Annotated in this window: 51 protein-coding genes, 2 tRNA genes and 1 pseudogene (1 of these 54 only partly in view); 26 read left to right on the top strand and 28 right to left on the bottom strand. The window is 62.5% G+C overall.

The features are described from left to right. A pseudogene (locus BN32_RS02175) lies at nt 1-220 on the bottom strand (Dps family protein) (it extends 304 nt beyond the left edge of the window). Between the two features lie 168 nt (nt 221-388). Here BN32_RS02175 and BN32_RS02170 point away from each other — a divergent pair. The 6 genes from BN32_RS02170 to BN32_RS02145 all read left to right on the top strand — a co-directional run bounded on the left by BN32_RS02170 (nt 389) and on the right by BN32_RS02145 (nt 6606). Then, a complete protein-coding gene (locus BN32_RS02170; protein WP_019195605.1) occupies nt 389-1084 on the top strand; it encodes a class I SAM-dependent methyltransferase in 696 nt (231 codons plus the stop codon). A 76-nt stretch (nt 1085-1160) separates the two neighbouring features. Next, a tRNA-Cys gene (locus tag BN32_RS02165) sits at nt 1161-1235 on the top strand. Nucleotides 1236-1435: 200 nt separating this feature from the next. Further along, complete coding sequence (carB, locus tag BN32_RS02160) at nt 1436-4900, top strand: carbamoyl-phosphate synthase large subunit (protein ID WP_019195604.1); 3465 nt, start codon at nt 1436-1438, stop codon at nt 4898-4900. Between the two features lie 172 nt (nt 4901-5072). Continuing rightward, a complete protein-coding gene (gene greA / locus BN32_RS02155; protein WP_040425858.1) occupies nt 5073-5549 on the top strand; it encodes a transcription elongation factor GreA in 477 nt (158 codons plus the stop codon). A gap of 207 nt (nt 5550-5756) precedes the next feature. Next, on the top strand, nt 5757-6038 hold the full coding sequence (locus tag BN32_RS02150) for a hypothetical protein (protein WP_040425857.1): 282 nt from the start codon (nt 5757-5759) through the stop codon (nt 6036-6038). Between the two features lie 163 nt (nt 6039-6201). After that, nucleotides 6202-6606 (top strand): DoxX family protein, encoded by a 405-nt coding sequence (locus tag BN32_RS02145; protein WP_019195601.1) that lies wholly within the window; start codon nt 6202-6204, stop codon nt 6604-6606. A gap of 55 nt (nt 6607-6661) precedes the next feature. On the opposite strand, the gene BN32_RS02140 is transcribed toward BN32_RS02145, so the two are convergent. After that, nucleotides 6662-7420 (bottom strand): sulfite exporter TauE/SafE family protein, encoded by a 759-nt coding sequence (locus tag BN32_RS02140; protein ID WP_019195600.1) that lies wholly within the window; start codon nt 7418-7420, stop codon nt 6662-6664. Between the two features lie 130 nt (nt 7421-7550). Next, nucleotides 7551-8033, bottom strand: coding sequence for an Lrp/AsnC family transcriptional regulator (locus BN32_RS02135; protein WP_019195599.1), 483 nt, complete (start codon nt 8031-8033; stop codon nt 7551-7553). Between the two features lie 429 nt (nt 8034-8462). Here BN32_RS02135 and trxB point away from each other — a divergent pair, with 429 nt between their 5' ends. Then, nucleotides 8463-9428: a thioredoxin-disulfide reductase gene (gene trxB, locus BN32_RS02130; RefSeq protein ID WP_019195598.1), complete on the top strand. Its 966-nt coding sequence runs from the start codon at nt 8463-8465 to the stop codon at nt 9426-9428. A gap of 2 nt (nt 9429-9430) precedes the next feature. Continuing rightward, a complete protein-coding gene (locus BN32_RS02125; RefSeq protein ID WP_040425356.1) occupies nt 9431-10354 on the top strand; it encodes a LysR family transcriptional regulator in 924 nt (307 codons plus the stop codon). A 417-nt stretch (nt 10355-10771) separates the two neighbouring features. Here BN32_RS02125 and BN32_RS02120 read toward each other — a convergent pair whose 3' ends face one another. After that, nucleotides 10772-13177 (bottom strand): heavy metal translocating P-type ATPase, encoded by a 2406-nt coding sequence (locus BN32_RS02120; protein ID WP_244438077.1) that lies wholly within the window; start codon nt 13175-13177, stop codon nt 10772-10774. 47 nt (nt 13178-13224) lie between these two features. Between BN32_RS02120 and BN32_RS02115 the strand changes: the two genes are divergently transcribed. Both BN32_RS02115 and BN32_RS02110 read left to right on the top strand, forming a co-directional pair. Continuing rightward, the gene (locus BN32_RS02115) at nt 13225-13500 is read left to right on the top strand and encodes a metal-sensitive transcriptional regulator (protein ID WP_019195595.1); all 276 of its coding nucleotides are present in this window, start codon (nt 13225-13227) and stop codon (nt 13498-13500) included. Nucleotides 13501-13765: 265 nt separating this feature from the next. Continuing rightward, entirely contained in the window at nt 13766-16177 is a 2412-nt protein-coding gene (locus tag BN32_RS02110) for a bifunctional diguanylate cyclase/phosphodiesterase (protein ID WP_019195594.1), read from the top strand. A gap of 20 nt (nt 16178-16197) precedes the next feature. Here BN32_RS02110 and BN32_RS02105 read toward each other — a convergent pair. From BN32_RS02105 to BN32_RS02095, 3 genes are all read right to left on the bottom strand, one after another. Beyond that, nucleotides 16198-16274 (bottom strand) — tRNA-His (locus BN32_RS02105). A gap of 192 nt (nt 16275-16466) precedes the next feature. Further along, complete coding sequence (locus BN32_RS02100) at nt 16467-16892, bottom strand: phasin family protein (protein WP_019195593.1); 426 nt, start codon at nt 16890-16892, stop codon at nt 16467-16469. A 224-nt stretch (nt 16893-17116) separates the two neighbouring features. Beyond that, nucleotides 17117-17491 carry a phasin family protein gene (locus BN32_RS02095; protein WP_019195592.1) on the bottom strand — a complete coding sequence of 125 codons (375 nt, stop codon included), beginning with the start codon at nt 17489-17491 and terminating at the stop codon, nt 17117-17119. Between the two features lie 333 nt (nt 17492-17824). On the opposite strand from BN32_RS02095, the gene BN32_RS02090 reads away from it, so the two are divergent. The 3 genes from BN32_RS02090 to BN32_RS02080 all read left to right on the top strand — a co-directional run bounded on the left by BN32_RS02090 (nt 17825) and on the right by BN32_RS02080 (nt 24304). Further along, nucleotides 17825-21292 (top strand): PAS domain-containing sensor histidine kinase, encoded by a 3468-nt coding sequence (locus BN32_RS02090; protein WP_040425856.1) that lies wholly within the window; start codon nt 17825-17827, stop codon nt 21290-21292. A 132-nt stretch (nt 21293-21424) separates the two neighbouring features. Beyond that, nucleotides 21425-22450 carry a Fe(3+) ABC transporter substrate-binding protein gene (locus BN32_RS02085; protein WP_040425855.1) on the top strand — a complete coding sequence of 342 codons (1026 nt, stop codon included), beginning with the start codon at nt 21425-21427 and terminating at the stop codon, nt 22448-22450. A gap of 210 nt (nt 22451-22660) precedes the next feature. After that, nucleotides 22661-24304 (top strand): ABC transporter permease, encoded by a 1644-nt coding sequence (locus BN32_RS02080; RefSeq protein WP_019195589.1) that lies wholly within the window; start codon nt 22661-22663, stop codon nt 24302-24304. 179 nt (nt 24305-24483) lie between these two features. Here BN32_RS02080 and BN32_RS02075 read toward each other — a convergent pair whose 3' ends face one another. Continuing rightward, nucleotides 24484-25548: an AI-2E family transporter gene (locus BN32_RS02075; protein WP_040425854.1), complete on the bottom strand. Its 1065-nt coding sequence runs from the start codon at nt 25546-25548 to the stop codon at nt 24484-24486. Nucleotides 25549-25713: 165 nt separating this feature from the next. On the opposite strand from BN32_RS02075, the gene BN32_RS02070 reads away from it, so the two are divergent. Next, entirely contained in the window at nt 25714-26301 is a 588-nt protein-coding gene (locus tag BN32_RS02070) for a hypothetical protein (RefSeq protein ID WP_019195587.1), read from the top strand. 11 nt (nt 26302-26312) lie between these two features. Here the strand turns inward: BN32_RS02070 and BN32_RS02065 are convergent, their stop codons facing one another. Together BN32_RS02065 and BN32_RS02060 are read right to left on the bottom strand one after the other, a co-directional pair. Further along, the gene (locus tag BN32_RS02065; protein ID WP_019195586.1) at nt 26313-26963 is read right to left on the bottom strand and encodes a 3-oxoacid CoA-transferase subunit B; all 651 of its coding nucleotides are present in this window, start codon (nt 26961-26963) and stop codon (nt 26313-26315) included. A gap of 22 nt (nt 26964-26985) precedes the next feature. Beyond that, nucleotides 26986-27687 carry a CoA transferase subunit A gene (locus BN32_RS02060; protein WP_019195585.1) on the bottom strand — a complete coding sequence of 234 codons (702 nt, stop codon included), beginning with the start codon at nt 27685-27687 and terminating at the stop codon, nt 26986-26988. 328 nt (nt 27688-28015) lie between these two features. Here BN32_RS02060 and BN32_RS02055 point away from each other — a divergent pair, with 328 nt between their 5' ends. Then, nucleotides 28016-30124, top strand: a complete 2109-nt coding sequence (locus BN32_RS02055; protein WP_040425853.1) for an AsmA family protein — start codon at nt 28016-28018, stop codon at nt 30122-30124. Here BN32_RS02055 and BN32_RS02050 read toward each other — a convergent pair. The 5 genes from BN32_RS02050 to BN32_RS02030 form a co-directional block, all read right to left on the bottom strand. Next, nucleotides 30121-30939 carry an ABC transporter permease gene (locus tag BN32_RS02050; RefSeq protein WP_019195583.1) on the bottom strand — a complete coding sequence of 273 codons (819 nt, stop codon included), beginning with the start codon at nt 30937-30939 and terminating at the stop codon, nt 30121-30123. The two genes, BN32_RS02055 and BN32_RS02050, sit on opposite strands and share 4 nt — an antisense overlap. Then, nucleotides 30939-31850, bottom strand: a complete 912-nt coding sequence (locus tag BN32_RS02045) for an ABC transporter permease (RefSeq protein WP_019195582.1) — start codon at nt 31848-31850, stop codon at nt 30939-30941. Before BN32_RS02045 ends, BN32_RS02050 begins: the two co-directional genes overlap by 1 nt. Further along, entirely contained in the window at nt 31847-32953 is a 1107-nt protein-coding gene (locus tag BN32_RS02040; protein ID WP_040425351.1) for an ABC transporter ATP-binding protein, read from the bottom strand. Before BN32_RS02040 ends, BN32_RS02045 begins: the two co-directional genes overlap by 4 nt. Next, nucleotides 32950-34395: a glycerol-3-phosphate dehydrogenase gene (locus BN32_RS02035; RefSeq protein ID WP_019195580.1), complete on the bottom strand. Its 1446-nt coding sequence runs from the start codon at nt 34393-34395 to the stop codon at nt 32950-32952. The genes BN32_RS02040 and BN32_RS02035 overlap by 4 nt, the downstream gene beginning before the upstream one ends. A gap of 67 nt (nt 34396-34462) precedes the next feature. Continuing rightward, nucleotides 34463-37180: a sensor domain-containing protein gene (locus BN32_RS02030; protein ID WP_019195579.1), complete on the bottom strand. Its 2718-nt coding sequence runs from the start codon at nt 37178-37180 to the stop codon at nt 34463-34465. A gap of 210 nt (nt 37181-37390) precedes the next feature. Between BN32_RS02030 and BN32_RS02025 the strand changes: the two genes are divergently transcribed. Further along, the gene (locus BN32_RS02025; protein ID WP_019195578.1) at nt 37391-38500 is read left to right on the top strand and encodes an NAD(P)/FAD-dependent oxidoreductase; all 1110 of its coding nucleotides are present in this window, start codon (nt 37391-37393) and stop codon (nt 38498-38500) included. 84 nt (nt 38501-38584) lie between these two features. Here the strand turns inward: BN32_RS02025 and BN32_RS25895 are convergent, their stop codons facing one another. Beyond that, complete coding sequence (locus BN32_RS25895) at nt 38585-38761, bottom strand: YdcH family protein (protein ID WP_006022144.1); 177 nt, start codon at nt 38759-38761, stop codon at nt 38585-38587. Nucleotides 38762-39172: 411 nt separating this feature from the next. Here BN32_RS25895 and BN32_RS02020 point away from each other — a divergent pair, with 411 nt between their 5' ends. Beyond that, on the top strand, nt 39173-39379 hold the full coding sequence (locus BN32_RS02020) for a YdcH family protein (RefSeq protein ID WP_019195577.1): 207 nt from the start codon (nt 39173-39175) through the stop codon (nt 39377-39379). A 12-nt stretch (nt 39380-39391) separates the two neighbouring features. Here the strand turns inward: BN32_RS02020 and BN32_RS02015 are convergent, their stop codons facing one another. Further along, entirely contained in the window at nt 39392-40147 is a 756-nt protein-coding gene (locus tag BN32_RS02015; RefSeq protein WP_019195576.1) for a GGDEF domain-containing protein, read from the bottom strand. A gap of 95 nt (nt 40148-40242) precedes the next feature. Here BN32_RS02015 and purE point away from each other — a divergent pair, with 95 nt between their 5' ends. Both purE and BN32_RS02005 read left to right on the top strand, forming a co-directional pair. Further along, the gene (gene purE / locus BN32_RS02010) at nt 40243-40728 is read left to right on the top strand and encodes a 5-(carboxyamino)imidazole ribonucleotide mutase (RefSeq protein ID WP_019195575.1); all 486 of its coding nucleotides are present in this window, start codon (nt 40243-40245) and stop codon (nt 40726-40728) included. A 160-nt stretch (nt 40729-40888) separates the two neighbouring features. After that, nucleotides 40889-41989, top strand: coding sequence for a 5-(carboxyamino)imidazole ribonucleotide synthase (locus BN32_RS02005; RefSeq protein ID WP_040425349.1), 1101 nt, complete (start codon nt 40889-40891; stop codon nt 41987-41989). Nucleotides 41990-42040: 51 nt separating this feature from the next. On the opposite strand, the gene aqpZ is transcribed toward BN32_RS02005, so the two are convergent. Beyond that, nucleotides 42041-42754, bottom strand: a complete 714-nt coding sequence (gene aqpZ / locus BN32_RS02000; RefSeq protein WP_019195573.1) for an aquaporin Z — start codon at nt 42752-42754, stop codon at nt 42041-42043. A 268-nt stretch (nt 42755-43022) separates the two neighbouring features. On the opposite strand from aqpZ, the gene rpsU reads away from it, so the two are divergent. Then, nucleotides 43023-43328: a 30S ribosomal protein S21 gene (rpsU, locus tag BN32_RS01995; RefSeq protein ID WP_006022150.1), complete on the top strand. Its 306-nt coding sequence runs from the start codon at nt 43023-43025 to the stop codon at nt 43326-43328. A 64-nt stretch (nt 43329-43392) separates the two neighbouring features. Here rpsU and BN32_RS01990 read toward each other — a convergent pair whose 3' ends face one another. Then, nucleotides 43393-44196: an alpha/beta hydrolase gene (locus BN32_RS01990; RefSeq protein WP_019195572.1), complete on the bottom strand. Its 804-nt coding sequence runs from the start codon at nt 44194-44196 to the stop codon at nt 43393-43395. A 152-nt stretch (nt 44197-44348) separates the two neighbouring features. Beyond that, nucleotides 44349-45836 carry an aldehyde dehydrogenase family protein gene (locus tag BN32_RS01985; RefSeq protein ID WP_040425851.1) on the bottom strand — a complete coding sequence of 496 codons (1488 nt, stop codon included), beginning with the start codon at nt 45834-45836 and terminating at the stop codon, nt 44349-44351. Between the two features lie 117 nt (nt 45837-45953). Here BN32_RS01985 and BN32_RS01980 point away from each other — a divergent pair, with 117 nt between their 5' ends. Together BN32_RS01980 and BN32_RS01975 are read left to right on the top strand one after the other, a co-directional pair. Further along, nucleotides 45954-47063 carry a substrate-binding domain-containing protein gene (locus BN32_RS01980; RefSeq protein ID WP_019195570.1) on the top strand — a complete coding sequence of 370 codons (1110 nt, stop codon included), beginning with the start codon at nt 45954-45956 and terminating at the stop codon, nt 47061-47063. An 89-nt stretch (nt 47064-47152) separates the two neighbouring features. After that, nucleotides 47153-47596 carry a hypothetical protein gene (locus tag BN32_RS01975; RefSeq protein ID WP_040425850.1) on the top strand — a complete coding sequence of 148 codons (444 nt, stop codon included), beginning with the start codon at nt 47153-47155 and terminating at the stop codon, nt 47594-47596. Nucleotides 47597-47674: 78 nt separating this feature from the next. On the opposite strand, the gene BN32_RS01970 is transcribed toward BN32_RS01975, so the two are convergent. The 6 genes from BN32_RS01970 to BN32_RS01945 all read right to left on the bottom strand — a co-directional run bounded on the left by BN32_RS01970 (nt 47675) and on the right by BN32_RS01945 (nt 52699). Next, entirely contained in the window at nt 47675-48616 is a 942-nt protein-coding gene (locus BN32_RS01970; RefSeq protein ID WP_019195568.1) for a hypothetical protein, read from the bottom strand. A 150-nt stretch (nt 48617-48766) separates the two neighbouring features. Next, entirely contained in the window at nt 48767-49057 is a 291-nt protein-coding gene (locus BN32_RS01965) for a copper-binding protein (protein ID WP_019195567.1), read from the bottom strand. 11 nt (nt 49058-49068) lie between these two features. Beyond that, a complete protein-coding gene (locus BN32_RS01960) occupies nt 49069-49539 on the bottom strand; it encodes a cupredoxin domain-containing protein (protein ID WP_019195566.1) in 471 nt (156 codons plus the stop codon). Between the two features lie 13 nt (nt 49540-49552). Continuing rightward, nucleotides 49553-50941 carry a multicopper oxidase family protein gene (locus BN32_RS01955; RefSeq protein WP_019195565.1) on the bottom strand — a complete coding sequence of 463 codons (1389 nt, stop codon included), beginning with the start codon at nt 50939-50941 and terminating at the stop codon, nt 49553-49555. 14 nt (nt 50942-50955) lie between these two features. Further along, entirely contained in the window at nt 50956-52383 is a 1428-nt protein-coding gene (locus BN32_RS01950; protein ID WP_019195564.1) for a TolC family protein, read from the bottom strand. Nucleotides 52384-52408: 25 nt separating this feature from the next. Further along, nucleotides 52409-52699, bottom strand: a complete 291-nt coding sequence (locus BN32_RS01945) for a hypothetical protein (RefSeq protein WP_019195563.1) — start codon at nt 52697-52699, stop codon at nt 52409-52411. A 310-nt stretch (nt 52700-53009) separates the two neighbouring features. On the opposite strand from BN32_RS01945, the gene BN32_RS26665 reads away from it, so the two are divergent. From BN32_RS26665 to BN32_RS01930, 3 genes are all read left to right on the top strand, one after another. Continuing rightward, nucleotides 53010-53423 carry a hypothetical protein gene (locus tag BN32_RS26665; RefSeq protein ID WP_152343870.1) on the top strand — a complete coding sequence of 138 codons (414 nt, stop codon included), beginning with the start codon at nt 53010-53012 and terminating at the stop codon, nt 53421-53423. An 89-nt stretch (nt 53424-53512) separates the two neighbouring features. Next, nucleotides 53513-54460, top strand: coding sequence for an AAA family ATPase (locus BN32_RS01935; protein ID WP_019195561.1), 948 nt, complete (start codon nt 53513-53515; stop codon nt 54458-54460). A gap of 5 nt (nt 54461-54465) precedes the next feature. Further along, nucleotides 54466-55836, top strand: coding sequence for a vWA domain-containing protein (locus BN32_RS01930; protein WP_019195560.1), 1371 nt, complete (start codon nt 54466-54468; stop codon nt 55834-55836). 67 nt (nt 55837-55903) lie between these two features. Here BN32_RS01930 and BN32_RS01925 read toward each other — a convergent pair whose 3' ends face one another. Further along, a complete protein-coding gene (locus BN32_RS01925) occupies nt 55904-57004 on the bottom strand; it encodes a calcium:cation antiporter (protein ID WP_019195559.1) in 1101 nt (366 codons plus the stop codon). A gap of 115 nt (nt 57005-57119) precedes the next feature. Between BN32_RS01925 and BN32_RS01920 the strand changes: the two genes are divergently transcribed. Next, nucleotides 57120-57503 (top strand): VOC family protein, encoded by a 384-nt coding sequence (locus BN32_RS01920; RefSeq protein WP_040425346.1) that lies wholly within the window; start codon nt 57120-57122, stop codon nt 57501-57503. A gap of 64 nt (nt 57504-57567) precedes the next feature. On the opposite strand, the gene BN32_RS26660 is transcribed toward BN32_RS01920, so the two are convergent. Then, nucleotides 57568-57671, bottom strand: a 104-nt coding sequence (locus BN32_RS26660) for an NAD(P)(+) transhydrogenase (Re/Si-specific) subunit beta (protein WP_156946975.1), incomplete at its 5' end; no start/stop codon positions are given.

Raw genomic sequence — 57671 nt, 5'->3', positions numbered from 1 at the left:
TGGTGGCGAAAATCTGGTCGGACTGCTCGTCGAGCAGAAGGTGATAATCGCGGAAATGGCGTCCGCTGACATGCCAGTGGAAATTTTTCGTCTTCAGGTAAAGCGCGAAGGCATCCGCCAGCAGCGTGTTGAGTGCCGTTGACACTTTGGTCACGGCAGCGCTGTCGAGATCGGTAGGGGTGTCGAGTTCGGCCGAAACGGCATTCTTGGTTTTGCTCACGGCGGGGCCTTCCTGCTAGGAAATAGACATCAGGCGATGGACAGTGATCGCCAGACCAACTAACGCCTTCCTGTGCCCGCCGGTTCCCAGGCGGGAACCCCTCCCTTGGAGGCATGATCCTTCCGAAAACCGCGGTTTCCGGGACCATGCCCAGTCCGGACAAAGCCGATGGACGACTGGATCGATTATTACGATTCAACCCACACGATTTATGTTAGCAAGCTGCATCGCGACGTGCATTTTCGCGTGATCGCCAATGACATTCTTGCATATGTCCCCTCGCCGGAAGCCGTGGTGCTGGACTATTCCTGCGGCGAGGCGCTGCTCGCCGCGCAGGTCGCTGCCGCCTGCCAGAAGCTGATCCTTGCCGAGCCCGCCCCCGGCGTGCGCGGACGCCTGAATGCCCGTTTCGGCCCGAACCCCAAAATCGCAGTCCGTTCACTCGATGACCTGACGCAATTGCCGGACCGGTCGGTCGATCTCGCCGTGATGATTTCGGTGGCGCAGTACATGACCCCGGCTGAACTCGATGCCGCGTTTGCCCTGATGCGCCGCATACTGAAGCCCGGCGGTCGCCTGGTGCTGGGTGATATCCTGCGCCCCGAGGTCGGCGCTGCGACCGACGTGATGGCTCTGCTCAGGCTTGCGGCCAAAAACGGCTTCCTGACCGATGCATTGTGGGGACTGGCCCGCACGGCGCTCTCGGACTACTGGCAATTGCGCAAAAGCATCGGGCTGCAGCGTTACAACGAAGCCGAAATGCTGGCAAAGCTGACATCCGCGGGTTTCGAAGCGGCTCTCGCCAAGAAGAATGTCGGCTACAATCCCGCACGCATGACCTTCCTCGCGACGGCGCGCGCCTGATCGTACAACTGCGCACATTAAGGTTAAACCCCGGCCCTCGTGGACTCCACGTAACGCCACGGTAGTCTCCTGCCATGGCCCGGTGGCGGAATGTTACGCGGAGGCGCCGCAAACGCTTCACATCCTGGTTCAAGTCCAGGCCGAGCCTCCAAATTCTCTGGTCTGCGATCCTGCGGGCCGCAAGCCCCGGAAACTGCCTGAAATTCGCAGTTGATCGCGGCTTTTAAGGCCTTTCACCGTCACGGAATCTGGTCTAAGACACGGCGCGCGCGAGGGCAACCTGGCGCTTGGCTCGAGGGACGCGCGGATGCGCGCCCTTTTTTTGTGCCCAAATTCCTGCCGTGAGACTTAATGCCTAAAAGAACCGACATCTCGACGATCCTCATCATCGGCGCTGGCCCCATCGTGATCGGTCAGGCCTGCGAATTCGATTATTCCGGCACCCAGGCCGTGAAAACCCTTCGCGAAGAGGGCTATCGCATCGTTCTGGTCAACTCCAATCCGGCCACCATCATGACGGACCCGGAACTGGCGGACGCGACCTATATCGAGCCGATCACACCGGAAATCGTCGCCAAGATCATCGAGAAGGAGCGCCATGTGCTCCCCGGCGGTTTCGCGCTGCTGCCGACCATGGGCGGCCAGACCGCGCTGAACTGCGCGCTGTCGCTGCGCCAGCAGGGCACGCTGGACAAATTCGACGTCGAGATGATCGGCGCCACGGCGGACGCCATCGACAAGGCAGAAGACCGACAGCTTTTCCGCGAGGCCATGACCAAGATCGGCCTCGAGACACCCAAGTCGCGGCTGGCGAATGCCTCGGCGCTGAAAAAATCCTTTCGCGACAAGCATCACGCGGAACGGGAGAAGCTATCCGGCGACGCGCTCGCCGAACACGAGCGGCAGTGGATTCTCGGCGAAAGTGACCGCCGCAAGCGCTATCAGGAACACGCGCTCGGCGAAGCGTTAATGGCGCTCTCCGAAATCGGCCTGCCCGCGATCATCCGCCCCTCGTTCACCATGGGCGGCACCGGCGGCGGCATTGCCTATAACCGCGAGGAATTTCTCGACATCATCGAGCGCGGGCTCGACGCCTCGCCGACCAACGAAGTGCTGATCGAGGAATCCGTTCTCGGCTGGAAAGAATACGAGATGGAGGTTGTCCGCGACAAGAAGGACAACTGCATCATCGTCTGCTCGATCGAGAACCTCGATCCGATGGGCGTGCACACCGGCGACTCCATCACCGTCGCCCCTGCCCTGACGCTGACCGATAAAGAATATCAGATCATGCGCGACGCCTCGCTGGCGGTGCTGCGCGAGATCGGCGTCGAGACCGGCGGCTCGAACGTGCAGTTCGGCGTCAATCCGGCCGACGGCCGCATGGTCGTGATCGAAATGAACCCGCGCGTGTCGCGCTCTTCGGCGCTGGCCTCGAAGGCCACCGGCTTCCCGATCGCCAAGGTCGCGGCGAAGCTCGCGGTCGGCTACACCCTCGATGAAATCGCCAACGACATAACCGGCGGCGCGACGCCGGCGTCGTTCGAGCCGACCATCGATTACGTCGTCACCAAGATTCCGCGCTTCGCCTTTGAAAAATTCCCCGGCGCGTCCACCACGCTGACCACGTCGATGAAGTCGGTCGGCGAAGTCATGGCGATCGGCCGCACCTTCCAGGAAAGCCTGCAGAAGGCGCTGCGCGGGCTCGAGACCGGCCTCACCGGCCTCGATGAAATCGAGATCGAAGGCCTCGGCCAGAGCGACGACAAGAACGCGGTGCGCGCGGCCCTCGGTACGCCGACCCCCGACCGGCTGCTGCAGGTCGCGCAGGCGATGCGGCTCGGCTGGACCAACGAGGAGATCTTCACCTCGTGCAAGATCGACCCGTGGTTCCTCGCTGAGATGCGCGGCATCATCGACATGGAAGCCAAGGTCAAGGCGAACGGCCTGCCCGGCAACGCCCACAGCATGCGCATGCTCAAGGCGATGGGTTTCTCCGACGCCCGCCTCGCCGTGCTCGCCAACACCACCGAGGCCGAGGTGAAAGCCGCGCGCCGTGCGCTGAACGTGCGCCCGGTGTTCAAGCGCATCGACACCTGCGCCGCCGAATTCGCCTCGCCCACCGCCTATATGTACTCGACCTATGAGGCCCCGTTCGCGGGCGCGATGGCCGACGAGAGCGCGCCGTCCGACAAGAACAAGGTCATTATTCTTGGCGGCGGGCCAAACCGGATCGGCCAGGGCATCGAGTTCGACTATTGCTGCTGTCACGCCTGCTTCGCGCTGCATGACGCCGGCTACGAGACCATCATGGTCAACTGCAATCCGGAGACGGTCTCGACCGACTACGACACCGCGGACCGGCTCTACTTCGAGCCGCTGACCGCCGAAGATGTGCTGGAGATCATCGACACCGAACGCAGCAACGGCACGCTTCACGGCGTCATCGTGCAGTTCGGCGGCCAGACGCCGCTGAAGCTCGCGCATGCGCTGCAAGCGGCCGACGTGCCGATCCTCGGCACCTCGCCGGACGCCATTGATCTCGCCGAAGACCGCGACCGCTTCAAGCGCGTGCTCGACAAGCTGCGCCTGAAGCAGCCGAAGAACGGCATCGCCTATTCGGTCGAGCAGGCGCGCCTTGTCGCCGCCGACCTCGGTTTGCCGCTCGTCGTGCGCCCATCCTATGTGCTTGGCGGCCGCGCCATGCAGATCATCCGCGAAGAATTCCAGCTCGGCGATTACCTGCTCGGCACCCTGCCGGAGCTGGTGCCCGCCGACGTCAAGGCGCGCTATCCGAACGACAAGACCGGCCAGATCAACACTGTGCTCGGCAAGAACCCGCTGCTGTTCGACCGTTATCTGTCCGACGCCACCGAAGTCGACGTCGACTGCCTGTGCGACGGCAAGGATACATTCGTCGTCGGCATTATGGAGCATATCGAGGAAGCGGGCATTCACTCCGGCGACTCCGCCTGCTCGCTGCCGCCGCACTCGCTCGAACCTGCGGTGATCGCCGAGCTCGAACGCCAGACACGCGAACTCGCGCTCGGCCTCGACGTCGTCGGCCTGATGAACGTGCAGTACGCCATCAAGGACGGCGATATCTACGTGTTAGAGGTCAATCCGCGCGCCTCACGTACGGTGCCGTTCGTCGCCAAGGTGGTCGGGATTCCGGTCGCAAAAATCGCCGCACGCATCATGGCGGGCGAGAAGCTCGCCGACTTCAAGCTGAAGCCGCCCAAGCTCAACCATGTCGGCGTCAAGGAATCGGTCTTCCCGTTCGCGCGCTTCCCCGGCGTCGACACCGTGCTCGGGCCGGAAATGAAGTCGACCGGCGAGATCATGGGCATCGACACCTCGTTCGCGGTGGCGTTCGCCAAGAGCCAGCTCGGCGGCGGTACCCGCGTGCCGCGCAAGGGCACGGTGTTCGTATCGGTGCGCGAAATCGACAAGGCGCGCATTCTCGACGCGGTCAAGCTGCTGTCCTCGCTCGGCTTCAAGGTGATCGCGACGTCGGGCACGCAGCGCTTTCTCGCGGAAAGCGGAGTTCCGGCCGAAAAGATCAACAAGGTACTGGAAGGCCGCCCGCACATCGTCGACGCCATCACCAACGGCGAGGTGCAACTCGTTTTCAATACCACCGAGGGGCCGCAAGCGCTGGCCGACAGCCGCTCGTTGCGACGCGCTGCCCTCTTGCATAAAGTGCCATATTACACCACTCTTTCAGGTGCATTGGCGGCGGCACAGGGCATCCGGGCCTATCTGGGCGGGGATCTCGAGGTCCGCACCCTGCAAGGTTACTTCCCCGATCTCTGAAATTGGTAGCCGGTCATCCCGACCGGCATAGTATAGGTGGAACTTGCGGCGGGAACCGCCCGGCCGCAGTCGTGTTCTCATTCGTTGCCCGGCGGCCGTAAGCCAACGGGATCAAACAAGATGTTTCGTGCACGCGGCAACAGTCCGTCGCGCGAAATGCAAGGACGACGAAATGGTTGACAAGGTACCGATGACCCCAGGCGGATACGCCGCTCTGGAGGTTGAACTGAAGCAGCGCCAGTCGGTGGATCGCCCGCGCATCGTCGAGCAGATTGCCGAAGCACGTTCGCATGGCGACCTGTCGGAAAACGCCGAGTATCACGCAGCAAAGGAAGCACAGTCACATAACGAGGGCCGCATTGCGGAAATCGAGGACAAGCTTGCGCGCGCCGACATCATCGACGTCTCCAAACTGTCCGGCGACACCATCATGTTCGGCGCGACCGTGACGCTGGTCGACGAGGACACCGAGAAGAAGGCCGTCTGGCAGATCGTCGGCGAGCCCGAGGCCGACGCCAAGAAGGGCCGCATCTCGATCACCTCCCCGCTGGCGCGCGCGCTGATCGGCAAGAAGAAGGGCGCGTCCGTCGAAGTCGTCGCGCCCGGCGGCGCCAAGGCTTACGAGATCACCAAGGTGGACTGGAAGTAAGCGGGCCACCGATTCGCGATTGCGTCTAGCAAATGGCCGGGTCAGACCCGGCCATTTTTGCATCCACGGCGTCGTCTCCGCGAAGGGCGGGGACCCATCTCGATCTGCGGGAGTTCGACGTATTCTCGCCAGTGCCCGCAACGGACCGCTGTGCTAGAATGAAGAAGATCGGTCCCCGCTTGCGCGGGGACGACGGTGGTTTGGGATATGCCGCGTTCTCACGTGATGATGGTGCTGCTGATGGTGGTCATCGCCGCCACCGGCGCGCGCGCCGCCGAGATCGACATTCCACCGCCGGGCAAGCCGAGAGAACTTTCGGTCTACGTCAACCAGCCGAACTGCCAGCGCTGGACCGACGACTGCGTGAACTGCGCGCGCGGGGCGAACGGCGAGGCGCCGGCCTGCTCGAACATCGGGTTTGCCTGTCAGCCCAAGGCCATCCGCTGCACCGCCGTAGACATTTCGCAGGGCGAACCGCAGAGGAAGTAGCAGGTTTCCAACCGGAAACCTGGGCACACGCATAACACTGCGCTCCAAGAATTATTCCGGATTGTCCCACGAAATCGTCATTGAGTCGGCTTGCTGCAATCTTCCGCTCAGGCGGCCGGCGGGATAACAACAAAGTGTGTGGAATCAAACAGGGGGATTTTCCATGGACTTCGGGTTTCTCGCGCCATACCGGCCACAGCTTCTCAGCGTGCTGCGCATCATGACCGGCCTGCTGCTGTTTCAGTTCGGCGTCGCCAAGATTCTTAAATTCCCGGCGGTGCCGATGTTCGCCAACCCGCCGACGATCAGTCTGGTCGCCGGCGGAATCGAGCTGGTGCTGGGCGCGCTGCTGATCATCGGCCTGTTCACCCGCCTGTCGGCGTTCATCCTGGCCGGCGAAATGGCCCTCGCCTACTTCATCGGTCATATGTTCAAGACCGGCAGCGCGGTTTTTCACCCGCTTCTGAACGGCGGCACGCTGGCGGCGATGTTCTGCTTCGCGTGTCTTTATCTGGCGAGCGCGGGCCCCGGCCCGTGGAGCGTCGACGCCTCGCGCGGCAAGGCCTGATCGCTATCGCGTCCGGACACGATCCATCCTGAAAGCCGGTTTGCGGCTTTCAGGATCAAGTCCTGAAAAAGAACACAACCGTCAAACCCGCGCCGATGGCCACCACCACGGCGCGGATTACTTTTTCCGGGACGCGGCGCGCGAGACTGACGCCGTAATATCCGCCGATGGCTGAAGCGGCGATCGTCACCAGCGCCTGCGGCCAGTGCACCAGGCCGCCGGCGATCAGCAACGCAGCCGACATGATCTGAATCAGAAATGCGACAACAATCTTGGTCGCGTTGGCCTTGTGAAAATTTCCGCTTTCAAGGATGGCCAGTGCCGCGAGCATCATGATGCCCGTGCCGGCTCCGAAAAATCCGCCATAGATCGCCACCACCATCATCAGCACATAGGCGGCAATCCGCGCACCCGCATGCTGTCCGCGCGACCACGGTTCAACGAAGGCGCGGATCTGGTTGCTGAACGCGAACAGCAAGGTGGCCAGCAACAGCAGCCACGGCACCAACGGACGGAAACCGCTATCGCCGAGCCCGATCAGCAACAGCGCGCCGGCACCGCCGCCGATCAGTCCGATGATCGCGAACGGGATCATCTCGCGATAGTACGTGCGGACCTCGGAACGATAGGCCGCGACACTTGCGAGATTGGCAGGCGTGAGGGCGACCGCGCTGGTGGCGTTGGCATCCAGCGTCGGCAGGCCGCTGACAACGAGCGCGGCGAAGGTAATGAACGTGCCGCCACCGGCGACAGCATTGACGGTGCCGGCAGCGAATCCCGCCACCGCCAGCACAACGATCTGGAATAAGGTCACGTCAGCCCCATCACGCAATTGGGCGAGGGAAGCGCCCGGCTGTCAGTTTTTAGAGGGTCGTGCTGCGGAGGAGAATGCCTCTACGCCGGTGAGGCACTATGCTGAAACGCACGCACTCTGCCGAACTGCTTCAGCCCTGCGGGACTTTCAGTTCAAGCGGAACGTCCGGGGCATCTTTGGAATTGTGCAGCACCAGCGAGGTCCGCACGTTGCGCACATGGGGCGCCGCGGTGAGGTGCGAGACGAAATTCTGGAAGGTCGCCATGTCCGGCGCGACACATTTGAGAATGAAATCGATCTCGCCCGACAGCATCCAGCATTCGCGCACGAGAGGCTCGTGACGGACGAATTCCTCGAACGCACGCAAATCGGCATCGGCCTGGCTGGACAGATGCACCGAGGCGAACACCGTGACGTCAAAGCCGAGCGACGGCGGATTCAGCAACCCGCGATAACCGAGGATATAACCCTCATCCTCCAGCGTCCGGACCCGGCGCAGACACGGCGGCGGCGAGATCCCGACCCGCTTGGCCAGTTCCACATTGGTGATTCGGCCATCGGCCTGAATCTCGCTCAGAATTTTCAGATCGATTTCGTCGAGGCTTTTTGACACGAGCGTCCCGAATCCGGCGTTCGCTTCATTTGCAGCGCCTTCCGTGCGAACGCCGGATTCGAAAGGACGCTAGAAAGTTATGGATTCCAGTGTGGTTTTGGTTCGCAGGTCCGTACTCGAGCACACGGCGGACACAATACGGACCTGCGAACCACCACACGGGTGTCCCATCCCTGGCGGCCGGATCGGTCCGGCCGGTTTTCTGGACTGTTCTAACCATCAGCCGTCCTTCGCGCAATTTTATTTCGCGTGCACGCTATGTCATGGCTAGCTGGGGAAAATCTCATGATAGGGGTTGCATATCTTGCATAGCTCGCAGGATGGCCTACATTCGGAACATGCACTTTTAACAGCCCAGCGATGCCTTTGCGGGCATTTCCCGCCTCTTCGCTGATCAATCCATGCAACAAAACCTCTAAGGGTCGCGTTATGGCCGCTCCCATTCATGCCAAGGTTGTTATCATCGGATCGGGCCCCGCGGGCTACACAGCGGCGATCTACGCCGCCCGCGCCATGCTCGAGCCCGTATTGATCCAGGGCATCCAGCCTGGCGGCCAGCTCACCATCACCACCGACGTCGAAAACTATCCGGGATTTGCCGACGTCATCCAGGGCCCCTGGCTGATGGAGCAGATGGAAAAGCAGGCGGCGCATGTCGGCACCAAGATCGTCACCGATCACGTCAACAAGCTCGAGTTGAGCCAGCGCCCGTTCAGGATCACCACCGACAGCGGCGACGTTTATCTCGCTGACGCCGTGGTCCTCTCCACCGGTGCCCAGGCGCGCTGGCTCGGGATTCCGTCGGAAGAAAAATTCAAGGGCTTCGGCGTATCGGCCTGCGCCACCTGCGACGGCTTCTTCTACCGCAACAAGCAAGTGTTCGTGGTCGGCGGCGGCAACACCGCCGTCGAGGAAGCATTGTTCCTGACCAACTTCGCCTCGAAGGTGACGCTGGTTCATCGCCGCGACAGCCTGCGCGCCGAACGCATCCTGCAGGACCGCCTGTTCAAGCATCCCAAGATCAGCGTGATCTGGGACAGCGAAGTTGACGAAATTCGTGGTTCGGAAAATCCCTCCAAGGTGACCCACGTCCGCCTGAAAAATCTCAAGAGCGGCACGGTCACCGAGCACGCCGCCGACGGCGTGTTCATCGCCATCGGCCATGCACCGGCGACCGAGCTCGTCACCGGCCAGTTGAAACTGAAACCCTCCGGCTATGTCGAGATCGCACCGCATTCGACCGCGACCTCGGTGCCCGGCGTCTTCGCCGCGGGCGACGTCGCGGATGAAACCTATCGCCAGGCCGTCACAGCTGCGGGCCTCGGCTGTATGGCGGCGCTGGAAGCGGAACGCTTCCTGGCACACAGCGCAATCGAACGCGCAGCGGCGGAGTGACCATGCCTCGAACACGCGATGGATTAAGCGATATGGATTGGGACAAGCTGAAGGTCTTCCACGCGGCTGCGGAGGCGGGAAGCTTCACGCATGCGGGCGAGCAACTGGGGCTGTCGCAGTCAGCCGTCTCCCGTCAGGTCAGCGCGCTGGAGCAGGAACTGTCGGTCTCGCTGTTTCATCGCCACGCGCGCGGGCTGATCCTCACCGAACAGGGCGACCTGTTGTTCCGCACCGCGCATGATGTCTTCATGCAGCTGCAGGCGGCGCGCGCAAAACTCACCGACAGCCGCGAGCGGCCGAGCGGCGACCTCAAGGTCACCACCACACCTGGCGTCGGCATCAACTGGCTGATTCCGCGGCTCGGCGAATTCACGGCGCTCTATTCCGACATCCGTATTTCGCTGATCGTGACCGACGAGGAACTCGACCTGTCGATGCGCGAGGCTGACGTCGCGATCCGCACCCGCAAGCCGACCCAGCCGGATCTCATTCAGCGCAAGCTGTTCTCGATGGGCTTCCACGCCTACTGCTCGCCGGAATACGTCAAGCGCCATGGCACCCCGCGCACGCTCGACGAACTGGACGCACACCGGATCATCGTGCTCAGCGACCAGAACGTTCCACAGCATCTGCAGAACCGGAACTGGCTGATCGACGCCAACCGCAACGGCTCCGGCCCGCGCGAGCCCGTGTTCAAGGTCAACAACATCCTGGGTCTGGTGCGCGCATGCCAGCAGGGCCTCGGAATTGCTGCGCTGCCTGATTACCTCGTCGAGGACAATAACCGGCTTGTGCAGCTGTTCAGCGAGGCTGACTCGATTCAGTTGGATACGTATTTTGTTTATCCCGAAGAATTGAAGTCGGTGGCGCGCGTGCAGGTTTTCCGGGACTTTATCGTGAGCAAAGCCCAGCGCTGGCCGTCCTAATCGCCCGTACCCGACGTTTGCTTCATGTTGCAGCGCCGTCCGAGCAAACCTCGGACGCGAAGGACACCAGTAAACAATAACTCCAGTGATCCTTTGGTTCTGACATTCGTAAAATGCCGGCGAAAGATATGTACGAATGTCAGAACCGGATCACCGGCCGTGTTCAAACGGGCGTTTGAGCCCGCATCCTGAGCATGACTGACATACCGGGATCGGAGTTGTCCGCATGGGAAGTCGGGGCCCATACTCTCTTCACACTGAATGAGCGTTTTGCGCACTGTCCCCCTCCTCCAGCGAAACGCGCGCTCAGTTATCCCTCTTGGAAGGTGATTGTGTCGGCCTCACGTGGCCAAAAACTAAACAGGCCGGGCTCCTTAGCCCGGCCTTTTTTCTGCGTGATCGTCCGGACGGACTATCTTACGCGTGCAGCTTCGCGCGCGACAACCGGAGCGCGTTGCCGATCACACTGACCGACGACAGCGCCATCGCCGCAGCGGCCAGCATCGGCGACAGCAGGATCCCGAACGTTGGATAAAGCAGTCCGGCCGCAACCGGAATGCCCGCCGCGTTGTAGAGAAACGCGAACACCAGGTTCTGGCGGATGTTGCGCATCGTCGCGCGCGACAACAGCCGCGCTTCCACGAGCCCGATGAGATCGCCGCGCAGCAGTGTGATGCCGGAGCTCTCGATCGCGACATCCGTGCCGCTGCCCATGGCGATGCCGACATCCGCGGCTGCCAGCGCAGGCGCATCGTTGATGCCGTCGCCGGCCATGGCCACGACGCGGCCTTCGCTGCGCAGCCGCGCCACGACGTCGCCCTTGCGCTCGGGAAGGACGTCGGCCTCGACCTCGGTGATGCCGAGCGTCTTCGCCACCGCCTGCGCCGTGGTGACGTTGTCGCCGGTCAGCATGACAATGCGCAGGCCGTCGTCGCGCAACTGCCTGATCGCGTCCTGCGCACTCGGCTTGATCGGATCGGCGATGGCGATGATGCCGGCGGCGCGGCCATCGACCGCCACATAGATCGCGGTCGCACCGCGCTCGCGCTGTGTCCGCGCCTCCGCTTCCAGCATCCTGATGTCGATGCTCGATTGCTGCATGATCACAGCGTTGCCGATCACAATCCTGCGGCCATCGACAGTGCCAAGCGCGCCCTTGCCGACCGGAGAATCGAAATTCTGCACGTCGCGAAGCTCGATGCTTTCGTCCTTCGCGGCGTTCAGGATCGCGAACGCCAATGGATGCTCGCTGGCCCGCTCAACGCTGGCAGCGAGCCGCAGCAGTTCGTTGCGCTCGAATCCGTCGGCGGGGACAACCGCCACCACTTTCGGCTTTCCTTCGGTCAGCGTGCCGGTCTTGTCGATCACCAGCGTGTCGACCTTCTCCATCCGCTCGAGTGCTTCGGCGTCGCGGATCAGGATGCCCGAACGTGCACCCCGGCCTACGCCGACCATGATCGACATCGGGGTCGCAAGACCGAGCGCACAGGGACAGGCGATGATCAGCACGGTGACTGCCGCGACCAGCGCGTAGGCCAACCGGGGCTCGGGACCGAACATGGCCCACACCGCGAACGCCGCGATCGCCACCACGATCACCACCGGAACGAACCAGCCCGCAACCATGTCGGCCAGACGCTGCACCGGCGCACGCGAACGCTGCGCCCGCGCCACCAGATCGACAATCCGCGCCAGCATCGTGTCGCGGCCAATCTTCTCGGCGCGCATCACCAGACCGCCGCTCTGGTTGACCGTGCCGCCGATCACCTTCGTCCCCACGGCTTTCTTGACCGGCATCGATTCACCGGTGACAAGGGATTCATCCACCAGCGACGATCCTTCGGTGACGACGCCGTCGATTGGAATTTTCTCACCCGGACGCACGCGCAGAAGATCGCCGACCGCGATGGCATCGATGTCGATGTCTTCGTCGCCCGCCTGCGAGATGCGGCGCGCGGTCTTCGGCGCAAGGCCAAGCAGCGCGCGGATCGCGCCGGAGGTTTGCGCACGGGCGCGCAGTTCGAGCACCTGACCCAGCAGCACCAGAACGGTAATCACGGCAGCAGCTTCGAAATACACCGCGACCGCGCCGTGCATGTCGCGGAACGCCTGCGGGAACAGCTGCGGCGCCAGCGTTGCGACCACGCTGTAGATGTAGGCGACGCCGGTGCCCATCGCGATCAGCGTGAACATGTTGAGATTGCGCGTTTTGACCGACTGCCAGCCGCGCTCGAAGAACGGCCACCCGCCCCACAGAACCGCAGGAGTCGCCAGCGCAAACGACACCCAATTGGACGTCTGCGCCGGCAACAGGTGAATGCCGCCAACATGCGCCGCCATGTCGATGACGAACACCGGCAGCGTCAGCGCCAGCGCGATCCAGAAGCGCCGCGTCATGTCGATCAGTTCGGGATCGGGCTTGTCGTCGAGCGAGACCGCCTCCGGCTCCAGCGCCATGCCGCAGATCGGGCAGCTTCCCGGCCCGACCTGCCGGATTTCAGGATGCATCGGGCAGGTGTAGATCGTGCCTTCCGGCAACTTCTTTTCCGCCACTGACGATTTCGGCGCGAGGAATTTCTCCGGCTCGGCCTCAAAGCGCGTGCGGCAACTCCCCGAGCAGAAGAAGTAGCGCTGCCCCTTGTGGTCAAGGTGATGCTCCGTCTTGAGCGGATCGACGCGCATGCCGCAGACCGGATCGATCACGCGCCCATCGGCATCAGCGTGCGCATGGCCGTGACCGGCGTGATCATGTCGCGTGTGGTCGTGTCCGGCGTGACCATGTCCGCCGCAGCAACTTTTCCCGTTGTCTGTATTCGCCGTCACGATTGCTCTCCTTGACCTATATACCCTATGGGGGTATATACATCGCCATGGGCCAGGAAATCAAGACCTCATGCCTGAAAAGGCTGAAACGGATCGAAGGCCAGGTTCGCGGTCTCGCGGGCATGGTCGATGACGATCGCTATTGCATCGACATCGTCACGCAGATCGCGGCGGCGCGCGCGGCGCTGCGGCGGGTTGAGGAAGAAATCCTGCGCGACCATATCGCCCACTGCGTCGAGCAAGCGATCAACGCGGGTGACAAGACCGATCAGCGCCGCAAGATTGTCGAACTGATGGATGTGGTCAGCCGCGCGGACCGATAGGCCGGCACGATCACCGGGTTACCTCTTCACGACATGGTTGATCGCGCGTTAGCTTCCGGCCGCGGCGCTTGATGAGTTCTCTGTGCGAGGAAATACCTGCGCCACAGCGCCTTCTGCGATTTGTTCGCTGAGCGTACGCTTCGCTGCGCGACTGATCGCAAACTCCGCACACGCATAGATCGAACATGCATCGGGGTATTTACGTGTTCTTACGCAATTCCCCGATAGCTGCCGACACTTGTTCTCGCGTTCTGCAGGTCGTTCGATGTTCAAGGTCTACAACTGTATCGCCACCGCCCATGATTTGTGGCTCGTGGGTCTCGCGGCTGTCATTTGTACATTGGCTTCGTTCGCGGCCATCAACTTGCTGAGGCATGCACGCTTCTCGGCAGGGCGCATGCGTCCAGTCTGGCTCGCGGTGTCCGCGATCTCGACCGGCTTCGGCATCTGGTCCACGCACTTCATCGCAATGCTCGCGTTCTCGCCGGGAATTCCGAGCGGCTACAATATCGCTCTCACCGTTCTGTCGCTCGCCGCCGCTGTCCTGCTCACCGCGGCGGGCCTCGCGATGGCGATGCTTCCCGGATGGCGGCTTGGACCGTGGCTCGGCGGCGCTGTCGTTGGAGGCGGCATCGCCACGATGCACTATCTCGGCATGGCGGCCTTTCAGATCGGCGGCGTCATCCTGTGGGATACAACTCTCGTCGCCGTATCGATCCTGCTTGGCACGCTGATCGGCGCGACCGCTCTTCCTGCCGGCCTGCACGGCACTTCGGAGCGCTGGCGGGTTGCCGGTGCGCTGCTGTTGACGCTCGCGATCTGCAGCCATCATTTCACGGCCATGGGCGCGGTCGCGATCATTCCCGATCCCACCGTCATGATCCCTCAAGCCTCTATTCCCGCCGGATGGCTCGCCATCGGCGTCGCCGTATCGAGCTTCACCATCATCCTGCTGGCACTGGGCGCCGCCGCCCTCGACATCCGCGACCAGCGCAGGTCCATGCTTGAAGCAGACCGGATGCGCGGTCTGGCCAATGCGGCGGTCGAAGGCCTGCTGGTCTGCGACGGCGACATCGCCGTGACGGCGAACACCAGTTTTGCGCAGCTTGTCGGCTCGTCGTCCGAGAAACTGATCGGCGCCAGGCTGGAATCATACATTCCGGATGCCGAGGCCCGTGCAAGACTGCTGGCGGCGCCGAACCAGCCGGTCGAGGCCGATTTGCGCCATGTCGATGGGTCCATGATTCCGGTCGAACTGATCCTGCGTCCGATCGATTTCGGCGGGCAGGCGCATCACGTCATCGCCGTCCGCAATCTGCAGGCGCGCAAGCAGGCCGAGCAGCACATCCGCTATCTTGCACACCACGACCCGCTGACGTCGCTGCCGAACCGCGGCACCTTCCATGCGCGGCTCGATCATGAAATCGAGGCGGCCGGGGCCAACGGGCAAAAGTGCGCAGTGATGTGCTTCGACCTCGACAGGTTCAAGGAGGTCAACGATCTGTTCGGACACGCCGCCGGCGACAAGGTGCTTCAGACCGTCGCCTCGCGCGTCTCCGCGCTCCTCGACAACACCTGCATGGTCGCGCGTCTCGGCGGCGACGAATTCGCGGTTCTGATGCCCGGGCTGTCCAATCCCGCAGCGGCGGGAAAGCTGGCCGACAATATTCTCATGGCGCTGAAACCCGGCGCCGACAAATCCGACAGTGACAATTTGACCTCGTGCAGCATCGGCATCGCGATCTGCCCCGACGACGCCGACAACCGCGAAGCGTTGCTCACCCACGCCGACACGGCGCTCTACCGCGCCAAGACGGAAGGCCGCGCCATTTACCGCTTCTTCGAGGCGAAGATGGGCGCGGAAGTGCACGACCGCAGGGTGCTGGAGCACGACCTGCGTCAGGCCGTGACGCGCGGCGAATTCAATCTGGTGTATCAGCCGCAGCAAGACATTCAGACCCGCAGGGTGGTCGGTTTCGAGGCGCTGCTGCGCTGGACCCACAAGACCCGCGGCTCGATCTCTCCGGCTGTCTTCATTCCGATCGCGGAAGAAACCGGCGCGATTCTCGGCATCGGTGAATGGGTGCTGCGCGAGGCCTGCAAGCAGGCGGCAAGCTGGCCGCAGCCATTGACGATCGCCGTGAACGTCTCTGCCGTGCAGATCTACAGCGAGCACTTCGTACAGCTGGTGCATGAGGTGCTGCTCGAAACCGGTCTTCCGGCGGACCGGCTCGAACTCGAAATCACCGAGACTGCGCTGGTCCGCGATCTCAACCGCGCGCTCACCACGCTCCGGCGCATCAAGGCGCTCGGCGTCCATATCGCGATGGACGATTTCGGCACCGGATATTCGTCGCTCTCGAATCTGCGCGCCTTCCCGTTCGACAAGATCAAGATCGACGGATCGTTCATCAAATCCGTCAACACCAATGCGCAGGCCGCGACCATCGTGCGCGCGGTGCTGGGGCTCGGGCGAGGTCTTGGCTTGCCGGTGCTTGCGGAAGGGGTCGAGACGCCGGCCGAACTGGCGTTCCTGCAGTCCGAACTCTGCACCGAGGTTCAGGGCTACCTGGTCGGACGGCCCGCACCGATCGCAAGCTTCGCCATGCTGACGCATGCCGACGGCGCGGTCGCCACGGGCGACGACGCTCGCGTCCTGCTGGCGCAGTCCGCCTGACGGCTTCTGATCGGGGGAAGTGGTACAGTTGGGTGGGATCGAACCACCGACCTCCGGATCCACAATCCGGCGCTCTAACCAGCTGAGCTACAACTGCATTTTCAATCGGACGGCCACCTGGAGGCGGCCCCGCCAAGGGCGGCGATTTCGCGGGAAACTAGGTGCAACGCCGCGCTTTTGCAAGACGCTTTGACCTGCCGAATGAGCGTCGCGAACAGCTCGTTATGGGGTCGCGCCGGAAGAACAAAAGGTTCATCCGGATGCACCTGTTCCGTGATCGGCGGTCCGGTCAGAGACCGGGTTTGAAGGCCTTGGCCGCTCCGGTGGCGATCGGCTCGACAGCTTCGACCGCGACCTTATGGGTCAGCGTGGCAAGATCCTGCGACTGCGCGCTGAAAACCTCGAACTGCTTGCGGGCATGCGCATTCATCAGCTCGAAAGCTTCCGGCAGCGATTTCACGCCCATCAGGCTCTGGGTAAAGGCGAAGGCCGCCTCGGTGTTGGTCTGGGCCATCCCGATCACCGTCGAGGTGAGGTCACCGGCGCCCTTGGCGGCCGACGTGACCATCGCCCCCAAAGCCCCGTTGTTGGAAACCGCCGCGTCCTTGAGCTTCTGGTAGCCGTCGCTGGCCTGGAAAACGCCCATCTCGGCGAAGGCGCGAAACTGCTCCGGGACCTTGAAGGGGACAACCGCAAACGGATCATTCGCGCTCATATCGATATTCCTTGTGTGTCTGGAATTGAATGGCCGGGGCGGTGCAACCGGCCGCGCAAGGCCTCCTGGGTAACTGTTGGGCCCTGCGCAAGATCAGTCTCTGTTTGGCACTATAGGCGAGACTTTGTGCATTGCAACAAAATACCACCCAGCCCGGCACATGCCTGATCCGGCGGGAGGCCGGATCAGGCTGCTGCTGGCGGGCTGAAACGCCCGGAAAACGGCTATTTGGGTTTGCTGGCATCCATGGCCGCGCGGGTCACAGCCTGGCCCATTTCGCTGGCCTGCTCGGCAAGCGCGCGCATCTGGCCCTGAACGTATTCGGTGTGCAGGCGCATCACCTCGGTCAGGTCCTTGGCGTGAATCAACTGCTGGGCGTAGGCCAGCGAGGACTGCACATTCTTCTCCGCAAAAGCGATGGCCTTGGCGCTGATGTCCTTGGCGGCCTCGCCGGGGGCGCCGAACGACGATCCGCCAAATGCGGACGCGGTCTGCTGGGCGCTGCTGATGAAGGATTCGAAGGCCTTGCGGGCCTGCTCCAGACTCGCTTCCGCCATTGAGCGCATTTCCTTCGGAATCTCGAACTGATTGCCTGCCATGTCGCACCCTCCTGTTACACATGCGGGCCCGTCTGCCGGACCCGTGTCCGCAATTCACCGCCGGGTGGCACCACATATGACGCAGCGCAACGACAGTTCCTGCCCGCCCATCGTGAACGTTTGAATATGTTTTGCAACACCCAACGCCCGAGCGGCGTTGAGGTTCAGCGCGCCGGGGAATTAACGTTATCGCTGGTTTGGATGGGTAGTCTCGCAGCGCACTGGTGGACCTTGCGGCAGCTGCGCCATACTAATCATTTGTTAAGGCTGCCGAACCCACCTCCTGCGCCGCGATCCGGCGCTTTGAAGCGAGTGACAGACCCGTTGTCGAACATGAGCGAAGCCGACTTCCAGCTCCAGGGCATCCGCGATCCGCGTCTTGCGGTTCATGCGATGAGCAGCCTGCCTGCGTGGGTCTGGTCGCTCGACGGCGCACACATTCTCTGGGCCAATACCATCGGGGCGCGGTTGTTCGGCGAACGCAGCGCCGCAGCACTTTCTGAAAGAAAAGTCGGACCCGCCGATCCGCAGCGCCGCCAGGCGGCGCAACTCGCCGCACGGCTGTCGCCAGCCGGCACGCCGCGGCTCGAACGGCTGCGCGGTTTCGGCGCACCGCTTGGCCGCCTGCTGACATGCTCCTGCGCGCGGCTCACCTTCGCTGACGGGACCGCGGGCATTCTCATCGCCGCCGCGGACCCCGTCGGACGCCCGATGCCGCTGACCGAGCGGCTCGCGCATCTGGTCGACAGCGTCTCGATGCCCGCCATGACCTTCACGCCGAACGGCGCGCTGGCCGGCGCAAATGATCGCGCGAAAAACTTCCCCGGCCTGTTCAACGATCTCACCGGCCCCGGATTCGACGACGCGCGCAATGGCGCGCTGCGCGACGGACAGGCGACCCTGCAAATGGATCTCGGCCGCGTCACCGTGCATCGCGTCGGGACCGGCGAAGGGACAGCGTTGGTTGCATTGATCGGCGCCGTCATTGTGCCCAAGCCAATGCCGAAGCCGACGCCCGTGGTCGTCGCACCTGATGAGCCGGAGCCCGCAGGTGTCACCGAACATGTGGCGCAGACCGCGCCGGTTGAGCAGGCTGAACACATGCTGGAAACGCTCGCCGGCGTTCCACACCAAAGCGCGGCGCCGGAAACACCTTTCGAAGTGACGCCGGTCGATCTTTTCGAATCCGTGTTCGACGAACAGAGCGAACAGGCATCGCCGGTTCAGCAGAGCAGCATCACACCGCCTCACCCATCCGAGACACAGGCGAGCGATGGATCAGAGCCCGCGCCGCGCGAACCTGCGCATCAAGGCGCGCCCGCAGACCATGTCACGCGAATCTATTTCGACGACGAGCGCCGCAAGCCGGCAGCGCACGACATCGGCACCCACGATGTTTCGGCGACGCTGCTGGAAATGGACGGCCCGCCATTGACGCCGCGGCGGCATCCGCTGCGCTTCATGTGGCACATGGACGAGGACGGCCGCTTTTCGCTCGGCCTCGACGAATTCACCCGCCTGATCGGCTCGCGCACCGCTGCCGCGCTCGGCAGACCCTGGAATGAAATCGCCGATACGCTCGGCCTCGATCCCGACGACCAAGTGGCGGCGGCAGTTGCAACCCGCGAGACCTGGAGCAACATCGTCGTGAACTGGCCCGCCGACGGTGCAGGCGCACGATTGCCGGTCGAACTGTCGGGCCTGCCGATCTACGACCGCGCCGGACAATTTCTCGGCTATCGCGGCTTCGGCGTCTGCCGCGATATCGAGGGCATGGCGCGGCTCGCTGCGCGGCGCGGCGACGACGGGCTGTATTCATCGAAACCGCCTGCAACGCCACCGTCCGATGAACCGGCGGCGCAAGACGTCACGGTTTATGATGCCACCGGCAAAGAACCGGTGAGCCAGGACGTCACGGACGCGGCGGACGTCGATGCTCCAATGGAGCCGTTGCACCTTGTGGGCAGCACGCAAGACAACTTCCCGACAGAGAATTCACCGCGAACCGAATCGAAGTCCCCCGTGGATACTCCGCAAAACGTCGTACCGTTTCCCGTGGCCGAGCCGAAAGCGCCCGCGCTGACGGCAGTGGAAAGCAACGCCTTCGATGAACTGGCGCGGCGGCTCTCGGCGCGTCTTGAGAATGCGACAGAGAACGACACGCTGACCGATGCATCGGTGGCCGAACTGTTCGCGGCCGACGACACCGGGCAAGCGCACGAACCGGCTTCCGAACAGCCGGCGCTCGAAAACCCGCCCGCCTTCCTGCAACCGGAGCCGGTGCTGCCGCGCGCCAATGCCGCGCAGGATTCGCAACTTCTCGATCGTCTGCCGGTCGGCATTCTGGTGTACCGGCTCGACCGGCTGCTCTACGCCAACAAGGCGTTTCTCGCTTCTACCGGATACGACGATCTTCATGCGTTGACCGAGGCCGGCGGCCTCGACGCGCTGACCGTCGAAGCCGGCGCGGGCTCCGCCAGCAGCACCTCGGAGACCGGCACGCCGGTTGTGATTGCGGCCACCAGCAAGAGCGGCCCAGACAAGGGCGAACCCGCCGACGCCCGGCTGTTCGCCATCACATGGGACGGCGAACCCTCCCATGCACTGGTGTTCTCCGGGCCGCGTGCCGACCGAATCGAAACGACGCCCGCAGCGATGATCGCGCCAGTTGTCGTGACCAGCGATGACACCACGCAGGCGGAAGAGCTTGGCACCATTCTCGACAACACCGCTGAAGGCGTCGTGGTGTTCGATGGCGAAGGCCGCCTCCTTTCCTGCAACCGCAGCGCCGAAGTCCTGTTCGGCCGCGACGACAACGAGATGGCAGCGCTCAATCTGACCGATCTGTTCGCACCGGACAGCCAGCGCGCGGTGCAGGATTATGTAAACGAGGTCCGGACCGCTGCGGTGACGAGCCTGCTTCGCCATGACCGCGAGTTGCTGGGCCGTGCCCGCGACGGCAGCGCTATTCCCTTGTCGATGACCGTCGGCCGCACCCGGCCCGACAACGCGCGCTTCTTCGCGATCTTCCGCGACATATCGCAGGCGAAGAAGGGCGAAGGCGATTTGATGCAGGCGCGGCGTCAGGTCGAGCGCGCGACGAATGCCAAGGCGGATATTCTGGGGCGGATCAGCCACGAAGTCCGCATGCCGCTGAATGCCATCATCGGCTTCGCCGATGTGATGATCGAGGAACGCTTCGGCGCACTCGGCAACGAACGCTATGTCGAATACATGAAGGACATCCGCGCCTCCGGCCAGCGCGTGATGGCGATCATCGACGACCTGCTCGACCTGTCGCGCATCGAATCCGGCAAGATGGAACTGTCGTTCGCGAGCCAGGACCTCAACAGCATGGTCGAGCAATGCGTCGCGGTGATGCAGCCGCAGGCCAACCGCGAGCGTATCATCATCCGTACATCGCTGGCCCATGCCCTGCCGACCGTGAAGGCCGACGCCCGCGCGCTGCGCCAGATCGCGATGAACCTGATCGGGAATTCGATCCACCTCGCCAACACCGGCGGACAGGTGATCGTCTCAACCGCGACCACCGATTTCGGCGACATCGTGTTGCGCGTCCGCGACACCGGCCACGGCCTCAACGACAACGAGATCGCCGCCGCGATGGCGCCGTTCCGCACGGCGGGCGCATCGGACCAGACCGCCGACGGCTCGGTCGTGAACCTGTCGCTAACCAAAGCACTCGTCGAGGCCAACCGTGCGCAATTCCACATCAAGACCGCGCCGCATTCGGGCACGCTGATCGAGGTCGTGTTCTCCCACGCCAGCGCGATCGCATAAACAATCTGGAATCGCTCTAAACTCGCACTCTCGCGACATCGCGCCGCGTGAATGTCCACGTCCGCTGCGCTACAGAACCAGCACGATGCGCTGCTTTCAGTTCAGCGCACTTATCAAGCGCCGGAGTTTCTCATGTCACGAACCCGCATTGCCGCTGCAGCAACCGCTGTCGCATCCGCGATGATTTTGAACAGCCCGGCATTTGCCCAGTCCGGCGAGGTGAACGTCTACACCTACCGCGAGACCAAGTTGGTACAGCCGCTGATCGATGCCTTCACCAAGGACACCGGCATCAAGGTCAACATTGTCTCCGCGAGTTCCGGTCTTGAGCAGCGGATCAAGGCCGAGGGCGCCAACAGCCCCGCCGACGTGCTGCTGACGGTGGATGTCGGCCGCATCGCCGAAGCAGTGGATGCCGGCGTGACCCAGCCGATCAAGTCGGATGCGCTCGACAAGATCGTGCCCGCGCAATACCGCGATCCGGACGGCCACTGGGCCGGCATCTCGATGCGCGCGCGCGTGATTTACGCCTCGAAGGATCGCGTGAAGCAAGATGCCATTACGTATGAAGAACTGGCCGATCCGAAATGGAAGGGCAAGATCTGCATCCGCTCCGGCCAGCACATCTACAACAACGCGCTGTTCGCGGCCTATGTCGCGCATCATGGCGAAGCCAAAGCCGAGGAATGGCTGCGCGGCGTCAAGGCCAATCTCGCGCAAAAACCATCCGGCGGCGACCGCGAAACTGCGCGCGACGTCGCGGCTGGCAAATGCGACATCGGCATCGGCAACACCTACTACTGGGCGCTGATGATGAACCACGACGCCGACAAGAAGCCGTGGGCGGAAGCCACCAAGGTGATCCTGCCGACCTTCGCCGGCGGCGGCACCCATGTGAATCTCTCGGGCGTTCTGCTGGCGAAGAATGCGCCAAACCGCGCCAATGGCGTCAAACTGATCGAATGGCTCGCAGGCGAGAAGGCGCAACAGATGTATGCCGACGCCAACTACGAGTACCCGGTCCGCGCCGGTGTCGCCATCCATCCCACCATCGCAGGCTATGGCAAACTGAACGCCGACACGCTGCCGATCTCGAAGATCGCGGCCAACCGCAAGACGGCCTCCACGCTGGTCGACAAGGTGGGGTTCGACAATTGAGGCCCTCGTTCTGATTAACGAACCAATGACGGAAGAATTGGCCCTCTTCACCTCTCCCCGTTTACGGGGAGAGGTCGGCGCCACAAGCGCGTTTACGCGCGTCTTGGACGCGCTTTGGCGCCCGGTGAGGCGCACTTGTAAACCTTCGCGTAAAAACATGCCCCTCACCCCAACCCTCTCCCCGCAAGCGGTGAGAGGGAGTGAGGACACGTGACCACCACCCGCATTGCCGAACCCGCCGTCTCGGTGCTGGCGGTTTTCACCGCGGCGCTTGTCGCGCTGCCGGTGCTCGCGATCATCGTGATCGCGGCGCAGCCCGCGCCGGGTCTCTGGTCGCATCTCATCGACTACGTGCTGCCGCTGGCGCTGCGCGACACCGCAGCGCTGCTGTTCGGCGTTGGATCGGTTGCGCTTCTTGCGGGCGCGGGCACCGCATGGCTGGTGTCGTCGCATGATTTTCCGGGCCGCAGCGTGCTGCTCTGGCTGCTGCCGCTGCCGCTGGCGATTCCGACCTACATTGCAGCTTATGTTTATGTCGATCTGTTCGAGCCGCTCGGCCTCGTCCATCGCACGCTGACGCTGTGGCTCCCTGCGCGCGACGCGCTCACGCTGCTGCCCAATCTGCGCTCGCTGCCCGGCGCGATCCTCATCATCGGCATCGTGCTCTATCCTTATGTCTATCTGTCGGCGCGCGCGACGTTCCAGTTGCAGAGCGCCGAGTTCGCGGAAGCCGCGCGCACACTCGGCGCGGGCCGCTGGAACATTTTCTTGCGCATCTCGCTGCCTATGGCGCGGCCGGCGCTGGCCGTGGGCCTTGCGCTCGTCGCACTGGAAACGCTGAATGACATCGGCGCCAGCGAATATCTTGGCGTGCGCACGCTCACCGTCTCGATCTTCACGACCTGGCTCAATCGCGGCAGCCTGGCGGGCGCTGCGCAACTGTCCTGCCTCGTGCTGGTGATCGTCGGCGGGCTGATCGCAATGGAACGCTATGGCCGCCGCAACGCCGTCACCGAATTCTCGTCCGAGAGTCCGCGGCTGACACCGCGCACGCCGTTCAACGGGATCAAGGGCTGGCTGGCCTTCGCCGCGTGCGCCCTGCCGGTGCTGCTCGGCTTCATCGTGCCGCTGCTGTTTCTGCTGCAGCAGAGCATTCACCGCTCCTTGATGACGATGGACACAGCGATCTGGCGCGATGCGGTCAACTCGGTGATCTTCGCGGCGCTTGCGACGCTGGTGGCGCTCGCTCTTGGACTGGCGACGATCCTCGCAACGCGCTGGCGGCCCGGCTCATGGCGCTCGTTCTCTGCCAATATCGCCCAGACCGGTTACGCGCTGCCGGGGCTGGTCCTGGCGCTCGGCCTGTTATCGCCGGTGCTGGCAATCGACAACGCGCTCAACACATTCGCGGCGTGGCTCGGACTGGCATTGCCAGGCCTCGTGCTGATGGGGTCCGGCGCGGCTGTGGTCACAGCCTATGTCATCCGCTTTCTCGCGGTGCCGACCGGATTTCTGCGGGCCGGCTTTGAGCGCATTCCGTTCGATTACGACGACAGCGCGCGCAGCGCAGGCGCCGGACAGATCACCGCCATGCGCCGGATTCACCTCCCGCTGCTACGTCCGGCCCTGCTCGGCGCGGCCATCGTGGTGTTCGTCGATTGCCTGAAGGAATTGCCGGCAACGCTGCTGCTGCGTCCGCTCAATGTCGAGACGCTGGCGACCTCGATCTATCAGTATGCCAGCCGCGGCAGCTTCGAGGACGGCGCGCTCGCCGCGCTTCTGATCGTGGCGGCCAGCATCGGGCCGGTGGCATGGCTGACGCGGTTCTCGGATATTCCGCAGGGGCCGGCCTAGTGGAGTAGATTTGACATTCGCTAGCCGGCTATCCGCGAGTGAGTGAAGCGAATGTCAAATCCAAACTCCACTAGAAACCTATATTTGCTAGTGGTCCTTTGATTCCAACATTCGCAAAAAGGCCCGTTGCAATGGGATGCGAATGTTAGAATCGGACCACTAGGCGTCGGCAGAAACGATTAGGTCGTGCCCGCCTGATCGGTCTTTCGCGATATCGAAAAGATATCCCACGCCGCGATGAACATGGCCGCGATGACCGGACCGATGACAAAGCCGTTGAGCCCGAAGGCTTCGATGCCGCCCAGCGTCGAGATCAGCACGACATAATCCGGCAGCTTGGTGTCCTTGCCCACCAGCATCGGGCGCAGCAGATTGTCGACGAGGCCGATAACCAGAAAGCCGTAGGCGATCAGGATCGCGCCATCAAGAAACGATCCTGTGGCCAGGAGATAAAGCGCGACCGGCATCCAGACCAGACCGGCGCCGACGGCTGGCAGCAGCGACAGGAATGCCATCAGCACGGCCCACAGCAGCGCCGCATTTATACCGAGTATCCAGAAGATCAGACCGCCCAGCGCGCCCTGCGCCATGGCGACCAGAAGACTGCCCTTCACCGTGGCGCGGATCACGACAGTGAATTTCTCCAGCAGCGCGTCGCGCAGTTCGGCGCGCAATGGAATGGCGTCCTTGACGCGTTGCGACAACGCGTTGCCATCGCGAAACAGAAAGAACAGCAGATAAAGCATGATGGCGACATTGACGATGAATTCGAACGTGCTCTGGCCGATGTTCAATGCCTGGGCCGCGATCTGCTGGCTGCCTTTGAGCAGCCCGGCGGAGATTTTCTCCTGCATCCCGCCGAGGCTGGCGATGCCGAAGCGGTCGAGCACACCGGTTACCCATTGCGGCAGCGCATCAAGGCTCTGCTGAAACAATTTGACGAAGTCGAGTTGACCGGACTGCACCTTCGCGAACACAGCCGCCGCCTGCTGCGTCAGCGACGCGGCGATCAGCGTCAGCGGCAGGATCACGATCATCACGACCAGCACGATCATCGCCAGCGCCGCCAGCATGGGCCGCTGCGGAATCCTCCGCAGCAGCCGCCGGTAGAGCGGCGCGAACATGATGGCGATCACGACGCCCCAGAGAATCGCCCCGTAAAACGACGTGAGTATCCAGCCAAAGGCCAGCGATACCACCACGATCAGGATCAGGAAGGCCTTGTCTTCAATGCTGCCGCGCATCCGGTTGTCCTCGTTCGGTCCGATACGGACCACGTTCGCGGCAAAATGCAAGAGGCCTCAATGTAACAGGCGATTACACCGCTCGGTCCCGGAAAGCGGATAGTCTCTGGAACCGTTTCCTTTTTCGGCTGTGCTTGGGATCACCGCAACGCTATAATGTCTGCAATGATGGATGCTCTGAAATATCGAGTCGCAGCCAAACGGGGGCTTGCCCTCGCTGTAGTGCTGTATCTGACGGCACCTGCCGCTCAGGCCCAGGTGGCGCCAATCCAGTACTGGATTCCGGGTGGACCTTTCGGACTCGGTGGCGAGACCACGACGCAATATTGGGGAAGTACGCCGGACGAGGACGGCTTTCGCAAGGGCTTTTCGTTCAGTAGTTACAGCATACCGGCGAATTCATTCACCGGCAGCTTTGGCGCAAGCGCATTTACCGGCGGCAGCGGGTTGTCGTCCGACGGCGCGCAATACGCCTACAGCTTCAAGAGCCTCGGCGACACGCCGGTCACATTCTTCGGAGGCGTCAGTTCGCTTCGAACGACGCCGGACGTATTTACATCGCTCGTCACGCCCGGCTTCGAGCGGAGCAGCACGCTCGCCACCAGCATCAACGCTGGAGTCGAATTCAAACCGACTTCGAATATCAGTCTGTCGCTTTCAGCCGGTTACGTGCAGCCGTCCGCGACCTTCGACACCGACATGCGTTCGCAGTTGCCGTCCGCGCTAAATCCCGGCTTTCTCGGCCGGCGATAGCGTTAAATCACTCAAGCGTTCTTCAGCGCGACGCGGAAAGTCGCCTCGGTATTTGCCTTCACCTCGTCGAGCGTGACGCCGTCGGCAAGCTCAATGAGGGCCATGCCGTCCTTGCCGTGCTTGTCGATGGTGAACACCGCCAGATCGGTGACGACCATGTCGACGACGCGTTCGCCGGTCAGTGGCAGGTTGCAGCGATGCAGGAGCTTTGGGCCATCCTTGGCGGAGTGCTCCATCACAACGACGACGCGCTTGACGCCGGCGACGAGATCCATCGCGCCGCCCATGCCCTTCACCATCTTGCCGGGGATCATCCAGTTGGCAAGATCGCCGTTCTCGGCGACCTGCATCGCGCCGAGGATCGACAGATCGATATGGCCGCCGCGCACCATCGCGAACGAATCCGCGCTGGAGAAGTAGCTGGTGTCCGGCAGTTCGGTCACCGTCTGCTTGCCGGCGTTGATGAGATCGGGATCTTCCTCGCCCTCATACGGAAACGGGCCCATGCCGAGCATGCCGTTCTCGCTCTGCAGCGAAACGTCGAGGCCGGCGGGAATATAGTTCGAGACCAGCGTCGGGATTCCGATGCCGAGATTGACGTAATAGCCGTCGCGCAGTTCCTTCGCGGCGCGCGCTGCCATCTGTTCACGGGTCCAGGCCATGGGGCTCTCCTCTGGAAATCAGTTACGCGCGCTTGCGCAGGGTGCGCTGCTCGATACGCTTCAGCTTCGGATCGACCTGCACCACACGCTGCACGAAAATGCCCGGCGTATGAATGTGATCGGGATCGATCTCGCCAGCCGGAACAAGGTGCTCGACTTCCGCGATGGTGACCTTCGCAGCGGTCGCCATCATCGGGTTAAAGTTGCGCGCGGTCTTGCGATACACGAGATTGCCCGCGGTATCGCCCTTCCAGGCGTGAACGATGGCGAGATCGGCGACGAGGCCGGTCTCCATGATGTACTTCTCGCCATTGAACTCGCGGACTTCCTTGCCTTCGGCGATCAGCGTGCCGACACCCGTCTTGGTGAAGAACGCCGGGATGCCAGCACCGCCGGCGCGAATGCGCTCTGCCAGAGTGCCCTGCGGATTGAATTCCAGTTCGAGTTCGCCCGCGAGGAACTGCTGCGCGAACAGCTTGTTCTCGCCGACATAAGACGAAATCATCTTCTTGATCTGGCGGGTTTCCAGCAGGCGGCTGAGCCCGATGCCGTCGACGCCGGCATTGTTCGACACAACCGTCAGGTTCTTGACCCCGCTTTCGCGCAAGGCGTCGGACAGGACCTCGGCGATGCCGCAGAGGCCGAAACCGCCGGACATGATCATCATGCCGTCTTTCACAACGCCATCGAGCGCGGATTTCGCGTCGGGGTAAACCTTGTTCATGAGGGTGCAACCTGATGGAGGGAAATGGGCGGGCAAGCCGCTCGTGTGGTGGTTCGCAAGTCCGCTTTCGAGGCGATTATTAGGCGGAATCTTCAAGGCGCGTCAATCGCGGCGCGGCGCCTCGCCCGGCCGCTGTCCGGCAATGCGGTCCGGCGCGCCATCTTGTCCGAACACCTTCGAATACCTTGGTTTTGGGACGCGATTGCAGGGGTTACGGCTTGGGATGGCCTTGAAAGCGTCAAGAAAAGCAATCAAGTTGCAGCCTGCGCTGCGGTGGGAAACCTGCCGGTGCCTTCAGACCCAAACCTGCCGGATGACCTCATTGACGATGGCCCAAGGGATAAAGCGCCTGGGGATGCCGATTGCGGCATTTCTTGCTGCCGCGCTGCTCGGCCTGATCGCCATTTCCTGGATGATCGACCCGAACGCCGTGCGGCTTTCGGTCGAGAAACAGATTCGCGCGGCGACCGGTCTCGACCTGATGGTCAACGGCGACGTGCGCGTTTCGATTTTTCCGGGCAGCGCCATCACATTGCAGCAGGTCGGATTGAAGGGCGCGAGTTCGCGCGGCAGCGGCATCGCCGACGAGCCTCTGACCGTCGAGGAACTCACGGCGAACCTGCGCCTGCTGCCGCTCCTGATGCGGCGTTATGAAATCGCCGACGTGACGTTGCTGCATCCGCGGATCAACGTGAAGCGCAACGCCGACGGCCGCAGCAACTGGTCGCCCATCATCGAGACGCTGGCCCGCACCATCAAGCCGGGCGTCGACAGCCCGGTGTCGTTCTCCGAAATCCGTATCAAGGAGGGCGTCCTCACCTTTCAGAACGATGCCCGCGAGATTGCCGAGACCGTCAATGGCATCGATCTGTCGCTCGCATGGCCGTCAATCTCGCGCTCCTTCGCCGCCACCGGACAGTTCAACTGGCGCAATGAGCTCGTCGACGGCAGCCTCAGCATCACCGATTTCATCGCCGCGCTGTCCGGAGACCGTTCCGGCATCAAGGTCCGCGTCGCCAGCACGCCACTGAAATTTGCCTTCGACGGCGCGGTGGCCAACCGCACCAGCCTGTTGATGGAAGGCACGCTCACCGCCGACAGCCCGTCGCTGCGCAACGCGCTGCGCTGGGCCGGGCAGGCTCCTCCCGGCACCGGCGGACTGGGACGCTTCGCGCTCAAGGCCCGCACCAACATGGTCGGTGACTCGATCGCACTGACCAACGTCAATCTCGAACTCGACGGCAACACCGCCGAAGGCGTCATCACCTACAGCAACAACGACCGGCAGAGGGTGCAAGCCACCCTCGCTGCGGATGCGCTCGACTTTACGCCCTACATCGACACCATTCGCCTGGTCGCCAGCGGTGCGCGTGACTGGAACCGGCAGCTGTTCGACCTGCGCGGCCTCTCCGCCACCGATCTCGACATGCGCCTGTCGGCGGCGAAGGTCGCCATCGGCCCCACCAGGATCGGCCGCACCGCGCTCGGCGCAAACCTGCGCAGCGGAACGCTGGCGCTGAGCATCGGCGAAGCACAGATTTACGGCGGCATCCTCAAGGGATCATTCGGCGTGACGCGCGCCGACGCGGACGCCGAGGTCAAGGCCCAGTTCCAGTTTACCGATGTCGACCTGGCGAGTTGCGTTCAGGAACTGTTTGGCGTCAACAGGCTGACAGGACGTGGCAATCTTAACTTCGCGCTGGAGGCCAAGGGCGCCAGTCCGTTTACGCTGGCGCAATCGCTCGACGGTACCGCGACGCTGACCGGCCACGATGGCGCGATCAGCGGGCTCAATGTCGAACAACTCCTCAAGCGGCTGGAACGCCGCCCGCTGTCGGGCGCGGGCAATTTCCGCAACGGCTCGACGCCGTTCGATTCGCTGAACATCGCGATCCGCTTCAACGACGGCGTCGCCACAGCGGAAGACGCGCGGATCGAGGGCCCCACGACGCGCGTGCTGATGACCGGGACGGCCTCGGTGCCGTCCCGCGAATACGATCTGAAGGGCGTCGCCAGTCTCGTCACCGCAAGCGACGCGCCGCCGGCGTTTCAGCTTCCGTTTGTCGTGCAGGGCCCGTGGGACGATCCGCTGATTTTCCCGGATTCGGATTCACTGATCCGCCGCTCGCCTGCGTCTGCACCGCTGCTCGATTCGCTGAAGGACCGTAAAACGCGCGACGCGGTGAAATCCGTGATCGAACGTTTCACCGGCGGCAAGAAGCCAGAGCAGCCTGCGGCACAACCCCAGGCCGCAGCTCCGCCGTCCGGCACATCCACGTCGCTGCCGACGCCGGTCCTGCCCGCCCCGATCCCGCCCGCAGAAACACCCGTGCCGCCGCATTCCACCGATGCGCCGCCATCGGCGCCGCCTGCCGACAGCCCCGCGCAAGCCATGCCTCCGGCGGCCACCGAATCCCATCCGGAAAAGGCCGACTAAAGCGGCGCTGCGTTTTCGCCCTGGTCGCTCGACAGTTTCGACACCAGCGACGCCGCAACGATCACTAGCGCAACCGCCGCGATCACCAGCGTACAGATTGCATTGATCTCCGGCTTCACGCCGAGCCGGACCTCCGAATAGATCCGGATCGGCAGCGTCGCCGAGCCCGGCCCCGTGGTGAAACTCGCGATCACCAGATCGTCGAGCGAGAGCGTAAAGGCCAGCATCCAGCCCGCCGCGATCGACGGCAGCATCAGCGGCAGCGTCACTGCGATGAAGGCCTGCACCGGGGAGCAGCCAAGATCCATCGCGGCCTCCTCGAGGCTGCGGTCGAGCGCGCCGAGCCGCGACTGCACCACCACCGTGACGAAGCACATGGTCAGCGTGGTGTGTGCGATGGTGACGGTCCAGAATCCGCGCCCGGCATCGATGGCCACGAACAGCAGCAGCAGCGACAGCCCGGTAATGACTTCCGGCATCACCAGCGGCGCGTAAAGCATGCCGGAGAACAGCGTGCGCCCCCTGAAGCGCTCGCCGCGCGACAACGCCAGCGCCGCCAGCGTGCCGAGCACAGTCGCCGCCGTTGCCGAGAAAAATGCCACACGCAGGCTCATCCATGCGGCCGACAGCATGGCCTCGTCATTGAAGAATTCGGTGTACCAGCGCAGCGACCAGCCGCCCCACACCGTCACCAGACGCGAGGCGTTGAACGAATAGATGACGAGAATCGCGATGGGCAGGTACAGGAACGCCAGTCCCAGGGCGATGGACCCCAGGTTGAAACCCGACAGGCGTGCGACGTTGCGGGCCGCCATCAGTGCGTCTCCAGATGACGGCGCTGCAGCTTCTCATAGACCAGCAGCGGCACCAGCAGCAGCGCAAGCAGCACGATCGCAATCGCCGATGCCACCGGCCAGTCCTTGTTGGTGAAGAACTCCAGCCACAATGTCTGGCCGATCATCATGCGATCCGAACCCGCCAGCAGATCGGGGATCACGAATTCGCCGACAATGGGAATGAAGCACAGCAGCAGGCCCGCGCCGACACCGGGCAATGACAGCGGGACTGTCACCAGCCAGAAGGCTTTCAGCCGCGACGCGCCGAGATCGGCCGCGGCTTCCAGCAGCGCATCATCCATCTTCGACAGCGTCGCATAGAGCGGCAGGATCATGAACGGAAAATATGAATAGACGATACCGAGATACATTGCCGTATCGGTCGAGAGCCAGACCATCGGCTTGTCGATGATGCCGAGCGCCAACAGCGTCTTGTTGAGCAGGCCGTCATGCTGGAGCACGTTGATCCAGGCGTAGATGCGGATCAGGAATGAGGTCCAGAACGGCACGACCACCAGCATCATCGCAATCGGCTGCCAGCGCTGCGGCAGCCGCGACATGCCGTAAGCCACCGGATAGCCGATCAGCAGAAGGATGGCCGTCGATGTGACGGCGACCGCGAGACTGCGGACATACGAGAGAACGTAAAGGTCGTCCGACACCAGCAGCTTGAAATTATCGAGCGACAACGTTCCCAGCGCCGTCTTGAACACATCCCATCCCGCCGCGAGATCGAACACCGGAACGTAAGGCGGCTGGGCGATGGCGGTCTGCGACAGCGCGATCTTCAGCACGAAGCCGAACGGCACCAGGAAGAACAGCGCCATCCACAGATACGGCGCCAGCGCAGCCAGCCGCGCCGGGCGCGTGAAAATGCGCCGCCCGCTCATCGGTCCAGCACCACGACGTCATCGGGTGCAAACGAGACGCTCACCCGTTGCCCGACTGCAAATCCATCAGCGGTTGCGCGCGTGGCGTTCGGCAGCGCAACCCGCAACACCGCGCCCTTGTCGAGTTTCACGCTGTACATCGACAGGCCACCGAGGAAACCGGCGGAGACGAGATGACCCGCGAGCGCATTGACTGACGCAGCCGCATCCGGCGCCGGTTGCGACAGCCGGATTTTCTCCGGCCGGATGGCGACGCAGACATGGTCCTTCGCGGAGAGCGGCATATGCGATGCCGCGATTGCACCGGCGCTTTCGGTCGCGATCATGAAATGTCCGGATTGTCGTGCGGCAACCTGTCCCTCGATCAGATTGATGTCGCCGACGAAGCCCGCGATCCAGCGCGAGTTCGGCGCTTCATACAGTTCGCGCGGCGGCGCAACCTGCACGAGGCGGCCCTTGTCCATCACCCCGATCCGGCCGGCGACCGTCATGGCCTCTTCCTGATCGTGGGTGACGATGATGAAGGTCATGCCGAGACGGCGCTGCACCTCCAGCAATTCGGCCTGCGTGCTTTCGCGCAATTTTTTGTCGAGCGCTGCGAGCGGCTCGTCGAGCAGCAGCATCCGCGGGCGTCGCGCCAGCGACCGCGCCAGCGCCACGCGCTGGCGTTGGCCGCCGGACAATTGATCGGAGCGGCGCTTCTCGAGCCCCTGAAGACGCACCAGCGCCACCATCTCCGCCACCCGCGCCGCGATCTCATCCTTCGGCAAACCGGCGCGCTTCAGGCCGAACGCGATATTGCCCTCGACGCTCAGGTGCGGAAACAGCGCGTAGTTCTGGAACATCATGTTGACGGGCCGCTCATGCGGCAGCACCTGTGCGATATCGTTGCCGTCGAGATGGATCGCGCCCTCGTCGGGCGTCTCAAATCCCGCCAGCATGCGCAGCAGCGTGGTCTTGCCGCAGCCGCTCGGCCCCAGCAGCGCGAAGAATTCACCGGCCGCGATATCAAGCGACAGATCGTCAACAGCGGTGAATCCGCCGAAGCGTTTCACCACCGAGGCTATGCGCAGCAACGGCTTCTCACCTGTCGCCGCCATCATGCCGCAGCCATGAATGTTGCAAGTGCCCCCCGGTCCGGCCGCGACATCGTCAGGCCGAGTTTGGACCGCCGCCACAAAATGTCGTCGGCGAAGCGAGCGAATTCTTCTCTCATCAAATAGCGTACCTCCGCGCCGGTGAGGTCATCGCCGAATACCGGGCCAAGATCATCCATGCTTTTTGCCGCACCCAGAATCCGGTCGATCCGCGTGCCATAGGCAGCGACCAGCCTTTCGGCGTGACGTTCGCCGAGAAACGTCCAGCGCCTGCGCGCATCATCCACCTGATCGTCGAAACTCTCGTGAGAAAAGCCTCCGCCGGGCAACGGCGCCGCCGCCGTCCACGTTGGCGACGCCGCGAACAGCGACGTCAATTGCGCCAACGCACGCTCCGCGCGCAACCGCGCGCTGGTGGTCGTGCCGCCGACCACTGTCAACAGCGGCGCTTCGCGATGCCCGCGATTCATTTTCACAAAACCATCGCGACGATCTTCAGCAACGCAGCCGGCCATCGCATGCACGACATCGGCGGGTTCCACCCGCTCGCGGAAGTAGCGGCTGGCCGCCGTGCAAAGATAGGCCAGATCGTCCGCGCCGGCCGACACCATCGCCGGATCGCCGCCGAAGCCACGTTCGGACGTGCCGATCAATGTAAAATCACGCTGATAGGGAATGGCGTAGATCATCCGGCGGTCGTCATTCTGGAGGACGTAGACAGTGTCGTGATCGAATATCCGCCTCACGACGATCTGGCTGACTTTCGTGAAACTCGCTTGGACGGCAGGCAAATGCAATACTGTTTCAGCAACCTGCCGCGTCCACGCTCCGCTCGCGTTCACCAGCGCCCGCGCTGTGACGGTTTCTCGCTGGCCGCGGTTGACCACCGTGAGTTTCCAGACCTTGGAGCGATCGGCCCAGACGCAGCGCGCGCCGGTCCGGATCGCAGCACCGCGCGCGGCAGCGTCGACGGCGTTGATAACCACAAGCCGCGTTTCATCGACAATGCAATCGGACCAGGACAATGCCAGCCCGAGCGAGCGCATCAGCGGGTGCCCGGCCTCGTGGATGGTCAGATCGAGAATTTCCGAACGTGGCAGCGGGCTCCGCGCGGCAAGCCAGCCGTAGACAAAAAGGCCGGCCCGCAACATCGCAGGCGGCCGCTCCCCGGCATGAACCGGCAGAACAAAGCGCAGCGGGCGCACCAGATGCGGTGCGGCCCGCAGCGCGATGTCCCGCTCCGCCAAGGCGGCGCGCACGCGCAGCACATTGCCGTGTTCGAGATCGATGAAATTGCCGTGCATCAGATGCGGAGCCGCCGGTGCAGCGCCACCGCCAAGGTCGTTCTGCTCGAACAAGGCGACTCGAAGACCGCGGCCGGCAGCGTCACGCGCAAGACACACGCCGTTGAGACCGCCCCCGATGATCGCGATGTCGACATCAGCCATGCCGCGATGATCTCCGACGGTCACCCTCGCGAGTCAAGTCCGACGGATTCTGGATGGTCAGCGCGCGTCAGCCGACCTTGCGCGGAATTTTGACGACGTCCTTGCCTACAGGGCGCTTGGCGCGTCCGATCCATTCGGCATAGGCCTCGATCGGCGCAGGTTTGCCGAGGAAATATCCCTGCACCTGATCGCAGGCCTCGTCGACGAGGAAGCTAAGCTGCTCCTGGGTTTCCACGCCTTCGGCGACGATGGAAATGCTGAGGCCGTGGCCAAGACCGATCATGGCGCGGATGATGGCGGCGGACTGGGTGTTGCGGCCGAGATTCATCACGAAGGTCCGGTCGATCTTGATCTTGTCGAACGGGAACGCCTGCAGGTAGGTCAGCGAGGAATAGCCGCTGCCGAAATCGTCCATGGCGATCCGCACGCCGAGCGACTTCAGCCGCCGCAACAACGACAGCCCGCGATCGAAATCCTCGATCAGCACGCCCTCGGTGATCTCAAGCTCCAGCCGGCCGGGCGCAAGGCCGGTCTCGAGCAGGATGGAATGGACCAGCCCGACCAGATCGCCGTGCATGAACTGGGCCGGCGACAGATTGACCGAGATCTGCAGGTCCTTGGGCCATGAGGCGGCCTCGCGGCAGGCCTGGCGCAGAATCCACTCGCCCATTTCGACGATCAGGCCGCTTTCTTCCGCCAGCGGGATGAAATCGCTGGGCGGGACGAAGCCGCGCACCGGATGGGTCCACCGCGCCAGCGCCTCGAAGCCGAGAACATGATCCGTCGTCATCTTGTGGCGCGCACGGGCCTGCGGCTGGTAGTGCAGCGACAATTCGCCGTTCCGGATTGCGGTGGACAGGTCCTGATGCAGCGCACGCCGGTCACGCAATTGCTGGTCCAGCTCCATGTCGAAGAAATTGATCGACCCGCGCGATGTGGTTTTGGCGCGGAACAGCGCCGCGTCGGCGTTGGTGAGCAGCGTTTCGGCATCGCGGCCGTTGCGCGGATAAACCGAGATGCCGATGGTGAGGCCGATGCGGACCGCCCTGCCCTCGAACATGAATTCTGTCTGCATCGACTGCATCAACCGCGCGGCAAGCGCTTTCGCGGAATCCGGCTGCAGGCCATCGATGATCAGGCCGAACTCGTCGCCGCTGAGGCGCGCGACGACGCCGCCGGAGATGACGGATTCGAGGCGGCGCGCGAACTCGATCAGCAGTTGGTCGCCCACCTCGTGACCGAACACATCGTTGATTTCCTTCAGACGGTCGAGATCGAGCGACAACACGGCGAACTCCTCGTCGGTGTCCTCGCAGGCGTCGATCATCTGCTCCAGCGCCTGCAGGAACGCGGCGCGGTTGGGCAGTTCGGTCAGCGCATCGTGATAGGCCATGTGGGCCATGCGCGATTCGGTTTCACGGCGATCCGTGATGTCTTCGTTGGTCTTGATCAGATATTGCGGTTCGCCGGCTTCATCGAGCACAGTGACGCGCCGGGTCAGGAACAGGCGCAATCCGCTTTCGGTCTGAATCGGATGCTCTTCGGTGACGATGCCCTTCTTGCGGACGGCGTCATCGTCGCGCTTGCGGATGAGCCTTACATCGGCGGGATTATAGATGTCCTCAATGGTGCAGCCGATGACGTCTTCGCGCCTCCGGCCCAGCATCGCCTCGGCGGTACGATTGGCAAGAACGTACTGATCATCGCTCAGCCGCTTGACCACCAGTGAAACAGGAATGTTGTCGACGACAAGTTCAAGGAATTTCTTCGCGCTCTGGATTTCGCGCGACAGCGACCTCCGATCGGTCACGTCCTCGAACAGCGCCACCAGGAATTCCGGCCTGCCCTTCTCGTCGCGCGCAATCATACGGTTGCAGGCAACCTGGCGCATGCTGCCGCCAAGCTCGACGAGCAATTCGGTCCGCGTCTGCCCCGTCAGCGACGCAATCGCGTCACGATCCGCCTGCGCAACGGCCAGCGCGGCCTCCGGCACGTAAACTCTTTCGGCGGTGTTACCGATAATCTGGTCGCGGCTCAGGCCGGAGAACTGTTCAAATGCGCGATTGGCAAGAATGTATCTGCCGTCCTCAATGCTCTTGACTGCGACGCAGACCGGAATGTTGTCGATGACCGATTCAAGGAAGCTCTTGGTGGTCGCAAGCTGCCGGGACAGCTTGCGCTGGTCGGTGCAATCCTCGTGCGTGGAGACGATGCCGCCGTTGGACAATTCGCGGTGCTTGATCAGAATGGAACGCCCGTCCGCCAGCTCGCAGATGCAGCCGCTCGCGGTTTTGACGTTGCGATAGTATTCGTCGATGTCGCCGCTCAGCATGCCGCGCTGCATGCGCAATGCGGTGAGTTCGCGGCCGGTCATTCCAGCCGAAAGATCGGCGCGGGTCAGTCCGTAGATTTCGAGATAGCGGTCGTTGCAGAACACAATGCGTTTGCGCGCATCGATCATGACGATACCGGTGCCGAGGCTGTTGAGGGCACTGGAGACGAAGGCCGCGCGCCGGATATTTGCGTGGCGCGCCCGCCGCAATGCAGTCGATATCCACAGGATGATCGCGGTGAGAAACGCGACGATCACAAAACCGCCGATCACCACCTGCCATATTATGGCGGTGTGTGCGCTATCCATCGACGACGCCGAGAATGTGCCATCCGGATTGGCGACGATCTGCGCAGCCGCACTTCCCGACAGCAAAGTCGGGATGCAGACATACGCAGCGGCCCACACCCGGCTCGCTGTGGTAGCTCGTGCTTGCTTCTGCCAGCCGGTCATTACCATTCCGCGGAATTCTTCATCCGCAGTCTCTGGCTGCACCTCTTTGGATCGGGTAAACGCGTAAGCGCACGCCACCGACAATGTGACTTAAATGCGGGCAATTGGCCTGCTATGCTTAATCAAGTCCTAACGCAGAGTGCATCGCGGCACCGCCAACTGGATAAGAAATGAGCAGAAAAGAAACCTCTTCCGCAAAGCGGACGGTCGATGGACAGGGTTGAGTGTGTTGTGGTTGGCGCCGGCGTCGTGGGCCTTGCCTCCGCGCGGCGGCTGGCGCAAGCCGGCCTTGAAGTCGTCGTGGTCGAGGCCGCCGGCGACATCGGAACCGGCACGTCCTCGCGCAATAGCGAAGTCATTCACGCCGGAATCTACTATCCGGCGGGAAGCCTGATGGCGCGTCTGTGCGTCACCGGCAAACAGGCTCTCTATAACTACTGCAACGACCACGGCGTCCCGTACCGCCGGTGCGGCAAACTGATCGTCGCCACGGCGGACAATGAGCGCGACAAGCTCGCCGCCATCAAATCGCACGCGGAAGCCAACGGCGTCGACGATATGCAGGTGCTGTCCGATAGGGAGGCGCGCGCGCTTGAACCAGCCCTGAACTGCGTCGGCGCACTGCTGTCGCCTTCCACCGGCATCGTCGACAGTCACGCCTATATGCTGGCGCTGCGTGGTGAGATCGAAGATTCCGGCGGTGCACTGGCATTTCACGCGCCGCTTGTGCGCGCGAAAGCCGTGCCGGATGGATTCCAGGTCGAAATCGGCGGCGACACGCCGATGGTGCTGCAATGCCGTGTGCTGATCAATTCGGCCGGACTCAATGCGCCCGCCATCGCCCGCGCCATCGACGGCATGCCGTCCAATCGCATTCCGACCAGCTACTATGCCAAGGGCAATTATTTCAGCTGCAGGACGCGCGCGCCGTTCTCGCACCTGATCTATCCGGTGCCGGAGCCCGGCGGCCTCGGCGTTCATCTGACGATCGATCTCGGCGGCCAGGCGAAATTCGGACCCGACGTGGAATGGGTCGATAGCCTCGACTACGCCGTGGACCCTGCGCGGGCGGAACGGTTTTACCCAGCGATCCGACGTTACTGGCCGACGCTGCCGGACGGTGCCCTGACGCCGAGCTATTCCGGAATCCGGCCGAAGATCGTCCCCCCCGCGGTCGCCCGGCAGGATTTCGTGATTCAAGGGCCGCAGGACCATGGCCTTGCGGGACTGGTCAACCTGTTCGGCATCGAGTCGCCCGGCCTCACGTCATCCCTCGCCATCGCGGACGATGTCGCACGCATCGCGGGAGTCAATCCATAAGCGACCAGACGTGTGCCATCTCTGCAACGGCAACTGTTGCCGTTACATCGCTCTGAACTGCCGGAAGGATACGGTCGAGGGAGTTCAGTGGACCGTTGCGAGCTTGATGCGCTCGATTTGGTCCTTAAGCACCAGCTTGCGGCGCTTCAGTTCGATAATCTGGAGGTCGTCGGTAGAAAGATGCTGGAGAGCATCGTGCAATTCGTTTTCCAGAACTTCGTGTTTCCGTTCCAGTTCAACGAGATGCGCCTGAATCGCCATAAGAAGTCTCCTCGGTAAGTGGACCTCAGATCGGATCTGGACGGTTAAGTCTACATGACAGAGCTCATCTGTCGACAGCGGAGTCAAAACAGCCGTTCAAAATTTTCGTGCATAAAGGAAACGAATTGTGAGGGAACCCGCCCCGCGCTACCATCGCTAGTGGAGTGGATTTGACATTCGCGCCCCTACCCGCGGCGAGTCCGCAAAGCGAATATCAAATCCCAAACTCCACCAGAGCTTATGCTTTCGAGTGTCCGTCGATTTTAACATTCGCAAAAATACCCGCCGAAAACCGAGGCGAATGTTAAAATCGGACCACTAGAGTTGGTAACGATTTTCTGCAATGACAATCATGCAGATGCTTTCAGTAACACTTCGCTGAAAGTCCGGGCGATTCAGTCAACGACGGTTATGGTAGATCAAGACAACAACGAATTTGCGCTTGAACTGGCGCAGCTGCAGCAGGAGCATCGCGATCTCGATGTCGCCATCGAGGCGCTGCATCAGTCGCCTGCGCCCGACCTGCTCAGATTGCAGCGTTTAAAAAAACGCAAGCTGCAGTTGCGCGACCGGATTACCTTCATCGAAGACCAGATCACGCCCGACATTATCGCGTGATATAGCGACACATCAGAGCGCCGAAAGAACGCGGCCTCGCCGCATCACCTTTCGCGCGTACATCGCGCGATCGGCAGCTTCCATCACAGATGCCGCATCGGCCGCTGCATCGATTAGCGCAACGCCCGTCGATGCACCGGCCACCACCGAATGGCCCCTAAAAACGAATGTCAGCCGGTCAATCGCCTCTTCCAGAGCGGCTGCTTTCGCCAAAGCATCGGTTTCGGTCAAATTCCAGAGCAGCAATCCGAATTCGTCGCCGCCCAGCCGTCCCACCACATCCGACGAGCGGACGTGGCGCATCAGCACCGCGACCACGCCCTTGAGCACGATGTCGCCGGCCGCGTGACCGAACGTGTCGTTAATCGGCTTGAGGCGATCGACGTCGAGCACGATCAGCGCGCCGGTCGCCTTGTAACGCCGGATGTAGGCGATCGACCGGTCCAGCTCCCGCTCGAAGCCGCGACGGTTGTAGATGTTCAGCAGGAAATCGGTGTCGGCCCAGGCCTGCAATTCGTCGATCCGGGCCTGGGCGGCGGCGAGTTCCGCCTTCAGGGCCGAGACCTGCCGTCTTGCCTTGGCCAAGGGAGCCGACGCGGGCTTTCGCTTCGGCTTCACCGGGATGGTCTTGGAGTCGGCTTTGGCGGCGGATTTGCTTCGGCCCGCTGCGCGCCCGAGCTGCTTCTTCGCCACCGGACCCCGTGATGCCACTTTGCCGCGCGCTTTCTTCACGTTTCCGCCCTTAATCCGCTTGACCGGCACCGCCATTGACCATGAAAGGATAACGGATTCGCACCAGCTTGCCACGCAGGGGCGTAACCCTATAATCCGCCCTCTTTTTCTGCTCTTTTTGAAGATTCCGAATGACCGCCCCCGTTGCCATCATCATGGGAAGCCAGTCCGACTGGGAGACCATGCGTCACGCCGCAGTGACCCTGACCGCGCTCGGCGTTGCGCACGAGGCGCGGATCGTCTCGGCGCACCGCACGCCGGAGCGACTTTACAACTTCGCCAAGGGCGCCAAGGCGGCCGGGTTCCAGGTCATCATCGCCGGCGCCGGCGGTGCGGCCCATCTGCCCGGCATGGCGGCCTCCCTGACGGAACTTCCGGTGTTCGGTGTTCCGGTGGAATCCAAGGCGCTGTCGGGCGTCGATTCGCTGTATTCGATTGTGCAAATGCCCGCCGGAATCCCGGTTGGCACCTTGGCGATCGGAAAGTCCGGCGCTATCAATGCCGCCCTGCTCGCCGCAAGCGTGCTGGCGCTCAACGATGCCGGCCTTGCAACCCGGCTTGCGACATGGCGCAAGCAGCAGACCGAGGCCGTGAGCGAGCGCCCAGAGGACAACTAGTGATCCGGTTCTGACATTCGTATCCTATCTTCAGCGAGCACTTTTACGAATGTCAGAACCAAAGGATCACTAGGATTATAATTTGTTAGTGTCCTTTCGTATCCGACGTTCGCTCGGAAGGCGCTGCGGAGTGAAGCGAACGTCGGATACGGGACACTAAGTGACATCTTCAAGTCGGGTGACGCTGAAACCAGGCGACACCATCGGAATTCTTGGCGGCGGACAATTGGGCAGGATGCTCGCACTTGCGGCCGCACGCCTCGGCCTCAAGGCCCAGGTGTTTTCTCCGGATCCGGATTCACCGGCCTTCGACGTCGTGCAGAACGCATCCTGCGCGGAATACGCCGATGTCGAAGCGCTGGAGCTGTTCGCATCGGATGTCGCCGTCATCACCTACGAATTCGAAAACATCCCCTCGTCCACGGCGATGATCCTGTCGGCCCGGCGTCCGGTGCTGCCGGACCCGAAGGTGCTGGAAACCGTGCAGGACAGGCTCGCGGAAAAGAATTTCGTCAGCAAACTTGGTATCGCCACCGCGCGCTATGCCGATGTCTCCTCTGCGCAGGAATTGAAAGCCGCCATCGGGCAGATCGGCCTGCCCGCGGTGCTCAAAACCCGGCGCTTCGGCTACGACGGCAAGGGTCAGGTCGTAATCCGCGAGGGTGACGATCCGGAAGCGGTGTGGGCCGATCTCGAAACGCGATCTGCGATCCTTGAGGCCTTCGTGCCGTTCGAGCAGGAGATTTCCGTGGTCGCAGCGCGCGGCACCGACGGCGAAGTGGTTTGCTACGACGTCACCGAGAACGAGCATCGCGACCACATCCTGAAGTTTTCCTGCGCGCCCGCGCGCATTTCCGATGAACTCGCAGCGCAAGCCCGGGTCATCGCCGAAAAGATTGCCGCCGCGCTGGATTATGTGGGCGTGCTGGCGGTGGAACTGTTCGTGGTGCCAGGCGAGGATGGGCCGAGCCTGCTGGTCAATGAGATCGCACCCCGGGTGCACAATTCCGGTCACTGGACCCTCGACGGGGCCTCGGTGTCGCAGTTCGAACAGCACATCCGCGCCATCGCCGGCTGGCCGCTGGCGCATCCGGTTCGCCACGGCGACGTCACCATGACCAACCTGATCGGCGATGACATCCTCGACTACGGCAAGTGGCTGGGCGTTCCCGGCGCCACCGTGCACCTCTACGGCAAGGGCGCTCCCCGACCTGGCCGTAAAATGGGCCATGTGACCGAAGTTAAGGCTCCGCAAAAGTAAAAGGCTGCCGCGATTGCTCGCGACAGCCTTGGTCTTTCCCTGAATCAGGCGCTACCTGCCTGCGACGATTCCCACCGGCTCGTCGCTCAGCCAGCGATAGACCACGCCGCCGATGACGCCGCCGATCAGCGGCGCGACCCAGAACAGCCAAAGCTGCTGAATGGCCCATCCGCCGACGAACAGCGCGGGACCCGTGCTGCGCGCCGGGTTCACCGACGTGTTGGTGACGGGAATGCTGACGAGATGGATCATCACCAGCGCAAGGCCGATCGCCAGCGGAGCGAAACCGGCCGGCGCCTTGCCGTGGGTCGCCCCCATGATGATGAACAGGAACATCGCAGTCATCGCCACTTCGCACACAAAGCCCGCCAGAAGGCTGTATTTGCCGGGCGAATGGTCCGCGTAGCCATTGGAGGCGAAACCGCCTGCGAGATCGAATCCGGCCTTGCCGCTGGCGATGACGTAGAGCAGGCCCGCGCCAAGCACGGCGCCGATCACCTGGGCAATGATGTACGGAACGACCTGACCGGCTGGGAAGCGGCCGCCTGCGGCCAGCCCGACGGTGACGGCGGGATTGAGATGGCACCCTGAAATATGACCGATAGCAAAGGCCATCGTCACCACGCTCAGGCCAAACGCGAACGAAACACCCAAAAGCCCGATACCGACCTGCGGAAAAGCAGCTGCCAGGACGGCGCTTCCGCAACCCGCAAATGTCAGCCAGAATGTGCCGATCGCCTCGGCGGTGTACTTCTTCGCATTCATCTTCAGTCTCCATGGTCGAGGCGTGGATCGCCTCTTTACGAGACCACATGGCAAGCTGGCGGAGGGTTCCCCGCCCCCTCGAATCATGGCCCCGGCAGGGCAACGTTGGACGGTATTTTGAACTTTCCCAGCGGGGAAAATGGCTATCCACAGGTGGACATTCCCGGTTTGATCTGGTACATCCGCGCCCTTGATGGGAAGGGCGTGGCCTTTAGCCGGTCCTTCGTCGTCTCCTGAATTTCCTGATTGAAACCAAAGAGGATGCCGCGTGCAGGTTCTCGTCCGCGATAACAATGTCGACCAGGCTCTCAAGGCGCTGAAGAAAAAGATGCAGCGCGAGGGCATTTTCCGCGAGATGAAGCTCCGCGGTCATTATGAAAAGCCCTCCGAGAAGAAGGCTCGCGAAAAGGCGGAAGCCGTTCGCCGCGCCCGCAAGCTGGCGCGCAAGAAGCTGCAGCGCGAAGGCCTGCTCCCGATGAAGCCGAAGCCGGTGTTCGGCGCGGGTCCGGGCGGCGACCGTGGCGCAGCCGGTGGCCGTGGCGGCGCAGGTGCTGGTCCGCGCGGACCGCGCTAAGCTTCAACAGTTTTGAATTTGAAAACGCGGGCCTTGCGGCCCGCGTTTTTGTTGGGCGCGACAGCTAGTCCTGGCCAGCCATAAAGGCACGCGCGACGTCGACCGCACCATAGTCGTCGAGGTTGACGTGGGTGCCGAGCGGGAACGGCACAAAGCGTTTCGGGCCGGGAGCAAGATCGAACAGCAGCCGACCCAACCGCGCTGGGACCACCGCGTCCTTCTCTCCATGCATGATCAGCAGCGGGACTTTTACGCCGACGATCCGTTCGTCAGATCGAAAGCTGTCGTGCATCAGCCAGCGCACCGGCATGTACCAAAACGCGGACGACGCCACATCGATCAGAGATGTATAGGGCGCTTCGAGAATGAGTTTGCCGACCGGCTGGCTCGCAGCGATGGCGACCGCAACACCGGTGCCGAGCGAATAGCCCCACGGCACGATGCGCTCCGGTGAATGGTGCATGGCGGCGAACGCATAAGCCACTGCACCGTCGTTCAGCAATCCATCTTCCGTCGGCTTGCCGCTGGAGCCGCCGTAACCGCGGAACGACAGTGCGACAAGGCCGGTGCCGTCGGCGGTAATGGCGCGAAAGCGCGGCACGCGCCACGCCAGCACTTCGCCGTTGCCGTGAAAGAACAGCACCACCGGCTTTCCCTCCTTTGGCGGCACATGCCAGACAATGACCTTCTCGCCGTCTTTGGTATCGAGAACGACTTCCTGCCCTTCCGGAAATCCCGCCGTGGCAGGATTCGTCCGCGTCGTCTGCGGCGCAGGATAGAGCAACACACGTTGAAACAGATACAGCGCCGCAGCCATCGCAACGTAAGCCACGACTGCAATCACCACGATCAATTGAACGGTTTTCATAGCCTTCCTGTGCTGACGCGACGGCGTCATTCATCGGATCATGGCCATGCAAATCCGGCAACTGGAGGCGAAGAAGAATAAAAAACGCGGGCCTTTCGGCCCGCGTTTGCGTTTGAGCATTCCTTGGGAGGGAGATTTCGCTCAAACAAGATTCAAACGTTGAGATTCATCCAGACCGCTTTCGGCTCGGTAAAGTTCGCGAGAGCCTCAGTACCGTGTTCACGGCCGAAGCCTGAATCGCCCGCACCGCCCCACGGCAACCGCACATCGGTGTAGCCATAGGTGTTGATCCAGACCGTGCCGGCCTTCGCCTTCCTGGCGAAACGCTGCACGCGGCCGATGTCGCGACTCCACACGCCTGCCGCGAGACTGAACGCCGTGCCGTTGGCGATCCGCAGCGCATCAGATTCATCCTTGAACTTGATGACGCTGACCACGGGACCAAAGATTTCTTCCTGCGAAATCCGCATCTCGTGCTTCACGTTGGCGAACACCGCGGGGCTGATGTAGTAGCCGCGATCGCCGACATGCTCGCCGCCAGTCACCAGCGTCGCGCCTTCCTTCTGACCGATATCGACATAGTCGAGAATCGACTTCATCTGCTTCTCGGAAATCACCGGACCGAGCGCCGTTGTCTTGTCGGCGGTATCGCCCATACGCAAAGCCTTCGCGCGCGCCGCAAGCCGCTCAACCACTTCATCGTAGACGTTCTCATGCGCCAGCACGCGCGAGCCGGCCGAACATACCTGTCCGGCATTGAAGAAGATGCCCGCCGCTGCGGCCTTGGTCGCTGCATCCAGATCGGCATCGTCATAGATCACGTTGGCCGACTTGCCGCCGAGTTCGAGCGACACGCGCTTGAAGTTACCCGCCGCGCCTTTCAGGATTCCGCGGCCGACGCCGGGCGATCCGGTGAACGTCACCTTGTCCACGCCGGGATGATTGACCAGCGCATCGCCGACCACACGGCCCGGACCCGGCACGATGTTCAGTACGCCCGGCGGCAAACCCGCTTCCAGCGCAAGCTCGCCGATCCGCAGCGCCGACAACGAGGTCAGTTCGGCGGGCTTCATCACCACGGTGCAGCCGCAGGCCAGCGCCGGCGCGAGTTTCCACATGCCGATCATCAGCGGGAAATTCCACGGCACGATCACAGCCACCACGCCGACCGGCTCGCGCACGGTGTAGGTCAGCGCATCGCTGCGCGTCGGCACGGTGTCGCCGTGAATCTTGTCGGCCCAGCCGGCGTAGTACGTCAGCGTATCGATGGCGGCGGGGAGATCCTGCCGCAGTACCGCCGAGATCGGCTTGCCGGCGTCGCGGCTTTCCAGTTCGGCGAGTTCATCGCCGTGCTGCTTCATCAGTTCGGCAAGCCTGAACAGGATGTGGCCGCGCTCGGCAGGACGCATGGCACCCCAGACACCCTCAAAAGCGCGGCGCGCAGCCGCGACCGCGCGTTCGACGTCGGCTTCGTTGCCTTCGGAGATGGTCGCGATGACCTGACCGGTGGCGGGATTGAGGGTGTTGAAGGTGCGGCCCGAGACCGACTCGACATGCTGGCCGTCGATCAGCAATTGCTTGCGGAGAACCAAGGCAGCATCGCGGGAGGTGTCATGGGAGTAATCATATGCAATCGACATCATATTTCTCCTGCTATTTCTCTTAATTTGTCCACTAAATATTCAAGAGTAAATATGATATGATTTGCCAATGGCTCACGATCATATGAAATTCATTGCATAACAAGGGGACGCCCGATGCTGCAGATCGAGATCGAACCCGTCTGGCGCTTTCACAAGGAAGGCAGCCCGCAAACCGCCGTTGTTATGCTCGGCGTGCTCAACGAAATCCGCAAAACCGGCAAGCTCACCAGCGCGGCAGACCATGCCGGCCTGTCCTATCGCCACGTCTGGAATCTGGTTGAGCAATGGTCCGACTTCTTCGGCGTGCCGCTGGTCGAAACCCATCGCGGCAAAGGCACCACACTGACGGCGTTCGGCGAGAAGCTGGTATGGGCCGGGCAGCGTATGCAGGCTCGTCTCGGTCCGCAGCTCGAGAATCTGGCGCAGGAACTGGTCACCGAGATCAAGCCGTTCCTGCATCAACGCCCCTCGGTGATCCGAGTTCACGCCAGCCACGGTTTCGCGGTTTCCAAATTGCGCGAGCTGCTCGACCGCGAGCCCGGCATCGGCGTCGATCTGCGCTATGTCAGCAACCAGAACTCGCTGGTGTCGCTGGCGCAGGGTGCCTGCGACCTGTCCGGCGTTCACGTGCCGCGCGGGGAACTGCGTGCGCAAAGCGTCAAGGCGTGCCGGGAATGGCTCGATCCGCGCGAAGATCGCGTTATCAGTTTCGTGACCCGCGAGATGGGACTGATGGTGAAGCCCGGCAACCCGCTCAAGATCGGGTCGCTGGAAGATCTCGTCGAAACCAAAGCCCGCTTCGTTAACCGCGACCACGATTCGGGAACGCGGACGCTGTTCGATCAATTGCTGGCACAGCACGGGATCGATGAGGCCAGGATCAACGGCGCACAGCAGATGGAGTTCACGCACGCCGCAGTCGCCGCCTATGTGGCCAGCGGCATGGCGGATGCGGCTTTCGGCGTCGAGGCTGCTGCAAGGCAGTTTGGACTCGATTTCGTCCGGGTGCTGACCGAGGACTACTTCTTCGTGTGCCGCCGCGGATTCCTCGATACCGAGCCGATGCAGCGCGTGCTCGACGTGATGAAGGGCCAGCCATTTCACGACGCGATCGCGGAATTGCCCGGTTACGTCGCGGTGCATCCGGGAACAGTCAGCACCGTCAAGGAGTTTCTGGATATCGTCGACGTCACAAACAGCCGACCCGTTAAGATTAAGCCTTAACCAATTATTAATTCTGCGTTTGCGGGCCCGAAATGCCCGACCTAGCGTGCATCGGGCTGCTGTTCGCGAACCCGGAATTGGTGCGTGATATGACGTATAGAATGTATGGAGCGTGTATCGCCGCTCTCGGCGTGGGAGCGCTTATCCTTGCCCCGAACGAGACATTTGCCGATCCGGCAGCCGCGCTGCCCGGAGGATCGGTTGCGGTGAATCCCGCGTTCCGTCCGTCCCCAGGCCGGCCGCTGCAGCGTCACCGGGGGCACAACGCCAGAGCGTTCTGGCCGGGCACGGCAGGCTACTTCTACGACCCATCGTATGCCGAACCCGGCGTAGGGGCCGTGCCGCCAGCATCCGGCGATATCCGTTACACCTACACCTACGACGTTCCCTGGGATTGGTCACATCGATTTCCGCCGGCGGTCGCACCGTCTGACAGACCTTATGTACAGGAATGCACCAAGCAGACCGTCAACGTTCCCCGGCGCGAAGGCGAAGAGGAAACCGTCAGCGTAAATATCACGCGGTGCTATTAAGGGGCTTAAGACAACACGCTGGTTGAAACGAGAGAAGCAGCGGCTCCCTCATTTCAAACTGTCCCGAGTACGCGCCGCCTAGTTCGATTCCGGCACTACGGCGTGGAAGACCGATTTCGCGGCCGACATCACGTCCTCGGTCACCGATGGGCGTCCCTGTTTCGCGCGCAGATCGAGCGGGCGCGAGGGAATATCGGCCGGCGGCGTCAGCCGTAAACCACCATCGACAGCACGGGTCTCCGATGGTCCGGAGATCGGCTCGGGAAACGGCGCTGGGGCCGCGACGGCGGCTTCACTTGGCGGCGGCGCAACGGCGACCGCCGGCGGCAGCGGCTGGACCGATGGTTGCTGGGCAGGGGCAGTGGAAGGAGCATAGACAACACTGTTGACCCGGGCGCGTTCATGAACGCGTTCCTGCGCCTTCGCCGGCTCCTCGGCACGCGCGGCTTCCGGCGCAGCACGCGGCGCCTCAGGTACGGCGCGAGGCCCGGCGTTGCGCAGCCGCTCGATGGCGGCCCGCGCCAGATCGTTGGCGTCGCGCTTGTCATCGGGCGCCGCATTCGCCTCAGCGGGCATCGGTGCGGCAGGCGCCGGCTTGGCGGCGGCCCGCTCCCGCTTCTCTGCAGCAGTCTTTTCGCTGGCAAGTTTCTCGGCGGCAGCCTTCTCGCTGGCCGCCTTCTCTGCGGCGAGCTTTTCGGCGGCTTTCTTCGCGTTCTCTGCCCGATCGGCCGCCGATCGCTCCGCCGCGGCCTTTTCGAGAGCAAGCTTTTCCGCCTTGAGCCGGGCAGCTTCGGCTTTTGCGGTCTCAGCTTTGGCGGCCTTATCGCCGGACTCGTCAGCTTTCAGCGTCTGGGGAGCAGCGTTTTTCGATGTCTGAGCAGGGGCCGTGATGGCGGCCTTAGGCTTGTCGGCCTCGGACTTCGCGTTGATATAGTGCGTGACGATATACGCCCCGACCACCGTCGCCACGATCGACGGAATGACCTCTAAAAAGTACTTGGTGAACAGCTTCTTGATCATCGCAACTCCCCGCAGGACGTTGCATGCGGGAACTTTTGGGCCGATTGAGGGATCAACTGCGACGGATCGGTGGCAAATACCGAAGGAACCGCCGGGTAACGGCTTTGTCAGGGATTTCAGGCGTTACCCGGCACAAGGTTCTTGCGGCGATTACTTCTTCTTTTCCATCTTCGTGACCGTCAGACGGCCATTCACGCGGTCGACCTCGAACTTGATATTGTCGCCCGCCTTGACGGCCTTCAGCATCGCCGGATCGGCAACGGCGAACACCATTGTCATCGCGTCCATGTCGAGATTTTTGATCGGTCCATGCTTGACCGTGACCTTGTTCTGGTCCGGGTCGATCTTGAGGATCTCCCCGTCGACCGGCACGGTCTGCGCCACGGCGACAGTCGAGAATACGGCCATTGCAGCCGCCATCATCAGTTTACGCATCATCATATCTCCTTTGGTTACTTGACAATAATTTTGCCGGTCATGCCGGCTTCGCGGTGACCGGGGATGAGGCAAGAGAAGTCGAACTCACCGGCCTTGGTAAATTTCCAGAACAGTTCGCCGGTCTTGCCCGGCGCCAGGCGCTTGGCGTTGGGATCGTCGTGTTCCATCTCCGGGTTCTTCATCATCTCGGCCATGTGCTTGAGATTTTCCTCGACCGTGCCGACGACGATTTCGTGATCGAGTTCGCCGCTGTTACGGACAGCAAACTTGATCTGTTCGCCCTTGCGGATGTCGAGCCGGTCCGGGACGAACAGCATTTTTCCGTCCGCTTCGCGCATGGTGATCTGGATAGTGCGTCCGGGCTTCTTGGGATCGCCGGGCTCGCCATAGGCGCGGGCATCCCCGTGAGAATGACCAGGATCGGCCAGCGCCGCGGTGGACAGAGAGAGGGCGGCAAGCGCGGTGATAATGAATCGTGATTGCATATCGAATTCCTTCTCAATGATTGCGATGGGGGGACTGTTTGCCGGGCTTCACGACGTTGAGCTCGATCGCTTTTGTCTTGTCCGACGCGGCGGGAGGCCCGCGTTCGACCGCTTTCGATTCACCCTTCCACTCGTAGGAAACCTTTCCTTCCGGATGCTTGAACCAGCCCGGATCCTTGTAGTCGCCGGACGCGAGCCCCTCGCGCACCTTGACGACCGAGAACATGCCACCCATCTCGACCGCGCCGAATTGAGCGAAGCCGGTCATCATCGGCAGGGTGTTCTCGGGCAGCGGCATTTCCATCTCGCCCATGTCCGCCATGCCGGCGTTTCCCATCGGCATGTACTCCGGCACCAGTTTTCGCACTGACTTGACGAGATCGCTCTTTTTCATTCCGACGAAATTACGGATGTCGTGGCCCATTGCGTTCATAGTGTGATGCGACTTGTGGCAGTGAATCGCCCAGTCGCCGGGGTTGTCGGCGACGAAATCGAAGGCGCGCATCTGACCGACGGCGCAATCCACCGTGACCTCCGGCCAGGCCGCAGCCTCCGGCACCCAGCCTCCATCCGTACAGGAGACCTTGAAGTCGTAGCCATGCATGTGGATCGGATGGTTTGTCATTGTCAGATTGCCGAACCGGATGCGGACCTTGTCGCCCTTGCCGGCGACGATGTGATCGATGCCCGGAAAGACCCGGCTGTTCCAGGTCCACATATTGAAGGCGGTCATCTCCGCGACCTTCGGCAAATAGGTCCCGGGGTCGATGTCGTAGGCCGACATCAGAAACACAAAATCCCGGTCCACGCGGCGGAAGGCGGGATCCCTCGGATGCACCACCAAGAAACCCATCATGCCCATCGCCATCTGGACCATCTCGTCCGCATGCGGGTGGTACATGAAGGTGCCACTCTTCGTCAGCACGAACTCATAGACGAACGTCTTGCCCGGCTTGATGTGCGGCTGGGTCAGGCCGCCGACGCCGTCCATACCGCTCGGGAGCAGAATTCCATGCCAATGGATGGTGGTATGCTCCGGCAGCTTGTTGGTGACGAAGATGCGAACCTTGTCGCCCTCGACAGCTTCGATCGTAGGCCCGGGCGACTGGCCGTTGTAGCCCCACAGATGTGCGACCATGCCCGGCGCGAGTTCGCGGACCACGGGTTCGGCGACGAGATGGAATTCCTTCCAGTCGCCGTTCATCCGCCAGGGCAACGTCCAGCCGTTCAGCGTGACGACGGGCTGATAGTCCGGACCGCTCGTGGGAACCAGCGGCGGTTGCATCGTTGTGGCGGTCGAGGTTGGGGCTTCAGGAATGCTCGCGGCCTGAGCACGGCCGCTGACGGCGCTGGCGCCGACCAGTACCGCAGCCGATCCAAGAATTTCTCTACGTGAGATCATTGTTCGCTCTCCATTCAATGCTGAGGTGCTTCGGCGGATGCAGCGGACATCGCAGTTTCACTTCGTCCAGCAACGCCTCCCCCCATCACGGCGGTGTTGAGATTCGTTGTGGCCAGCCAGAAATCCCGCTTCGCTTCGATCGCCGCCGTCGTCGCGGCGATGCGCTGACGCGCCTCCGCCAGCAGCGAGAACACATCGATCAGCATGCCGTTGTAACGAAGCAGGGTTTCGTCAGAGATGATCTTGCGCAGCGGCAGGACTTCCTTCTGGTAGTGCGCCGTAATGTCGTAGGCCGACCTGTAACTGCGATACGCATCCCGCGCATCGGAACGGACGTTGACCGCCCGCTCCATCAGGCGGTTGACCGCATGCATGTACGTGGCCTCCGCCTCCCGGACGCGAACCTCGCCGAAATCGAAAATCGGAACCTGAAGTTCAACGTCAAAGCCGCGATCGCGGATTCTTTCTCCGGTTGTCTTGTTCCTGTTGGTCCTTGCGGCAAACCCGGCATCCAGCACGTTGATGAAACGTGTCGCTTGCGTCAGGCCATAGGATTTCGCCAGCGCATCCAATTCAATCCGCCCGATCTGCAAATCGACGTGACGGCGAACCGCCTCTGTCTCGATGCCCGGCAGCGATTGCGGCCGTGACGGCAGCGGCGGGAGCGCACTGGCCATCTTGAACGCCAGATCGTCGCCCCACAGTCCCATGGCTCGGATCAGCGATTCGCGCTCGCTGGCGGCACGCTGACGTGTGGCGGCAAGTTGTGCGGTGAGATCGGCATAAAACACCTGCTCGCGCGCCTGATCAAGCTTGTTCATCCCGCCGGTCTCGCCGAGACGGATGGCGAATTTCGCAGCGGTTTCCGCGCCGGACTGGGCCTGCGCGAGAAAGTCTGCAAGTTCTCGTGAGGCGACGGCGCGATAATAGGCACGTCGCGTGTCCGCCGCGACCCGCAGCGTTTCGCTCAAGGCCACGATCTGTGCCTGCCGGAAGCGAGCCGCTGCGATTTCCGAGCGAACCGGCAGCGTCGCGAGCGCCAGTATGTTGGCGACGATCCTGCGTTCGACTTCAACTTCGACCGATCCCGCAATCCGCGACAATGAAATTGCGGGATTCGGCGGCAGACTTGCCTCCACCGCCCGCGCTTCCTCAATGGCGAGTTCGTTGTAAGCCGCCTGCAGCCCGCGATTGTTGAGAAGCGCGATCTGAACAGCCGCATCCGCCGAAAGCGGCTTCGAGAGCAGCCGCTTCGCTGTGTTGCGGGCAGCCGCCGTTTCGTCCGGCGTGCGCAATGCAACAGCATCCTTGCCGAGGTCTTTCGAGACCGTGGCGCTGACGAGGCTCATGCCGCCATCCGGCGAGAATGATACGCAGCCCGACAGCAGAAGGGCTGTGCTTGCCATCATCCAGCGGCTGGCGCGGCGTGCAGTGAGAGTCATGAAATTCTGAACTGGCATGGTGCACCTACTCGCCGGGTTTCGGAGCTGGCGTGACCTGCTCGTTCTGTTTCTTCCAGGCAGCAGGGGCCACCGGCCTCTGGCTCGTGTAGCTCCCGATCGAGGAGCGATAGTCAACACGCGATGTCCGCGCGCCCGGGTCAGACGGATCAGGTCCAGCCGAAACTGACGGCACGGTGTTGCAGCCTGCGAGAAACAGCAGGGCGAACGATAGAGATAGTGTCTTGAACGGCAGCGGTACGAGTGTCGTCGCCACCGGATCAACGGCAGCGAGCCTCGCCAGATTTTGCACGGGCATTATATCCTCAAATGTCAGACGGCTTCGAAGGCGTGCGACTATACAGCCGCAGCGCCGGCAATTACATCGACAGGAGGACGATTGGCGGACGATAAAGCAGGTCAGGGGCTTCGCCGGCAATTCCGGCGTCAGAAGGTGCAACAACCGATGCGTCAGTCATCGCTCGGGGCGTCAAATCAAACATGCTAGCCGGAAGCGCACTGATGCACATCACGCCGCAACATCCGGGCGCAGTCGACTTGCCGCCGGAATGAGTCATTCCGGCATGGTCGTTGATCGCATCCGCCGATTCGGCATTCGCTGACACCTGATGATCATGATTCGCATGCGTCATGCCCTGATGAACATGAGCGGCTTCACCGTGCACATGTCCCGCATGCTGAACCTGCGTTGGAGTTGGCAGATACCGCGCCAAGGCACTGTCTGCAAACGCGAATCCGACCGGCACGACGAGGCAAAAAGCATAGAGCGCAACGAGAATGCGCGCAGCCTTTACCTTCAAGACCCTGGTCAGTTGCGTCAGCATCCGGAAATCGGGACTCCCATCGTGGCGACCAGCCACAACCATGGCCAGAAGTACAATCAGAACTCCAAACAGGCAAGCCGCTTTAAGGTCACAGCGGCGCGAGAAAATTTCGGTTCGTTGCCTCATTTCACACAGCGGTTCCGGTCTGCGCGGATGCATAGCCGGGGCGATATGGACGAAAGTCTTCCGGCGGCGTAGCAAATACTGGGTCCTCCGCAGGAGCGGCCCGCGCCAGGCCACAGACCACTTGCGCTCCATGACCGCAGCAAGCCTTTGGAGTCACGATCTTGACCGAATATCAGCCGGCAGCCTCCATCGACGCCGTGGAACGAGGTCTGGCCTCGGCCGGCTACATCGCCAACCGTCAGATCGCGACCGCGGTTTATCTGTCGCAGCGGATCGAAAAGCCGATCCTCGTGGAAGGGCCGGCCGGCGTCGGCAAGACCGAACTCGCGAAGGCGATCGCGGCCTGGCGCGGCCTCAAGCTGATCCGCCTGCAATGCTATGAAGGCCTCGACGAAGCCAAGGCGCTTTACGAATGGAAATACGCCAAGCAGTTGCTCTATACGCAGATCCTGAAGGACAAGCTCGGCGAAGTGCTGGGCGACGCGGAGACGCTTCCGGCTGCGCTGAACAAGCTGCATGATTTCGGCGACGTGTTCTTCTCCAAGGAATTCGTCGAACCGCGCCCGCTGCTGCAGGCCCTTGAGCAGCCCAAGGGCTGCGTCCTGCTGATCGACGAAATCGACAAGTCGGATGCGGAATTCGAGTCGCTGCTGCTCGAAATCCTGTCCGACTTTCAGGTGACGCTGCCTGAACTCGGCACCATCTCGGCGATTGCGCCGCCGACGGTGATCCTGACCTCCAACAGCGAACGCGATCTCGGCGACGCGCTGAAGCGGCGCTGCCTCCACCTGCACATCGGCTTCCCCGAGCAGAAGCTCGAGGAACGCATTGTGGAGAGCCGCGTGCCCGGCATTTCGCAATCGCTGCGGCGGCAGATCGTCAGCTTCATCAACGATGTCCGCACCCTCGACCTGAAGAAACTGCCGTCGGTCTCCGAGGCCATCGACTGGGCGCGGGTGCTGGTTCTGCTGCAGGCGAGCGAACTCGACCACCAGATGGTCAAGGACACGCTCAATGTCCTGCTGAAGTACGAGGCCGACATCGAGACCACGATGCCGCAAGTTACCAGCTTCATTGGCAAGACACGCCGCGAGAACGTCTTCGGTTAGGCCGGATGAGAGAGAACCTGCATCGCTTCTTTCGGGCGGCCCGCGGGGCCGGGGTGCGGATTTCGCCCTCCGAAAGCATCGATGCAATGCGGGCGGTCTCCGAGATCGGCTTCACCGACCGCGAAATCCTGCGCGACACGTTCCTGCTGACGCTCGCCAAGAGCACCGACGACAAGCGGGCGCTCGGCGAATGCTTCGACCTGTTCTTCCAGCAACCTGAGATCACCGGCCCGCCGACTCAAGACAGCGACGCAGGCGAATCCAATGAAGCAGGCGAAACATCAAGCGAGCAGACGGGCGCTGCCGCATCGTCTCCTCCGTCGGGTCTCGGTCCGCTGGCCCAGATGCTGATGTCGCAAGACCGCAATGGCATTGCCGCTGCGATCGCCAATGCGTCTAGCGCCGCAGAACTGTCCGAGATCAGGTTCTTCACCCAGCGCGGCATCTATTCGAGCAAAATCCTCAACGAGCTCGGCATCGCGCAGCTGCGGGACGATCTCGAGGCCCTGACCGTGAGCAATCCGGCGGAGGCCGAGCGGCTTGCCGCCGCGACCGAAGCGCTGCGCGAGAACGTGCGCGATACCGTTTCGCAGGCGCTGCTGCTGTATGGCCGCGAGGAAACCGAAAATCTGCGCAACGACATCCTGCGCAACGCGCCGATGTCGCAGCTCGACCAGCGGCAGATCCAGCAGATGCGCGTGCTGATCCGCCAGCTCGCGCGCCGTCTGCGCGAGCGGTACAGCAAGCCGCGCAAACGCCAGCGGCGCGGCCATCTCGACGTGCGCCGCACGATCCGGCGCAACGCCGCATGGGGCGGCGTGCCGTTCCTGACCACGTGGAAGCGCCGCCATCGGGACAAGCCAAAAATCATCGCGATCTGCGATGTCAGCGGCTCAGTCGCGCGGGTCTCGGACTTCTTCCTGCTGCTGATTTACAGCCTTCATGAAGTTGTATCCGACGTCCGCTCGTTCGCTTTCTCCAGCCACCTGATCGAGGTCAGCGACATTCTCGAAGAACTGGATGCCGACAAGGCCATGAAGGAGATCATGACGCAGGTCGGCTTCGGCTCTTCGGACTACGGCAAGTCGCTGGCCGATTTCGAAAAGCTCGCGCTCAGTGCGGTGACGCCGCAAACCACCGTGATCGTGCTCGGCGATGCGCGGACCAACAACCTCGATCCCCGCGCGGATATTCTCAGGCGTATTTCTGAGCGCTCCAAGCGGCTGGTGTGGCTCAACCCCGAAGGCCGCATGGTGTGGGGCTGGGGCGACTCGGAAATGCCGCGCTACGCGACCTATTGCAGCGCCGTGCGCCAGTGTGCCACGGCCAAGCAGCTCGAACGCGCGATCACCGATATCGTCGCGGCCTATCAGTAAACGCAGTGATGTTCCGTTCGGACATGATCTGGTCCGAAAACCGGTGCCCGTTTCTCGGGATCATGCCCTAAGGCACCAGCACCAGGAACATGAACACTGCGAACATGACCAGATGCACCAGACCGAACAGGATATTGGTGCGGCCGGTACCAAACGTCGCGAGGCTGACCAGAAAAGTCATGATCAGCAACATGCTGTCGCGAGTCTCGAGGCCGAGCACCAGCCGCTTGTCCAGCACATAGGTCGCGATCGCGACGGCCGGCACAGTCAGGCCGATGGTGGCCAGCGAGGAACCGAGCGCGAGGTTGATGCTCTTCTGCAGGTCGTTCTTGCGCGCGGCCGCCAGCGCCGCGATGCCTTCCGGCAGCAAGATCAGCAGCGCCACGACGACGCCCGCGAAGGCTGGCGGTGCGCCGATGGCGGCCGCGCCGGCGTCCACCACCAGCGAGAACTTCTTGGCCAGCATCACCACGCCGACCAGCGAGACCAGCAACAGCAACCCGCTGATCAGAAGCAGGCGGCCCCCCGGGACATGATCCTGCTCCTCTTCCCCTGATCCTGCGATGAAGTAATCACGATGGCGGATGGTCTGGGTGTAGAGGAACACGCCATACAGAACGATGGTGATGACGCTGACGAAGCCGAGCTGGCTGGCGGAATAGATCGGCCCCGGCGTCGTCTCGGTATAATTCGGCAGAATCAGCGTGATGGTGGCCAGCACGACCAGCACGCTGAGATAGACGTTGGCGCCGGTGACCTGGAAATCCTGCTCGCGATAGCGCAGTCCGCCGACCAGAATGCAGATGCCCACGAGGCCGTTGCACACGATCATCACCACCGCGAACACGGTGTCGCGCGCCAGCGTCGGCACGCCGTTCTCGCCGAGCATGATGGTGGCGATCAGGGCGACCTCGATGATCGTCACCGCGAGCGTCAGCAGCAGGGTGCCAAACGGCTCTCCGATCCGCTCCGCGATCACCTCCGCATGGTGAACCGCGGCGAACACGGTGCCGAACAGAATGACCAGCAGCACCGCCGCGAAGACCAGTCCGGTCGGCGTGCGCGTGAAGCCGATGCCGAGCCCAGGGATTTCAGTGGCGACATAAAGCAAAACGGCCAGCGTGGGATAAACCCACGCTGACCGCGGCAAGTGTGTGTGTGCACTCATGCGCTCCACATTAACGGCACGATTGCAAAAGGCCTAGCCAGCCCGGAGAGAATTTGCACATGGAAGCGGGATACCGTAACCAAAAAGGACTGTTTTTTGGAAGGAAACGCAAAAAATGTTCTCTCACGTGATGATCGGGACGAACGATCTCGACAAGGCCAAGGCATTCTACGACAATCTGCTGGGGACACTCGACGTACAGCCGGCGTTTGTCGATCGCCATCGCATCTTTTATCGCACCAAAACCGGGACTTTTTCCGTGTCAAAGCCGATCGACGGCAAACCCGCCACGTGCGCGAACGGCGGGACCATTGGCTTTACTGCTGCTTCGCCTGAAGAAGCCGATGCCTGGCATGCGGCCGGGATCGCGAATGGTGGCACAACATGCGAAGACCCTCCGGGCATCCGGGGGATGGGTGACGTTAGAATGTACATCGCCTATCTGCGCGACCCGGACGGCAATAAAATATGCGCGGTGCATCGGTTGCCGAAGGCGTAAATAAAAAGAGGCCGTGCACAGCACGGCCTCTTTGCTTTTCGCAAATTCAAAGGCGGGTCTGCGCCTACATCGCCTTGACGATGTTCTCGGTCATTTTCTTGGCGTCGCCGAGCAGCATCATGGTGTTGTCGCGATAGAACAGCGGGTTGTCGACGCCGGCATAGCCCG

Source organism: Afipia birgiae 34632, from assembly GCF_000308295.2.
In the GTDB taxonomy this organism is placed as follows: Bacteria; Pseudomonadota; Alphaproteobacteria; order Rhizobiales; family Xanthobacteraceae; genus Afipia; species Afipia birgiae.
This window is presented reverse-complemented; position numbering and strand designations above follow the sequence as displayed.

Excerpts from the sequence above, each read along its gene's own strand:
- trxB (WP_019195598.1), top strand. The coding sequence starts at position 8,463 with ATGGCCGCTCCCATTCATGCCAAGGTTGTTATCATCGGATCGGGCCCC.
- BN32_RS02035 (WP_019195580.1), bottom strand. The coding sequence starts at position 34,395 with ATGGCTGATGTCGACATCGCGATCATCGGGGGCGGTCTCAACGGCGTG.
- BN32_RS02115 (WP_019195595.1), top strand. The coding sequence starts at position 13,225 with ATGGGCCAGGAAATCAAGACCTCATGCCTGAAAAGGCTGAAACGGATC.
- BN32_RS02065 (WP_019195586.1), bottom strand. The coding sequence starts at position 26,963 with ATGGCCTGGACCCGTGAACAGATGGCAGCGCGCGCCGCGAAGGAACTG.
- greA (WP_040425858.1), top strand. The coding sequence starts at position 5,073 with ATGGTTGACAAGGTACCGATGACCCCAGGCGGATACGCCGCTCTGGAG.
- BN32_RS01955 (WP_019195565.1), bottom strand. The coding sequence starts at position 50,941 with ATGATCTCACGTAGAGAAATTCTTGGATCGGCTGCGGTACTGGTCGGC.
- BN32_RS02055 (WP_040425853.1), top strand. The coding sequence starts at position 28,016 with ATGGCCCAAGGGATAAAGCGCCTGGGGATGCCGATTGCGGCATTTCTT.
- BN32_RS02150 (WP_040425857.1), top strand. The coding sequence starts at position 5,757 with ATGCCGCGTTCTCACGTGATGATGGTGCTGCTGATGGTGGTCATCGCC.
- carB (WP_019195604.1), top strand. The coding sequence starts at position 1,436 with ATGCCTAAAAGAACCGACATCTCGACGATCCTCATCATCGGCGCTGGC.
- BN32_RS01990 (WP_019195572.1), bottom strand. The coding sequence starts at position 44,196 with ATGAAAACCGTTCAATTGATCGTGGTGATTGCAGTCGTGGCTTACGTT.
- aqpZ (WP_019195573.1), bottom strand. The coding sequence starts at position 42,754 with ATGAATGCGAAGAAGTACACCGCCGAGGCGATCGGCACATTCTGGCTG.
- BN32_RS02085 (WP_040425855.1), top strand. The coding sequence starts at position 21,425 with ATGTCACGAACCCGCATTGCCGCTGCAGCAACCGCTGTCGCATCCGCG.
- BN32_RS02020 (WP_019195577.1), top strand. The coding sequence starts at position 39,173 with ATGGTAGATCAAGACAACAACGAATTTGCGCTTGAACTGGCGCAGCTG.
- BN32_RS02090 (WP_040425856.1), top strand. The coding sequence starts at position 17,825 with ATGAGCGAAGCCGACTTCCAGCTCCAGGGCATCCGCGATCCGCGTCTT.
- BN32_RS01960 (WP_019195566.1), bottom strand. The coding sequence starts at position 49,539 with ATGCAATCACGATTCATTATCACCGCGCTTGCCGCCCTCTCTCTGTCC.
- BN32_RS01930 (WP_019195560.1), top strand. The coding sequence starts at position 54,466 with ATGAGAGAGAACCTGCATCGCTTCTTTCGGGCGGCCCGCGGGGCCGGG.
- BN32_RS02030 (WP_019195579.1), bottom strand. The coding sequence starts at position 37,180 with ATGACCGGCTGGCAGAAGCAAGCACGAGCTACCACAGCGAGCCGGGTG.
- BN32_RS26665 (WP_152343870.1), top strand. The coding sequence starts at position 53,010 with ATGATCATGATTCGCATGCGTCATGCCCTGATGAACATGAGCGGCTTC.
- BN32_RS02170 (WP_019195605.1), top strand. The coding sequence starts at position 389 with ATGGACGACTGGATCGATTATTACGATTCAACCCACACGATTTATGTT.
- BN32_RS01920 (WP_040425346.1), top strand. The coding sequence starts at position 57,120 with ATGTTCTCTCACGTGATGATCGGGACGAACGATCTCGACAAGGCCAAG.
- BN32_RS02050 (WP_019195583.1), bottom strand. The coding sequence starts at position 30,939 with ATGGCGGCCCGCAACGTCGCACGCCTGTCGGGTTTCAACCTGGGGTCC.
- BN32_RS25895 (WP_006022144.1), bottom strand. The coding sequence starts at position 38,761 with ATGGCGATTCAGGCGCATCTCGTTGAACTGGAACGGAAACACGAAGTT.
- BN32_RS01965 (WP_019195567.1), bottom strand. The coding sequence starts at position 49,057 with ATGATGATGCGTAAACTGATGATGGCGGCTGCAATGGCCGTATTCTCG.
- BN32_RS02110 (WP_019195594.1), top strand. The coding sequence starts at position 13,766 with ATGTTCAAGGTCTACAACTGTATCGCCACCGCCCATGATTTGTGGCTC.
- BN32_RS02025 (WP_019195578.1), top strand. The coding sequence starts at position 37,391 with ATGGACAGGGTTGAGTGTGTTGTGGTTGGCGCCGGCGTCGTGGGCCTT.
- BN32_RS02125 (WP_040425356.1), top strand. The coding sequence starts at position 9,431 with ATGCCTCGAACACGCGATGGATTAAGCGATATGGATTGGGACAAGCTG.
- BN32_RS01950 (WP_019195564.1), bottom strand. The coding sequence starts at position 52,383 with ATGACTCTCACTGCACGCCGCGCCAGCCGCTGGATGATGGCAAGCACA.
- BN32_RS01985 (WP_040425851.1), bottom strand. The coding sequence starts at position 45,836 with ATGTCGATTGCATATGATTACTCCCATGACACCTCCCGCGATGCTGCC.
- BN32_RS02045 (WP_019195582.1), bottom strand. The coding sequence starts at position 31,850 with ATGAGCGGGCGGCGCATTTTCACGCGCCCGGCGCGGCTGGCTGCGCTG.
- BN32_RS01975 (WP_040425850.1), top strand. The coding sequence starts at position 47,153 with ATGACGTATAGAATGTATGGAGCGTGTATCGCCGCTCTCGGCGTGGGA.
- purE (WP_019195575.1), top strand. The coding sequence starts at position 40,243 with ATGACCGCCCCCGTTGCCATCATCATGGGAAGCCAGTCCGACTGGGAG.
- BN32_RS02145 (WP_019195601.1), top strand. The coding sequence starts at position 6,202 with ATGGACTTCGGGTTTCTCGCGCCATACCGGCCACAGCTTCTCAGCGTG.
- BN32_RS02040 (WP_040425351.1), bottom strand. The coding sequence starts at position 32,953 with ATGATGGCGGCGACAGGTGAGAAGCCGTTGCTGCGCATAGCCTCGGTG.
- BN32_RS01945 (WP_019195563.1), bottom strand. The coding sequence starts at position 52,699 with ATGCCCGTGCAAAATCTGGCGAGGCTCGCTGCCGTTGATCCGGTGGCG.
- BN32_RS02095 (WP_019195592.1), bottom strand. The coding sequence starts at position 17,491 with ATGGCAGGCAATCAGTTCGAGATTCCGAAGGAAATGCGCTCAATGGCG.
- BN32_RS02060 (WP_019195585.1), bottom strand. The coding sequence starts at position 27,687 with ATGAACAAGGTTTACCCCGACGCGAAATCCGCGCTCGATGGCGTTGTG.
- BN32_RS01925 (WP_019195559.1), bottom strand. The coding sequence starts at position 57,004 with ATGAGTGCACACACACACTTGCCGCGGTCAGCGTGGGTTTATCCCACG.
- BN32_RS02015 (WP_019195576.1), bottom strand. The coding sequence starts at position 40,147 with ATGGCGGTGCCGGTCAAGCGGATTAAGGGCGGAAACGTGAAGAAAGCG.
- BN32_RS02070 (WP_019195587.1), top strand. The coding sequence starts at position 25,714 with ATGATGGATGCTCTGAAATATCGAGTCGCAGCCAAACGGGGGCTTGCC.
- BN32_RS02075 (WP_040425854.1), bottom strand. The coding sequence starts at position 25,548 with ATGCGCGGCAGCATTGAAGACAAGGCCTTCCTGATCCTGATCGTGGTG.
- BN32_RS02100 (WP_019195593.1), bottom strand. The coding sequence starts at position 16,892 with ATGAGCGCGAATGATCCGTTTGCGGTTGTCCCCTTCAAGGTCCCGGAG.
- BN32_RS01970 (WP_019195568.1), bottom strand. The coding sequence starts at position 48,616 with ATGATCAAGAAGCTGTTCACCAAGTACTTTTTAGAGGTCATTCCGTCG.
- BN32_RS01980 (WP_019195570.1), top strand. The coding sequence starts at position 45,954 with ATGCTGCAGATCGAGATCGAACCCGTCTGGCGCTTTCACAAGGAAGGC.